51 protein-coding genes, 1 tRNA gene and 1 pseudogene (2 of these 53 cut by a window edge) are annotated in these 57,671 nt (G+C 56.3%); 39 read left to right on the top strand and 14 right to left on the bottom strand.

Features of this window, described 5'->3' with window-relative positions; translation table 11 throughout:
* The 3 genes in view from NOR51B_RS13805 to NOR51B_RS15745 are tightly spaced (at most 11 nt apart) and all read left to right on the top strand, a layout consistent with a single transcriptional unit that may run on beyond the window.
* Nucleotides 1–61 carry the 3' portion of an aspartate aminotransferase family protein gene (locus tag NOR51B_RS13805; protein WP_009019152.1) on the top strand. It extends 1,235 nt beyond the left edge of the window, so only the last 61 of its 1,296 coding nucleotides appear in the window; the start codon falls outside the window, past its left edge; it ends in the stop codon at nt 59–61.
* A complete protein-coding gene (locus NOR51B_RS13800) occupies nt 54–1,091 on the top strand; it encodes a phosphotransferase enzyme family protein (protein ID WP_009020660.1) in 1,038 nt (345 codons plus the stop codon). Before NOR51B_RS13805 ends, NOR51B_RS13800 begins: the two co-directional genes overlap by 8 nt.
* Nucleotides 1,092–1,102: 11 nt before the next feature.
* Entirely contained in the window at nt 1,103–2,800 is a 1,698-nt protein-coding gene (locus tag NOR51B_RS15745; RefSeq protein ID WP_230198477.1) for an arylsulfatase, read from the top strand.
* Between the two features lie 96 nt (nt 2,801–2,896).
* Here the strand turns inward: NOR51B_RS15745 and NOR51B_RS15315 are convergent.
* Nucleotides 2,897–3,718, bottom strand: a pseudogene (locus NOR51B_RS15315) (PaaX family transcriptional regulator); the annotation flags it as partial.
* Between the two features lie 124 nt (nt 3,719–3,842).
* On the opposite strand from NOR51B_RS15315, the gene paaK reads away from it, so the two are divergent.
* From paaK to NOR51B_RS13780, 3 genes are all read left to right on the top strand, one after another.
* Nucleotides 3,843–5,138, top strand: coding sequence for a phenylacetate--CoA ligase PaaK (gene paaK / locus NOR51B_RS13790; protein ID WP_009019166.1), 1,296 nt, complete (start codon nt 3,843–3,845; stop codon nt 5,136–5,138).
* Nucleotides 5,139–5,198: 60 nt separating this feature from the next.
* Nucleotides 5,199–7,445: a TonB-dependent receptor gene (locus NOR51B_RS13785; RefSeq protein ID WP_009020906.1), complete on the top strand. Its 2,247-nt coding sequence runs from the start codon at nt 5,199–5,201 to the stop codon at nt 7,443–7,445.
* A 65-nt stretch (nt 7,446–7,510) separates the two neighbouring features.
* Entirely contained in the window at nt 7,511–10,024 is a 2,514-nt protein-coding gene (locus NOR51B_RS13780; protein ID WP_009020590.1) for a penicillin acylase family protein, read from the top strand.
* Nucleotides 10,025–10,190: 166 nt separating this feature from the next.
* Here NOR51B_RS13780 and NOR51B_RS13775 read toward each other — a convergent pair whose 3' ends face one another.
* On the bottom strand, nt 10,191–11,612 hold the full coding sequence (locus NOR51B_RS13775; protein ID WP_154647683.1) for an amidase family protein: 1,422 nt from the start codon (nt 11,610–11,612) through the stop codon (nt 10,191–10,193).
* 165 nt (nt 11,613–11,777) lie between these two features.
* Here NOR51B_RS13775 and paaZ point away from each other — a divergent pair, with 165 nt between their 5' ends.
* The 19 genes from paaZ to NOR51B_RS13680 all read left to right on the top strand — a co-directional run bounded on the left by paaZ (nt 11,778) and on the right by NOR51B_RS13680 (nt 28,399).
* On the top strand, nt 11,778–13,823 hold the full coding sequence (paaZ, locus tag NOR51B_RS13770; RefSeq protein WP_009021429.1) for a phenylacetic acid degradation bifunctional protein PaaZ: 2,046 nt from the start codon (nt 11,778–11,780) through the stop codon (nt 13,821–13,823).
* A gap of 4 nt (nt 13,824–13,827) precedes the next feature.
* Entirely contained in the window at nt 13,828–14,619 is a 792-nt protein-coding gene (gene paaG / locus NOR51B_RS13765; RefSeq protein WP_009020684.1) for a 2-(1,2-epoxy-1,2-dihydrophenyl)acetyl-CoA isomerase PaaG, read from the top strand.
* 2 nt (nt 14,620–14,621) lie between these two features.
* Complete coding sequence (gene paaI / locus NOR51B_RS13760; protein ID WP_009020982.1) at nt 14,622–15,074, top strand: hydroxyphenylacetyl-CoA thioesterase PaaI; 453 nt, start codon at nt 14,622–14,624, stop codon at nt 15,072–15,074.
* Nucleotides 15,067–16,272: a 3-oxoadipyl-CoA thiolase gene (gene pcaF / locus NOR51B_RS13755; protein WP_009019742.1), complete on the top strand. Its 1,206-nt coding sequence runs from the start codon at nt 15,067–15,069 to the stop codon at nt 16,270–16,272. The genes paaI and pcaF overlap by 8 nt, the downstream gene beginning before the upstream one ends.
* Nucleotides 16,273–16,297: 25 nt before the next feature.
* The gene (gene paaA / locus NOR51B_RS13750; RefSeq protein WP_040482156.1) at nt 16,298–17,251 is read left to right on the top strand and encodes a 1,2-phenylacetyl-CoA epoxidase subunit PaaA; all 954 of its coding nucleotides are present in this window, start codon (nt 16,298–16,300) and stop codon (nt 17,249–17,251) included.
* Between the two features lie 17 nt (nt 17,252–17,268).
* Complete coding sequence (paaB, locus tag NOR51B_RS13745) at nt 17,269–17,553, top strand: 1,2-phenylacetyl-CoA epoxidase subunit PaaB (protein WP_009019957.1); 285 nt, start codon at nt 17,269–17,271, stop codon at nt 17,551–17,553.
* Complete coding sequence (gene paaC / locus NOR51B_RS13740) at nt 17,550–18,308, top strand: 1,2-phenylacetyl-CoA epoxidase subunit PaaC (RefSeq protein WP_009019503.1); 759 nt, start codon at nt 17,550–17,552, stop codon at nt 18,306–18,308. Before paaB ends, paaC begins: the two co-directional genes overlap by 4 nt.
* A 3-nt stretch (nt 18,309–18,311) precedes the next feature.
* Nucleotides 18,312–18,833 (top strand): 1,2-phenylacetyl-CoA epoxidase subunit PaaD, encoded by a 522-nt coding sequence (paaD, locus tag NOR51B_RS13735; protein WP_009020665.1) that lies wholly within the window; start codon nt 18,312–18,314, stop codon nt 18,831–18,833.
* A gap of 1 nt (nt 18,834) precedes the next feature.
* The gene (locus NOR51B_RS13730) at nt 18,835–19,932 is read left to right on the top strand and encodes a 2Fe-2S iron-sulfur cluster-binding protein (RefSeq protein ID WP_009021034.1); all 1,098 of its coding nucleotides are present in this window, start codon (nt 18,835–18,837) and stop codon (nt 19,930–19,932) included.
* Between the two features lie 43 nt (nt 19,933–19,975).
* Nucleotides 19,976–20,221 carry a DUF485 domain-containing protein gene (locus tag NOR51B_RS13725; RefSeq protein ID WP_195891507.1) on the top strand — a complete coding sequence of 82 codons (246 nt, stop codon included), beginning with the start codon at nt 19,976–19,978 and terminating at the stop codon, nt 20,219–20,221.
* Entirely contained in the window at nt 20,221–21,858 is a 1,638-nt protein-coding gene (locus NOR51B_RS13720; RefSeq protein WP_009019113.1) for a sodium:solute symporter family transporter, read from the top strand. Before NOR51B_RS13725 ends, NOR51B_RS13720 begins: the two co-directional genes overlap by 1 nt.
* Before the next feature lie 174 nt (nt 21,859–22,032).
* Complete coding sequence (locus NOR51B_RS13715; protein WP_009021075.1) at nt 22,033–23,454, top strand: aldehyde dehydrogenase family protein; 1,422 nt, start codon at nt 22,033–22,035, stop codon at nt 23,452–23,454.
* A 30-nt stretch (nt 23,455–23,484) separates the two neighbouring features.
* The gene (locus NOR51B_RS13710; RefSeq protein ID WP_230198511.1) at nt 23,485–24,654 is read left to right on the top strand and encodes an amine dehydrogenase large subunit; all 1,170 of its coding nucleotides are present in this window, start codon (nt 23,485–23,487) and stop codon (nt 24,652–24,654) included.
* Nucleotides 24,654–25,175, top strand: a complete 522-nt coding sequence (locus NOR51B_RS13705) for a MauE/DoxX family redox-associated membrane protein (RefSeq protein WP_081443982.1) — start codon at nt 24,654–24,656, stop codon at nt 25,173–25,175. Before NOR51B_RS13710 ends, NOR51B_RS13705 begins: the two co-directional genes overlap by 1 nt.
* Nucleotides 25,175–25,783: a redoxin family protein gene (locus NOR51B_RS13700; RefSeq protein ID WP_009019137.1), complete on the top strand. Its 609-nt coding sequence runs from the start codon at nt 25,175–25,177 to the stop codon at nt 25,781–25,783. The genes NOR51B_RS13705 and NOR51B_RS13700 overlap by 1 nt, the downstream gene beginning before the upstream one ends.
* 1 nt (nt 25,784) lies before the next feature.
* Nucleotides 25,785–26,303 carry a methylamine dehydrogenase light chain gene (locus NOR51B_RS13695; protein WP_009021514.1) on the top strand — a complete coding sequence of 173 codons (519 nt, stop codon included), beginning with the start codon at nt 25,785–25,787 and terminating at the stop codon, nt 26,301–26,303.
* A 9-nt stretch (nt 26,304–26,312) separates the two neighbouring features.
* On the top strand, nt 26,313–26,747 hold the full coding sequence (locus tag NOR51B_RS13690; RefSeq protein ID WP_050759495.1) for a c-type cytochrome: 435 nt from the start codon (nt 26,313–26,315) through the stop codon (nt 26,745–26,747).
* A gap of 5 nt (nt 26,748–26,752) precedes the next feature.
* Nucleotides 26,753–27,322 (top strand): c-type cytochrome, encoded by a 570-nt coding sequence (locus tag NOR51B_RS13685; RefSeq protein ID WP_040482154.1) that lies wholly within the window; start codon nt 26,753–26,755, stop codon nt 27,320–27,322.
* A 12-nt stretch (nt 27,323–27,334) separates the two neighbouring features.
* Nucleotides 27,335–28,399, top strand: coding sequence for an AraC family transcriptional regulator (locus NOR51B_RS13680; protein WP_009019355.1), 1,065 nt, complete (start codon nt 27,335–27,337; stop codon nt 28,397–28,399).
* Here the strand turns inward: NOR51B_RS13680 and NOR51B_RS13675 are convergent.
* Nucleotides 28,365–29,687 (bottom strand): TIGR00366 family protein, encoded by a 1,323-nt coding sequence (locus tag NOR51B_RS13675; protein ID WP_009021483.1) that lies wholly within the window; start codon nt 29,685–29,687, stop codon nt 28,365–28,367. The two genes, NOR51B_RS13680 and NOR51B_RS13675, sit on opposite strands and share 35 nt — an antisense overlap.
* 2 nt (nt 29,688–29,689) lie before the next feature.
* Complete coding sequence (locus tag NOR51B_RS13670) at nt 29,690–31,144, bottom strand: amidase (protein WP_230198476.1); 1,455 nt, start codon at nt 31,142–31,144, stop codon at nt 29,690–29,692.
* 236 nt (nt 31,145–31,380) lie between these two features.
* Here NOR51B_RS13670 and NOR51B_RS13665 point away from each other — a divergent pair, with 236 nt between their 5' ends.
* The 6 genes from NOR51B_RS13665 to NOR51B_RS13640 all read left to right on the top strand — a co-directional run bounded on the left by NOR51B_RS13665 (nt 31,381) and on the right by NOR51B_RS13640 (nt 38,991).
* Entirely contained in the window at nt 31,381–33,831 is a 2,451-nt protein-coding gene (locus NOR51B_RS13665; protein ID WP_009018914.1) for a TonB-dependent receptor, read from the top strand.
* A gap of 55 nt (nt 33,832–33,886) precedes the next feature.
* Nucleotides 33,887–35,632 (top strand): amidohydrolase, encoded by a 1,746-nt coding sequence (locus NOR51B_RS13660; protein ID WP_195891506.1) that lies wholly within the window; start codon nt 33,887–33,889, stop codon nt 35,630–35,632.
* A 146-nt stretch (nt 35,633–35,778) separates the two neighbouring features.
* Nucleotides 35,779–36,894 (top strand): class II histone deacetylase, encoded by a 1,116-nt coding sequence (locus NOR51B_RS13655; protein WP_009020091.1) that lies wholly within the window; start codon nt 35,779–35,781, stop codon nt 36,892–36,894.
* Nucleotides 36,895–37,279: 385 nt separating this feature from the next.
* Nucleotides 37,280–37,696, top strand: a complete 417-nt coding sequence (locus NOR51B_RS15075) for a TetR/AcrR family transcriptional regulator (protein WP_009020446.1) — start codon at nt 37,280–37,282, stop codon at nt 37,694–37,696.
* 62 nt (nt 37,697–37,758) lie between these two features.
* Nucleotides 37,759–38,640, top strand: coding sequence for an HpcH/HpaI aldolase/citrate lyase family protein (locus NOR51B_RS13645; RefSeq protein ID WP_040482153.1), 882 nt, complete (start codon nt 37,759–37,761; stop codon nt 38,638–38,640).
* A gap of 274 nt (nt 38,641–38,914) precedes the next feature.
* A tRNA-Arg gene (locus NOR51B_RS13640) sits at nt 38,915–38,991 on the top strand.
* 331 nt (nt 38,992–39,322) lie between these two features.
* On the opposite strand, the gene NOR51B_RS13635 is transcribed toward NOR51B_RS13640, so the two are convergent.
* The gene (locus NOR51B_RS13635) at nt 39,323–40,621 is read right to left on the bottom strand and encodes a VOC family protein (protein WP_009019337.1); all 1,299 of its coding nucleotides are present in this window, start codon (nt 40,619–40,621) and stop codon (nt 39,323–39,325) included.
* A gap of 486 nt (nt 40,622–41,107) precedes the next feature.
* On the opposite strand from NOR51B_RS13635, the gene NOR51B_RS13630 reads away from it, so the two are divergent.
* Nucleotides 41,108–41,509, top strand: a complete 402-nt coding sequence (locus NOR51B_RS13630) for a secondary thiamine-phosphate synthase enzyme YjbQ (protein ID WP_040482152.1) — start codon at nt 41,108–41,110, stop codon at nt 41,507–41,509.
* 183 nt (nt 41,510–41,692) lie between these two features.
* Here the strand turns inward: NOR51B_RS13630 and NOR51B_RS13625 are convergent, their stop codons facing one another.
* Nucleotides 41,693–43,594, bottom strand: a complete 1,902-nt coding sequence (locus tag NOR51B_RS13625; protein ID WP_009020723.1) for a flavin monoamine oxidase family protein — start codon at nt 43,592–43,594, stop codon at nt 41,693–41,695.
* Between the two features lie 594 nt (nt 43,595–44,188).
* Here NOR51B_RS13625 and NOR51B_RS13620 point away from each other — a divergent pair.
* Entirely contained in the window at nt 44,189–44,647 is a 459-nt protein-coding gene (locus NOR51B_RS13620) for a GNAT family N-acetyltransferase (RefSeq protein WP_009021468.1), read from the top strand.
* A gap of 36 nt (nt 44,648–44,683) precedes the next feature.
* Here NOR51B_RS13620 and NOR51B_RS13615 read toward each other — a convergent pair whose 3' ends face one another.
* Nucleotides 44,684–45,691, bottom strand: a complete 1,008-nt coding sequence (locus NOR51B_RS13615; protein ID WP_009019837.1) for a DUF4382 domain-containing protein — start codon at nt 45,689–45,691, stop codon at nt 44,684–44,686.
* A 270-nt stretch (nt 45,692–45,961) separates the two neighbouring features.
* On the opposite strand from NOR51B_RS13615, the gene NOR51B_RS13610 reads away from it, so the two are divergent.
* The 3 genes from NOR51B_RS13610 (at nt 45,962) to NOR51B_RS15805 (ending at nt 48,629) form a co-directional block, all read left to right on the top strand.
* Nucleotides 45,962–47,296 carry an aromatic ring-hydroxylating oxygenase subunit alpha gene (locus tag NOR51B_RS13610; protein ID WP_040482151.1) on the top strand — a complete coding sequence of 445 codons (1,335 nt, stop codon included), beginning with the start codon at nt 45,962–45,964 and terminating at the stop codon, nt 47,294–47,296.
* Nucleotides 47,297–47,460: 164 nt separating this feature from the next.
* On the top strand, nt 47,461–47,835 hold the full coding sequence (locus NOR51B_RS15810) for an alpha-hydroxy-acid oxidizing protein (protein ID WP_009020958.1): 375 nt from the start codon (nt 47,461–47,463) through the stop codon (nt 47,833–47,835).
* Nucleotides 47,778–48,629, top strand: coding sequence for an alpha-hydroxy acid oxidase (locus NOR51B_RS15805; protein WP_326544580.1), 852 nt, complete (start codon nt 47,778–47,780; stop codon nt 48,627–48,629). The genes NOR51B_RS15810 and NOR51B_RS15805 overlap by 58 nt, the downstream gene beginning before the upstream one ends.
* A 40-nt stretch (nt 48,630–48,669) precedes the next feature.
* On the opposite strand, the gene NOR51B_RS13600 is transcribed toward NOR51B_RS15805, so the two are convergent.
* A complete protein-coding gene (locus NOR51B_RS13600) occupies nt 48,670–49,164 on the bottom strand; it encodes an Lrp/AsnC ligand binding domain-containing protein (RefSeq protein WP_040482150.1) in 495 nt (164 codons plus the stop codon).
* 194 nt (nt 49,165–49,358) lie between these two features.
* Between NOR51B_RS13600 and ald the strand changes: the two genes are divergently transcribed.
* Entirely contained in the window at nt 49,359–50,474 is a 1,116-nt protein-coding gene (gene ald, locus NOR51B_RS13595) for an alanine dehydrogenase (RefSeq protein WP_040482149.1), read from the top strand.
* 77 nt (nt 50,475–50,551) lie between these two features.
* Nucleotides 50,552–51,046: a hypothetical protein gene (locus NOR51B_RS13590; protein WP_009020804.1), complete on the top strand. Its 495-nt coding sequence runs from the start codon at nt 50,552–50,554 to the stop codon at nt 51,044–51,046.
* Here NOR51B_RS13590 and NOR51B_RS13585 read toward each other — a convergent pair.
* Nucleotides 51,039–51,488: a BLUF domain-containing protein gene (locus tag NOR51B_RS13585; RefSeq protein ID WP_009021276.1), complete on the bottom strand. Its 450-nt coding sequence runs from the start codon at nt 51,486–51,488 to the stop codon at nt 51,039–51,041. The genes NOR51B_RS13590 and NOR51B_RS13585 overlap by 8 nt on opposite strands.
* 164 nt (nt 51,489–51,652) lie before the next feature.
* Here NOR51B_RS13585 and acsF point away from each other — a divergent pair, with 164 nt between their 5' ends.
* Entirely contained in the window at nt 51,653–52,720 is a 1,068-nt protein-coding gene (acsF, locus tag NOR51B_RS13580) for a magnesium-protoporphyrin IX monomethyl ester (oxidative) cyclase (RefSeq protein ID WP_009019082.1), read from the top strand.
* A 9-nt stretch (nt 52,721–52,729) separates the two neighbouring features.
* Here acsF and NOR51B_RS13575 read toward each other — a convergent pair whose 3' ends face one another.
* The 5 genes in view from NOR51B_RS13575 to ppsR are tightly spaced (at most 59 nt apart) and all read right to left on the bottom strand, a layout consistent with a single transcriptional unit that may run on beyond the window.
* Nucleotides 52,730–53,002: a hypothetical protein gene (locus NOR51B_RS13575; protein ID WP_009020819.1), complete on the bottom strand. Its 273-nt coding sequence runs from the start codon at nt 53,000–53,002 to the stop codon at nt 52,730–52,732.
* A gap of 10 nt (nt 53,003–53,012) precedes the next feature.
* Nucleotides 53,013–54,212: a geranylgeranyl diphosphate reductase gene (locus NOR51B_RS13570; protein ID WP_009019909.1), complete on the bottom strand. Its 1,200-nt coding sequence runs from the start codon at nt 54,210–54,212 to the stop codon at nt 53,013–53,015.
* A gap of 11 nt (nt 54,213–54,223) precedes the next feature.
* Nucleotides 54,224–55,555 carry a BCD family MFS transporter gene (locus NOR51B_RS13565; protein WP_009021131.1) on the bottom strand — a complete coding sequence of 444 codons (1,332 nt, stop codon included), beginning with the start codon at nt 55,553–55,555 and terminating at the stop codon, nt 54,224–54,226.
* Nucleotides 55,556–56,512, bottom strand: coding sequence for a chlorophyll synthase ChlG (chlG, locus tag NOR51B_RS13560; RefSeq protein ID WP_230198475.1), 957 nt, complete (start codon nt 56,510–56,512; stop codon nt 55,556–55,558).
* A gap of 59 nt (nt 56,513–56,571) precedes the next feature.
* On the bottom strand, nt 56,572–57,671 hold the 3' portion of the coding sequence (ppsR, locus tag NOR51B_RS13555) for a transcriptional regulator PpsR (protein WP_009019179.1). Its footprint extends 325 nt past the window's final position; only the last 1,100 of its 1,425 coding nucleotides appear in the window; its start codon lies beyond the right edge, outside the window; its stop codon occupies nt 56,572–56,574.

Below are 57,671 nucleotides of genomic sequence, written 5' to 3'. Positions count from 1 at the left end.
GCACGCCGACCAGCTCCTGACCACGCTTGAATCTGTCATGGAGGACGTTACCGGTGGATGAATTTTACCAACTGTCACCCGAACAGCAGGGTGAGCGACTGGTCGGCCTGGCGAGTAAGGCCTGCAAGTTATGGAATCTTTCGACTGACGATATTGCGCTTATCAAAATCCGCGAAAATGCCGTCTTCAAGGTGTGGGGCCTGGATGGCACGCCGAGGGCACTGCGTATTCATCGTGCCGGTTATCACAGCAACGATGGCCTTATAGAAGAGGCTGATTGGGTCCAGTATCTGGAGGCCAGCGGCTTGCCGGTGAACGCGCCCCGGCCCACGGCGTCAGGGGATAATTTTGTTGAAATCGACCACCCGGCGATCCCCGAGTCACGTCAGGTAGACGTCTTTGACTGGCTTGAGGGCGAAACCCTTGCGCAATGCGAAGAGGCGGGCGCGTCTCCCGAGGAAATGGCGGTGCACTACCGTCGATTGGGTACGCTGTCCGCGCAACTGCACAACGCGTCGCGGACGTGGAAGCGCGATATTCCCAGTGTTCGCGCGGCCTGGGACCTCGACGGTCTTTTCGGTGAGCAGCCTCGCTGGGGCCGTTTCTGGGAATGCCCGCGACTGACACCGGAGCAGCGGAAGCTGATGGAACGCGGCCGCAGCGAACTGACAAAGGCGTTGCGGGAATACAGCGCGCTGCCCGCCAGTAAAGCGGATTTTTGCATCATCCATGCAGACCTGATTCTCGATAACGTGATGGTTGTTGATGGCAATTTGGTGCTCATCGACTTTGATGATGCAGGCAACAGCTGGCCCTTGTTTGATATTGCGACCTCCCTGTATTTCGAGCAGGGCGAACCCCACTTTGATCATTGCTATCAGGCGATGCTTGAAGCGTATCTTGCAGTCCGCCCTGAGTTCGATGCGCAATTGGCTTACCTGCCCCTGTTTATGGCGGCGCGGGCAACGACCTATGTCGGCTGGGTGCACACCCGTTCGGAGACCGAGACCGCCAGAGAGCAGGGCGATGAGATGATCGATCGCTGCTGCACCGAACTTGAGCGATGGCTGAGTACATCGGCGGGCGCTTGAGAGGTTTGGATATGACAACAACATTTTTCAGTGTAAGAAGGCAGCCGACGAACCTCGGAGCGCTGTTGGCTTTCTGTCTGGCTCTGTCCTCGGTGCCGGTCAACGGGCAAGAGGAGTCATTGGGCCACACCGACGCTGCCCGACCCAATATTCTTTTGATCGTGGTCGACGATATGGGCTTTTCCGATCTCGGCGCATTCGGCGGCGAGATCGATACCCCCAATCTTGACCGTCTTGCCCGACACGGCCTTCGCTTCACGGACTTTCAGGTGATGCCCGCCTGCTCTCCGACCCGCGCGGCTTTGCTCTCCGGTATGGACCCGCATAGGGTGGGGTTTGGCTCGCTGGCGGAAGAGCTCGCCGACAATCAAAAAGGCCAGCCCGGATACACCTCGTATTTGCCGGAGGATTTGTCAACGCTGCCGCGACAGTTGCAGGATGCCGGTTACGCGACTCTGATGTCCGGTAAATGGCACCTGGGGTTCGAAGGCGGACGCGGGCCAAGACACTTTGGTTTCGATCGATCTTTTACGTTGTTTTCAGGCGGCGCCAGCCATTTTGCCGACGGCCTGCCAGCGTACTCTCCGGACCCGGAGGCGATGGCTTCTTATGTCGAGGATGATAAGCGTCTGGATTCGATGCCCGCTGATTTCACCTATTCCACTACCTACTACGTTGATTATCTGATGCGGCAATTGCAGCAGGTGGGCGATCAGCCGTTCTTTGCCTATCTTGCTTACACGGCACCCCACTGGCCGCTTCAGGCGCCAGACGCCACCATTGAGAAATATCTGGATCGTTATGGTGACGGCTACGAGGTGTTGCGTCGCGAGCGGCTTGACGCGCTCAAGGCCGAAGGCCTGGTTGGTGATAACGCTGCGGTATCGCCGCTACCGCCCAGGGTAAAACCCTGGGATTTGCTGTCTGCCGAGGAGCGAGCACGTGAAACTCGAGCAATGGCGGTCTATGCCGCTATGATTGATGAGGTCGATAAGGAGACGGGTAGGCTGCTCACGTTTTTGGAGCGGCGGGGTCAGCTCGACAATACGCTGATCCTGTTTTTTTCGGATAATGGTGCGGAAGGCCACGATCTCGATGAAACCTGGCCTGCTGATGTTTTTCCAAAGATTCGAGGGCAGATCGACCAGCGTTTTGATCACTCGACCGCGAACATGGGTAGGCCGGGTTCCTACACACTCTACGGGGCCGGTTGGGCCCACGCAGGATCGCCACATTTGCGGCTTTACAAAGCCTTTCCCAGCGAAGGCGGTACTCGGGTAGCGGCCTTTGCTTCGGGCTACGGTGTGGCGGCACGGGGGGTCTCGGACAGCACGATCACAGTGATGGATGTAATGCCGACCTTGCTTCAGGTTGCCGGTGTCAGCGCGAGCGGTGATTCCGACGTTACCGGCGATGGAATGTCCTTTGCTCCAGTACTCGCGGGCGTGGACGTTCCCACCGAGCAGCGGGAGTGGGGTGTCGAGTTCCTGGGCAAGCTCGCCCTGCGCCGGGGTCACTGGAAGCTATTGAAGCTGCCCCCGCCCTATGGTCCCGGGACCTTCACGCTGCATGATTTACGCCGTGATCTGGCAGAGTCCGTCGATGTTTCGGGTCAATACCCTGAGGTTTTCGCCAGCCTGAAACTCGCCTATGACGCTTATAAAGATAAGAATCAGGTGGTCATTCCCGATTGGGTCAGCGGTTATTAACCTTCGGAATGTGTGCTGAAGCGCTCGTGGAATGAGCCAATCGGTGCGCCAAGAAACCCATTTTGTGACAGCAGGGTTTCTGTGATGTAGCTGAGAGGGCGTGGCAAGATCGTGGTAGAGTCCCGCGACCAGTTCCCGGCACTGGTTACCCGCCCAGCCGCTCGACAGCAAGTCATCGGGTAGCGGCGTATCCCGTAACAAGGTACGACGGTAGTCGTGAATCATAAGCAGGCGGGCGATGAAGGCTTCCTGTGGTGCAGGTTTCATGCCCTTATCCAGCGACCGGCGTAACGGCCTGAATAGCTTTATGAGCTGACTGTAGCTATCACCCACGGTATCGAGATCCCACTGTTCGCTGACGTGTTGCCGTAGATGCTTCTTTTGGGTCAGAGGCGATGTCTTTGCCTCCATGACAATGACAGAGTCCTCCAGATCGAATTCGTCGAGGAGATCTTTTAATGCGCTGTCATCAATACTGGGGCGCGCAAAGGTGCCATTGGTGAGTGCACGAAAACCCAACCATTGCAGACTGCGGCGAAAGTCATCCCGTTTGCGCTCGGGTAGCTGAGTCGGTAATACCAGTTGCCAGCCACCCCGCCAGTTACCGTTATCCGACGAGTAGATGCGCCGCGCAGCACGCTGGTATTCCAGCGCGCCGTAATCGGTGAATCGATAAAAGCTTTTGCGACCCAGCTTATCGACACCGAGCCAATCCTCCTTGACCAGGCGAAACACCGAGGTCCTGACCAGTCGATCGTTGATGCCGAGATCTTCCAGCGCTGCTGCGATACTTCCCAGCCAGATCACTTTGCCATGCTGAGAGACTACATCACCGAATAGCGTAATGATCAGGGACTTCGCTCTGATGGGCGTGCGCGACTGGAAGTCGTCGACGATGCGCTGAATTTCTTTTTTCATTGGTATCTGACTTTCAAGTTCCTACGTCGACTTTATAATTGATACAAAAATATTGATTTTTTTGTATATTCTGTTTTACTTTACGCGCCTGTCGACTCAACGACAACAATAAAGAGGCTATGCAGTGAGTGATCTTTACGGGCCCAATTTGGCCACCGTTCGTGCCATGTCGCGTGACGAGGTGGAGAGTGTACAGCTGTCGCGGTTAAAGGAAACCGTTCAGCATGTCTACCAGAACTCCCCCGTTTATCGGGACCTGTTCTCGCAGGCGGGTGTTCATCCGGATGATCTGGTGTCGCTGTCTGATATTGCCAAATTCCCTTTCACGACCAAGCAGACCCTTCGCGAGCACTATCCTTTCGGCATGTTTGCTGTCCCGCGTGATCAAATATCCCGAATCCATGCCTCCAGCGGCACCACAGGCAAGCCAACGGTGGTGGGCTATACCGCCGAAGATATCAGTCACTGGGCGAACTGCACCGCGCGATCGATCGAGGCGGCTGGTGGACGAGCCGGTGACCGCGTGCACGTGGCCTATGGCTACGGCTTGTTCACCGGCGGTCTGGGTGCACACTACGGTGCCGAACGTCTCGGGTGCACGGTTATTCCCATGTCGGGTGGTCAAACTGAAAAGCAGGTGCAATTGCTGCAGGATTTTGAGCCGGACATCATCATGGTCACACCGTCTTATATGCTCAATATCGCGGATGAGATGGAGCGTCAGGGTGTGGATCCCGCAGAACTCAAGTTGCGTATCGGCATCTTCGGTGCCGAACCCTGGACCGATGCGATGCGAAAAGCCATCGAGGCTCGTTGTCACATCGATGCCACCGATATTTATGGTCTTTCCGAGGTTATGGGGCCGGGCGTTGCCCAGGAATTCGTAGACACCAAGGACGGACCAACGATTTGGGAAGACCACTTTCTCCCTGAAATCATTGATCCTGATACCGGAGAGGTGCTTCCCGACGGTGAAGAAGGTGAGCTGGTATTCACCAGTCTGACCAAGCGCGCCTTCCCGGTTATTCGCTACCGAACCCGGGACTTAACCAAACTGCTACCCGGAACCGGATGCAAGATGCGTCGTATGGCCAAAATTACCGGTCGTAGCGACGACATGTTGATTATCCGCGGGGTTAACGTCTTTCCTTCCCAGATTGAAGAGCAGCTGCTTTCGCTCAAGCACCTCGCGCCACACTATCAGATTGAGGTCAGTCGCTCGGGCAATCTCGATAACGTGGTTGTCCATGTCGAACCCGGAGAGGGTGTGCACGCTGACGAAGGCGCGCAGACGGGGCAGCAATTACAGCATTTGATCAAGACCCATATTGGCATTAGTGCGAAAGTAAAGGTCCACGGAAATGGCGGTGTTCCGCGCTCCGATGGCAAAGCCAAGCGGGTAGTTGATCACCGCAAGTAAGACGTAACCCCTAGCAAAACCAACAACCGGTTTATTGATAACAACACGTAATGGAGTCTGATGATGATCTTTGAGCAGAAAAAATTAAATCGCGCGTGCCGCCTCGGGCTATCGGTTCTGCTGGGAAGCAGCACCGCGGCCATGTTAGACGTGAGGTCTGCCCATGCTCAGGCGGGCCAGCTTGAGGAGGTGATTGTCACCTCGAACTACCGCGAGCAGAATCTGCAGGACGTCGCCCTCGCGGTCACCGCCATATCCGGTGACGAGCTCAACGAGGCACAGATCTTTGGTCCAACCGAGATCGCCTACAAGGCGCCGGGAATGGCCTATGCCGAATTTGCGCCGGGCCAGGCCATTGTTTCCATGCGCGGTATCAGTTCGGCTGACGACGGCGCAGGCATGGATAACTCCGTCGTGATGTTCCTCGATGGTGTCTACGTCGGCAGTATTGCGAGCATCAACCAGGAGCTATTCGATGTGGAGCGCATCGAAGTGCTGCGCGGTCCTCAGGGAACCCTGTTTGGACGTAATGCGATTGGTGGTGTGCTCAATGTGACCACCCTGAAGCCTTCTGAGGAAACCAATGTTCGCGCAGAGGTCTCCGCCGGTAATGAGGGGAATCTGCGCTATCAGGGGCTGGTCTCGGGGCCGCTTACCGATTCACTGTCAGGAAAGTTGGTGTACAACCACCGAGAGCACGATGGCTACGTCGAAAATATCGTATTGGGTATCGATCAGCAGGATGCGGATATAACGTCCTACCGGGGCCAGCTGCGCTGGGAGACCGAAAACATGGACTGGCTGTTCTCCGCCGATTACATGGAGGACGAGCGTGAGGATATGGGCCGCGTCCCGGTGGTCTCTGGCACAGCACCTACGGTGGAGCTGTGGCGTGAGCAGGGCGGCTCCTTCCGAAAAGTGACGGCACCGGTGGGTACCCGTGCCGAGGGCGGTGGTTCAGACCGCGAGACGAGTGGTTTTAGCTTACAGGGTGATATCGAATTCGAGGCCGGTACCTTGACCACGATTACTGCCTTTCGCAACGCCGAAACCGACTGGGGAATGGCCTCAATCGGTGTGGGTATTCCGGTAGAGATCATCGATGACATTGTCCAGGATATCGATACCTTCACACAGGAGCTCCGCTGGACTTCCAGTCTTGATGGTAATTTTAATTATGTCGCCGGACTCTATTACCTCGATGAAGAGACCGATCGCACCGAGCAGTTCCGGCTGTTGCTGCCGGGGCCCGGTGATATTGGCAATGAAGTCTCCCGCCAGGTGAATGAAACAACCAGTTATGCCGCGTATTTTCAGGGTGAGTATGATTTCTCGGATGCGCTGACCTTGACGGTGGGCCTGCGTTATACCGAGGATGAAAAAGACACGCGTTCTATCTCTGTCAACTGTGGCCAACCGGCTGCAGTGGATTACCCCGAGTATTGCGAGGGGGTTGGTGGCAGCCTTGCGATCATCGCCCAAACCTTTGATGTCGATGCGAATGAGAGCTGGAGCGATGTGTCTCCCAAGGTGAGCTTAACCTACCGGCCGAACGATACGACCATGGTTTATGGAACCGTGGCGTACGGCTTCAAGAGCGGTGGCTTTGGCGGTGCTCCGGGGACTCCTGAGCAGGCGCAAACGCCGGTTGATCCGGAAGATGCCATCAATTACGAATTGGGATTCAAGGGCGACTTCTTCGATCAGTCACTGCGTCTGAATGCCGCAGCCTTTTACATCGATTATCAGGACTTACAGATTGTTCGCTTTGGTCCAACCGAGGCCAATCCCGAATTCGGTTCTTTTATCACCGACAACATTGGCGAGGCAGATATCTATGGTCTGGAGACCGAGTTCACCTGGATGCCCACGGATAACTTCCGTTTAAGTGGTAACTACTCCTACCTCGATACGGAAATCAACGATCTGATCATCGCGGGCTCGGGTGGTGAAGTGGATCTTTCGGGCAGTGAATTGCGGCAGGCCCCTGAGAATAAGTACTCGTTGACGGCCCGCTACGATTTTCCATTGAGTGGCGGTTCGCTGATAACGGTTCGTGGCGACTACTCGCATACGGATGAGCAAATCAACGACTATCTCAACCAGGACACGACTATCGATGAGTTTGATTTGATCGACGCACGGCTTTCATGGCAGTCCGCCGATCAAAATTGGACAGTGGCGGCCTGGGGTAAAAACCTGACCGATGAGGAATATATTTCGCACACCTATGTTATCGGCCCAGGTGTAATTGGTGTTTGGGGTCACCCGCGCACCTATGGATTGTCGGTTAGCTATGAAATGTAATCAGCAGTAAACGAAAGGCCGCTAACGCGGCCTTTTTTTTTCACCGACGTTTTTGGGTGTCAACCATGTCAAAAATAAAAGCGTGTTTTTTTCTTACGTTGGCCATTTTTCTGGCCAGCTGCTCTTCGTTGCCTGCCAGGGTCGAGACAGCGCCTGATCGGTCGGTAGACTCGGGTGAGGCCGTCACCGTCTATCGGGATGCCTTTGGCACGCCACACATTTTCGCCGACAGTAACTACGGTGTCTTTTTCGGCTACGGCTACTCGGTCGCCGAGGATCGCTTGTTTCAAATGGAAATGCTCAGGCGAACCGCCTGGGGAACTGTTTCTGCTGTGCTTGGCGAGCGGTATGCGCCGCTCGATACGATGTTGCGAACGCACTATCACCTTGATTCGATCCGGTCACAGGTCGCTCAACTCGACGAACGGGACCGGGCTATTCTGCAGGGTTATGCAGACGGATTTAACGCTAAGGTGCGTGAACTGACCGCGGATCCCGAGCAGATGCTGCCCAAGCCTTTTATCGACTACGATTTCACGCCTTCCGAGTGGTCCGCGAATGATGTGGCGGCGATCTTCGTCGCAGCGATTGCCTTTCGCTACGCTGACTTTAATTCAGAGCGCGACAATCTCGGTTTTTTACAGGCGATGGAGCGAAAACACGGCAAAGACCTGGCCTGGGATTTATTCAACACTTGCAAATGGTTATTTGATGCCAGCTCGCCCACAACGGTGGCTGACCAGCCGGTTCCCTCTGTCGATCTGCTCCGCCCTTCCTATCTCGATGACCTCGCGGATAGCAGTGGTTCTGAGCGTTTGGTGTTGGATGAAAGCGGAGGTTTTTCGGGGACCAGCAAGCGCCCGGAGATGGCCGGTCGGTTGAGGGCTCAGCTGATGGCTCAGGGTTTTTTGAGCCATCCCGAGTTTTCTCCTGCCAGTAATTACTGGGCGATATCGGACCTTGATGACGCTCCCGGTGCGCTATTAAACGGTCCTCAATTCGGATTCTCCATGCCGGGTTATGTTTATGGCTTTGGTTTGCATGGGGGTGACTTCGATGTCGTGGGCAACACCCTGTTGGCGTTGCCGGCAATGTTGTTCGCCCATAACAATTCAATTGCCTGGGGGAGCACGGCGGGACTCAGTGACCAGACCGACGAGTACATGCTTACGTTAAACCCTGCCAATCCCGAGCAGTACTGGTATGGCGATGAGTGGGTTGAGTTTGACCGGTGGAGCGAGCGTATCGAGGTTCGCAATAGCGATACCCTGATAGTAGAGGCGCGCCGCAGCGTCCAGGGTATGGTGCTCGACCACTCTCCCGATCAAGGGGTCGCGTGGGTCAGGGCCAGGGCCTGGGAGGGTAACGAACTCGACTCCTTGATGGCGTGGGTATGGATTGCAACCGATCGATCCATTGAGCCCGCAGTCGAGCGGATCGGCGATAAAGTAACCAACATCAATATGTATCTGATGGACGTTGACGGACGACAGGCCTACGTACACAGCGGCCGCTATCCCCAACGCAGGCCGACCCATGATTCTCGACTGCCCGCCATTGGTGATGGCTCGCAGGATTGGCTTGGACTTCGTTCTTATGCCGACAATCCCAAGGTCATAGACCCAGACAAGGGCTATCTCGTTAACTGGAACAACCGGCCCTCGGCGGACTGGCGCAGTTCAGATCTTTGGAGTGCGACCTGGGGTAAGGCGGATCGAGTCAGCATTTTGATCGATGCCATAGAGGGTCTCGAGGATAAAACGGTGGCGAATATGGTGGCCATCAATGAGCAAAGCACATTCGCTGATACCAACTTGCCGTTCCTGCTCACGGCGTTGAATCGCGCTTTGACCTCTGCGGATATTGAAGCGCCAGTTCAAGACGCGCTACAACGCCTGAATAACTGGGATGGGCAATGGCGGGCTGATGCCGACGGCCTTTATGCGCCCGCAGCGACCATTGCGGAAGCCTGGCTCAGCGAATTACTCCAGCAGACGTTCTATGACGATATCGGTGCCAGTTATTGGCATCTCTTTTCGGCGACCCATTATCCCACCACCCACGCCGGACCCTCGATTGGCCCTGCACCCGGTACAAAAATAATTGTGCGACATCTGGATGTGGTGGGCCGCGGGCAAATACCGTCGTACGATTTTTTTAATGGCGAATCGATCGACGATGTGATGGCCCGCAGCTTTGTTGCTGCGATCGATCGCCTGCGTGCTTCATGGGGCGATGATAGTTCCAGGTGGCTGATCAAAGCGCCCCTTATGCGCTGGCTTCCTGCTAATTTTCGCGGTGTGCCCCAGGCGAGTGAGTCAAACTCGGTAGCGGCACCTCAGTATCAGAATCGAGGTAGCGAAAATAATGTGTTTATTGCCACGGGCGATGGATTTCGGGGCTTCGATGTCATTCCTCCCGGTCAGGGGGGGCATCTTCTGCCCTCAGGACAGCCGGCGCCTCATTACGATGACCAGCTCGAACTCTACAACGGGTTTGAACACAAGCCGGTGTATTTCACTCGCACCGAGGTCGAGGAAAATGCGATGTCGAAGCGGGTTCTGATACCGGCTCGGTAATCCGGATCCAGGTGATTGTTGCCCCGGCGGGCAGCTTCACCGTGACGGCTTCACGCGCGGCGGGTTTTGCGAGCGCCAATGCCCACGGTGAGGCTGTAGAGTGATTTTATGGCGGCAAACCACGGGTAAGCGGTTTGCGGCCTTGGCCCCGCACTGGGCTGGGGTCTCAATCCGCTTTAAGTATGCCCTCAATGACGGCGGCTATGGCGAGCAGCCTGCGATCAGTACCGGCGGGTCCATCAAGTTCTATACCCACAGGTGCGCCGGACGGCGTTTCGCCGGCGGGGAGGCTAATGCCGGGTATGCCGGCGTTGGACGCAGGATCAGTGTTCCTGATGTAGGTCTGGAACGTGGGTTGGCGTCCGCTCGTCGTAGGCACCGTCTCAAGATTTCCTGCGGCGGGCAAGGCGGGTAGGGAGGTGGTTGGGAAGATGACCGCCGATACTCCATGTGCTTCGAAATACGCTCGATAGACTGCCTGTAGCTTGGGTCGCTGTGTGTTTAACGCCAGTTGGTAGTTCTCCTCGCTAATCGCGCCTTCGACCGCCTGGCTAACCACGCCGCGGACATCGTCATCGGCAATCTGGTTAATGAGGTCGGACACCGTCAGATCGATACCATGCGTGCTGAGATAACCCGGTAGCAGCTGACTCGTTTCGTAGAGAACCACGGGAAAGCCCACCGCATTATTGAGCTCCAACAGGTTATTGATGTCAGCTCGAACCAGTGTGACCCCCGCATTTTCAAGTCTGCTGAGTGCGTCTTCAGTGATTTGCCGAACCTCGGGGTGCAGGTCTTTATAAAAATAGGACTCGGGTACGCCAAGGCGGAGGTCTTTGGGTGCGATCGATTCAAGCGCCGATAAGGGCTCACCCGCCATCACACTGTCGAGAAGAGCCGCTGTTTTAACATCATGAGTAATCGGGCCTGCCGTATCTCGCGTTTGCGATATGAGTGTCATACCGTTGTTGGGATAGCGGCCGGTTGTGGGTCTGAAGCCAACTAGCCCATTGAGTGCCGCGGGAATCCGCACCGATCCGCCCGTATCCGTGCCGATTCCGGCATCGGCGAGCCCTAAGGCAACGGCGACTGCGGTACCGCCGCTGGAGCCTCCGGGTAAAAGTGTGTCATCACGGGCGTTGGCGACATGCCCATAAGCAACGTTTGCACTGGTAATCCCGTAGGCCAGCTCATGCATATTATTCTTGCCAACAATCGTTGCGCCGGCGTTTAACAGTCTTTCAATGATCGTTGCATGCTCCAGCGGAACGAAGTTGGCCAGTGCCGGGGTACCTGCTGTATTGGGTAGTCCTGCTACATGGACATTGTCTTTGATGCATAACCTCAGGCCCTCAAGCGAACCAGACGCCAGAGGGGCGACCTCAGATAGCGTGATGAAGCTGGCATTGGCAGTCGGGTTGACCGTGAAGGGTGACACTGAATAGGTGCCATCCGGTGGAGCTGGAAGATCTACAGGGGGCTGACTGTTATCCCGGTTTTCGCTGTGGGCGAGTCGAATCGGTGCAGCAACGGTGAGGCACGTGCTTAGTGCAATGCCAATTCCGAGTAGATAACGTTTTGGGGCCATACCGCCGAACTCCTTTTGGTTCCCATAATAAATCATTGAATTTTTCTGTGCCGCCTTTACATTCCCATAAAAGTATTACAAAATCCTCTAAAATAATATTAATTTTGTATCGGTTTAGACGGTCGTTGTGTTGGTTCTTAAGATCGCATAATCAGGGGAAAGGATTTGAAGCTGACAAGCTATGTCGCAGGTGCCTGGGTCGAAGGCCAGGACGAAGGGAAGCTGGTGGTTGACGCCGTTCGGGGCGAACCCGTCTGTCGGGTCAGCAGTGCGGGCATCGATTTCGCCAAGGTAGTGCAATACGCGCGTGATGTTGCTGGCCCCAAGCTGCGCGCAATGACGTTTATCGAGCGCGCGGCGATGCTCAAAGCCCTCGCCAAACACTTAATGACCAAGAAAGAGGATTTCTACACGCTCTCCTTCAAGACGGGCACCACCCGCGCCGATGCCTGGCCCGATGTGGAAGGTGGTATTGGCACCGTTTTCAGTTTCGCGAGTCTGGTTAACCGCGAGTTCCCCAATGACGTTGTCATGGTCGAGGGAGAAATGGAGCGTTTGTCACAGCAGGGAACCTTCGTAGGTCGGCACATACTGACTTCCAAGCCCGGCGTCGCTGTGCACATCAACGCCTATAATTTTCCGATCTGGGGCATGCTGGAAAAGATAGCGCCCAGTCTCGCTGCGGGGGTGCCGGTAATCGTCAAGCCGGCAACGCAAACCGCGTATCTGACGCAGGCCTGCGTCAGGGAAATGGTAGATTCCGGTTTGCTTCCCGAGGGTGCGGTACAGCTGATTTGCGGTAGTACCGGTGACCTGCTCGATCACCTCAACGAGCAGGACGTGGTCACGTTTACCGGGTCGGCCTCGACGGGAAAAATGCTGCGTAACCACCCCAATTTGCTGGCGAATTCAGTGCCGTTCAATATGGAGGCCGATTCGCTGAACTGTGCCATTCTTGGACAGTCGGTCAAGCAGGGTGACCCTGAATTTGACCTGTTTGTTAAAGAGGTCGTCCGCGAGATGACGACCAAGGCGGGGCAGAAGTGCACCGCGATTCGACGGGTCATTGTTCCTGAGGAATCGATCGACGCTGTAATTGATGCGATTTCTGCACGGCTCAAAAAGGCCGTTATGGGAGACCCGGAACTGGACGGCGTCCGCCTCGGTGCTTTGGTCAGTACCGACCAGGTCGACGATGTCCGCGACAGGGTCGAGCAGTTGAGCGCCGAGGCAGCGATTGTCTTCGGTGGCGATGAAGCGGTTGCATTGGAAGGTTTGGAGGCCGGAAGTGGCGCTTTCTACCCCGCGACACTACTGCGCTGTGATAATCCGCTGCAGGCCGATCGTATCCATAGTGTTGAGGCATTTGGTCCCGTGGCGACCGTCATGCCCTATCAGTCCCTCGAAGACGCCGTGACACTCGCGCGAATGGGTAAAGGGTCGCTGGTCGGTTCTTTGTTTACCCATGACCCTGAAGAAGCACGGACCGTCATATTGGGTGCAGCACCCTGGCACGGACGGATGCTGGTGCTCGACCGCGATTGTGCCAAGGAATCTACCGGGCATGGTTCACCGTTGGCCAATCTGGTTCATGGCGGCCCGGGTCGCGCCGGTGGCGGTGAGGAACTCGGTGGTGCCCGGGCGGTAAAGCACTATCTGCAGCGAACGGCCTTGCAGGGATCTCCGACATCATTGATGGGTGTCACTCGTGAGTACCATGCCGGAGCAAAAACCTTTTCCGATGGCATTCACCCGTTCAAGAAACACTTCGAGGCCCTGCAGATCGGCGAAACGCTGGTCACCCATCGCCGCACGGTGACCGAAGCCGATATTGTTAACTTTGGCTGTATCAGCGGCGATCACTTTTACGCCCACTTCGACGCCATAGCCGCCAAGGATTCCTTTTTCGGTGAGCGTGTTGCCCATGGTTATTTTGTCATATCCGCAGCGGCGGGAATGTTTGTCGACCCCAATCCTGGTCCCGTGATTGCCAATTATGGGCTTGAAAATCTCAGGTTCGTGGAGCCTGTTCCACCGGGTACGACCATCCAGGCGAAGCTGAGTGTGAAGCGGAAGATCAAGAAGCCGCGCCGAGAGGGTGAAAAGCCCAATGGTGTAGTGGTCTGGGCGGTTGAGGTGACCAACCAGGAAGGAGAGCCTGTCGCCTTGTACGATATTCTCACCCTTGTCGTACGTCAGGATGAGGACTGAGCGCGTGGCGTTTGAGACTATTATTTTCGAGGTCGCGGAGTCGGTTGCAACGCTGACGCTCAACCGACCTGATGCGCTCAACAGTTTTACGGCCGTCATGCATTCAGAAGTGGCAGACGCATTGGATCAGTGCGCCTCGGACGTCGACATTCGGGCGGTTGTTATTACCGGAGCCGGCAGAGGGTTCTGTGCCGGTCAGGATCTGAATGATCGCAATGTGTCTCCCGGGGGGGCGCGAGTGGATTTGGGGGAGTCGGTAGGGAAATTTTACAACCCGCTTATCCGACGAATCACGTCGATGCCCAAGCCGGTCCTGTGCGCGGTTAATGGTGTTGCAGCGGGTGCAGGAGCGAACATCGCTTTGGCGTGCGATCTGGTATTTGCTGCGCGGTCGGCCAAATTTGTCGAAAGCTTCGCCATGCTTGGATTGATTCCTGACTCCGGCGGTACCTGGCATCTCCCTCGCCTTGTCGGTATGGCTCGCGCAAAGGGTATGTCCATGCTAATGCCGAAAGTTACCGCCGATGAGGCAGAGCAGTGGGGCTTGATCTGGAAAGCGGTGGACGATGACGCGCTGCTGGATACCGTCGGTGACCTCGCGCGACATCTGGCCACTCAGCCTACACGGGGTTTCGCGCTAACAAAGCAGGCGTTTTCAGCGTCGATGACCAACACGCTCGACGAGCAGTTGTCGCTGGAGCAGGAGCTCATGCGCACCGCCGGCTTCACCGATGACTACGCCGAAGGGGTTGCCGCCTTCCTTGAAAAGCGCACACCGCGCTACACGGGGAAGTGACGATGGATACCGATAGCCTGGCTCGCGCTGCTGCCGCCGCCATGTGGGCGGATGATCGTGCGACGGCTGCAATGGGCATGACGCTGGATCACGTGACCCACGGTGCCGCGACGATGTCGATGTCGGTCCGGGATGACATGGTGAATGGCCATAATATCTGCCACGGCGGTTTTATTTTTGCGTTGGCCGATAGCGCCTTTGCATTCGCCTGCAACAGTCACAACCGGATCAGTGTGGCGTCGGGCGCCCGAATTGAGTTTATTCGGCCCGCACAGCTCGGGGATCATTTAAGCGCAGTGGCGACGCAAATCCATCAGGGCAGGCGCACGGGTGTGTATGACGTGTCCGTGACCAATTCGGATGGCGGTGTCGTCGCTGTGTTTCGTGGTAACTCCGCTACTATCGGCGGAGAGCTCGTAACATTGGATGAACAGGGAGAACAGCAGGATGCCTGACGTTTTTATCTGCGACGCTGTCCGGACGCCTATTGGGCGCTATGGTGGTGCACTGTCAAGCGTCAGGGCCGACGATCTTGGTGCGGTTCCCATGGCTGCGTTGCAAAAGCGTAACCCCGAGGTCGATTGGTCGGCCGTCGACGATATCTGGTATGGCTGTGCCAACCAGGCGGGCGAAGATAATCGGAATGTGGCACGCATGAGCGCGCTGATTGCCGGGCTTCCGGAATCGGTTCCCGCCGTCACCCTGAACCGTTTGTGCGGATCGGGTATGGACGCCATCGGCAGTGCCGCTCGCGCCATCAAGGCGGGTGAAGTCAAGCTGGCTATTGCCGGCGGCGTCGAGTCGATGAGTCGAGCGCCTTTTGTTATGGGCAAAGCCAGCAGTGCTTTTGATCGCAGTGTGAAGAGTTACGACACCACGATTGGCTGGCGGTTTGTGAATCCGGTGATCCACCGACAGTTCGGTACCGATTCCATGCCTGAAACCGCCGAAAATGTGGCAGAGCAGTTCGGGATCAGTCGTGAAGACCAGGATGCATTCGCACTTCGGTCGCAGCAGCGCGCCGTGGCAGCCGAGGATGCGGGTCACTTTGATGCGGAGTTGGTTTCCGTGACGATTCCCCGGCGTAAAGGTGACGATCTGGTCGTTGATCGCGATGAACAGCCCCGACGCGAAACGTCGATCGAAGCCCTCGGGCGCCTGCCTACACCGTTTCGCGAAGGCGGATCGGTGACGGCGGGGAATGCATCCAGCGTCAACGATGGCGCCTGTGCACTGCTGTTGGCCAATAAGGCCACCAGTAACTTGTATGGGCTGACTCCGATGGCGCGGGTTCTGGGTATGGCGACGACCGGGCTTGCACCCCGAATTATGGGGTATGGCCCCTATGAGGCTGCGAACAAGGTACTGGCCCAGGTCAACCTTTCCATCGACGCTATGGATGTCATCGAGCTCAATGAAGCCTTCGCTGCACAGGGTCTCGCGGTACTGCGTGGATGGGGTCTCCCCGATAACGCAGCGCAGGTAAATCCCAACGGTGGGGCGATTGCGCTCGGGCATCCACTGGGTATGAGCGGCGCGCGTCTGGTGACAACCGCCGCCTACGAGTTGCAGCGTACACAGGGCCGGTACGCACTGTGCACCATGTGCATTGGTGTCGGTCAGGGTATTGCTTTGATCATTGAACGCATTTAATTGAATTGAAACCAGGAGAACGATGATGAATGACAACGTAGTTGCGCTCCCCGATGAGCATAAATTTCAGGCCCGGATTGATGCCGAAGAAAAAATCGAACCCAAGGATTGGATGCCGGAAGGTTATCGAAAAAATCTGATCCGTCAGATGTCACAGCACGCGCACTCCGAAGTGGTGGGTGAGCAGCCTGAGGGCAACTGGATAACCCGTGCCCCCAGCCTTGAAAGAAAGGCTATTTTGCTGGCCAAAGTTCAGGATGAAGCGGGCCATGGCCTCTATCTATATAGCGCGGCTGAAACGCTGGGTGCCACCCGCGATGAAATGATCGAAGCGCTGCACGAGGGCAAGGCAAAGTACGCCTCAATCTTTAACTATCCTTCGCTGACCTGGGCGGATATCGGCGCCATTGGCTGGCTCGTGGACAGCGCTGCCATTGTTAACCAGGTTTCGCTTCAGAACACCAGCTACGGACCTTATGCCCGGGCAATGATTCGAATTTGTAAGGAAGAAAGTTTCCACCAGCGTCAGGGCTACCACATCATGATGACCTTGATGGATGGCTCCGACGAACAAAAGGCGATGGCGCAGGATGCGATCAATCGCTGGTGGTGGCCCGCCATGATGATGTTTGGTCCCCACGATGGTGAGTCTGCGCACTCGGCGCAATCCATGAAGTGGAAGATCAAGCGGCGCTCGAATGATGACCTGCGTCAGCAGTGGGTCGATCAGGCGGTGCAACAGGCCCACGCAATAGGTCTGGAAGTCCCTGATGATGATCTCACCTGGAATGAAGAACGTGGTCACTACGACTTTGGACCGATCGACTGGGATGAGTTCAACCGTGTCATTGCCGGCGATGGTCCCTGCAACCGACAGCGGCTGGCGCACCATAAAAAAGCCCATGACGACGGCGCCTGGGTGCGCGAAGCCATGTCCGCTTACGATGCCAAGCGTCGCGCCAAAAGTAGCGCGGCTTAAATAAAAGGGGATTTGCAATGACCGACGAATTACAACTCTACGAGGTCTTCATCCGCTCACGGCGTGGACTCGACCATAAGCATGTGGGGAGCCTGCACGCGGATGACCCACAACAGGCGCTGGAGTATGCGCGGGATGTGTATACACGGCGCAGCGAGGGCGTCAGTATTTGGGTCGTGGCGTCCAGGGATATTACTGCTTCCCAGGAATCAGACTGTGAATCCTTCTACGACCCTCTGGACGATAAGCCCTATCGCCATGCATCGATGTATCAGATGCCCGAGGGAGTGGATAGTCTATGACTGACAGTGCTCTGATCGCCAAGTTTGCGGTGCGCCAGGGCGATGACGCCTTGGTTTTGGGGCACCGTCTGTCTGAATGGACCAGCCGATCACCGTTTCTCGAGGAAGATCTGGCGCTGACTAATGTTGCCCTCGATTTTGTCGGCCGTGCGCGAATGTTTTACCAGTATGCGGCCACGCTAACCGGTGGCGACGCCAACGAGGATACCTTTGCTTACACTCGCGATGCTCGTGAATTCAGCAATCTTCTGATTTGTGAACTGCCTAGGGGTGATTTTGCATTCACGATCTGCAGACAGTATCTCTATGACGCCTTTGCCCTGCCTTTCATGCAGGCGCTAATGAAAAGTAGCGACCAACAGCTGGCGGCGATAGCAGCGAAAGCGGAGAAAGAGACCAAGTACCACGTGCGTCGCGATACGGACTGGATGCTGCGCCTCGGTGACGGAACCGAAGAAAGTCAGGGACGAATGCAAAAAGCCCTCGACGACTTGTGGGGGTACACCGGGGAATTGTTTGACGTCGATGACGTTGATCGCGCACTGATCGCCGAGGGCATTGTGCCTGACGTCAGCCTGTTGCGTGATCAGTGGCTGGAGACCGTTTCCGATACCATTGCCCGCGCCAACCTCGAATTGCCACAGGCAGACTGGAAAGCGGCCGGCGGTAGAGACGGCATACATACCGAGTCCCTCGGTTTTCTGCTCGCCGAGCTGCAATCCGTGCAACGCGCCTACCCTGGCCTTAAGTGGTAACCGGTGGTGGTTGACGAAGCCAATGTCATCCCCTTGCTACCCGTCGAAGAGCTCGAGCGTCGGCAACGCCGGATTAACTCGGAATGCCCCGACCTCTGGCGGATTCTCGATGACGTCATGGATCCGGAGATACCGGTTATCTCACTTTATGAACTGGGCGTACTGCAGGACGTATCCGAGCGCGACGGGCACGTGCACGTGTTGTTGACGCCTACCTACGTTGGCTGTCCGGCGATGAAGGTGATGGAGGAGGACGCGCGTATTGCACTTGAGGCGGCGGGCTATCCCGATGTAACCGTCGAGACCCGGCTTTCACCGGCATGGACAACCGCGTGGTTGAGTAACGAGGCGCGAAGCAAAATGGCCGCCTATGGCATTGCAGCACCCGATAGCGAAGCCGCCCAATGTCCCCAGTGTGGCAGTGAGGACGTCCAGCAAATCAGCGAATTTGGTTCCACAGCCTGCAAGGCGCTTTTCAAGTGCAATGCCTGCGCTGAACCTTTTGATCTTTTCAAGGCGATTTAATATGGCAACTTACAATACCTTGACCGTATCCCAGGTGACTCCAGAGACCGACAGTGCGGTTTGTGTGAGTTTCGATGTCCCCGAGTCCCTGCGCGATGTCTATAACTTTAAGCCGGGCCAGTACCTGACCTTGAAAGCCGAAATCGATGGCGAGTCGGTAAGCCGGTCCTATTCGATCTGTGTGCCTCCGGGTCACGACCAGCTGCAGGTGGCGATCAAACGCGTCGAGGGCGGAATTTTTTCCAACTTCGCCAATGACCATCTTGAGGCGGGGCATGAAATTGAAGTGATGGCGCCTGATGGTCATTTCTCGGTCGAAACGGATCCCGATACGGCGCGCAAGTACCTGTTCATCTCGGCGGGCTCAGGCATTACACCGGTTATGTCCAACGTTGAGGCGATTCTCGAAAACGAGCCCAACAGCACGGTAACGTTACTTTACGGTAATCAGCGAACCGGTAGCATCATGTTCCGGCAGAAGCTGGCGTTCCTGAAAAACAAATACCTCGACCGTCTCAACTGGGTCAACATTCTGAGTCGCGAAGAACAGGAGGCGCCAATCCTCAATGGGCGTCTCGATAATAAAAAGGGTGCTGAGCTGAACCAGCGTCTGATTAACCTGAAACACTTTGACCTGTTTCTTCTTTGCGGGCCCGAGTCGATGATTTCAGAAGTTTCCCGTGGCCTGCGTGGTCTGGGCATCGAGGAATCACGAATTCTCTACGAGCTATTCGGCAGTTCGGCAGAAGATGCTGCTGAGCGCGTGGCGCGCCACCATGCACGCTCTGAGGCCTTCGCGGGAAAGATGTGCAAGGTAACCATTGTCAACGATGGCAGGGCCAATCAGGTCGATATCGCGGCCGATGGCGAGAACCTGCTCGATGCGGGTCTCAATCTGGGCATCGATCTGCCGTACGCCTGCAAGGGCGGCGTGTGTTCAACCTGCAAAGCCCTGCTTATCGAGGGTGAGGTCGAAATGGATATCCAACGTGGCTTGACGGACGAAGAAGTCGCCAACAATATGATTCTTACCTGTCAGTCACATCCTATCTCAGATAAGGTTGTAGTCGATTTTGATAAGCGATTTGCCGGAGATTAGAAAAAGGTCTACCGCGAATCAGGCTTAACGCTCGGAGATGAATGTGATCGAAGACCCTCGGCTAGTGCAGGTGCAACGAAAAACTCGATTGCGTTTGCTTTTTTCAGGCGTGACCCTGCTTTTCTACTTTTCGTTCTCACTGAACTGGATGAACCTGGGCTCTTTTCTCAGGGAGCCGATTGGCGATTCTGTGATCAATGGCTCCATTGTCATGTTTGTTTTGTTGATTCTCGGTTTTATCGCGGCTGAAATGATTTTCATGCTTATCAGTCGTCGGGAAAAATACTGATGGTCCGCGTGTTGCTCTTGCTGATTGCCGCGGGCGCCCACCTTCCGACCATGGCGGCGGGGGGGGATATATCCGGTGAGGTGGTCCGCCAGCCGGTCAATCCCATGGCCATTGGTATGTTTTTGGTCTTTGTGGCGCTAACCCTTGCCATTACCTGGCGCGCATCAAAATCGACAAAGACCAGTGCCTCGTTTTATAACGCGGGCGGCGAGATCACCGGGCTGCAGAATGGTGCCGCGATCGCTGGGGATTTCATGTCTGCGGCCTCATTCCTGGGTATCACAGGGCTTATTTTTCTCGGCGGTTTTGATGGCGTCATTCTCTCGATAGGTGCCTTTGCGGCATGGCCGTTCATGTTGTTCCTGTTTGCCAAGCGGGTGCGCAACCTCGGTAGCTACACGTTTGTCGACGTGGTATCCGAGCGACTGGACCGGGATAGAATTCGTATTGTCGCTGTTTTTGGCACCATTACTGTTGTTGTGATGTATCTGATTGCGCAGATGGTGGGCGCCGGAAAACTCATACAGCTGCTATTCGGCTTGCCCTATGAACTGGCGGTTGTCATTGTCAGTGCGCTCGTACTCGCTTACGTGGCTTTTGGCGGTATGTTGGCGACAACCTGGGTCCAGATCATCAAGGCCATCCTGCTCCTGACCGGTGTCACATTGATGGCAATCCTGATTCTGGTTCAATCCGATTTCAGTTTCGATACGCTATTGCGCATGGCGGGAGACAGCCATCCCCGCGGGGAAGCCATTCTTGCGCCGGGCGTGTTGTTCGACGACCCGGTTCAGATTGTCACCATTCAGGTGTCGATGCTGTTCGGCATTTTGGGCCTGCCACACATTTTGATGCGCCTGTTTACCGTGCCCGATATGCATCAGGCGAAATTATCAGCATTTTATGCCTCGCTGCTTATTGGGTATTTCTACATTTTGCTGCTGGTTATCGGTTTTGGAGCCGCCGCTCTGCTGTACAACAACCCTGAGTTTTTTGGGATCGGTGGCGAAATTATCGGCGGCAGTAATATGGCCTCTATCCATCTCGCGACCGCCTTGGGTGGCGATATACTTACTGGCTTCATGTCAGCAGTGACCTTTGCGACTATCCTGGCGGTTGTCGCGGGCCTCACGGTTTCCGGGGCAGCGGCCATTTCCCACGACCTCTACGCCGAGGTGCTTAAGCAAGGGAAGCCCGACCCGGTGACCGAGCTGCGCATTACGCGAATCACGGTCTTTGTGATTGGTATTGTCGCGGTTTTGCTGGGTATTGCCTTTGAGGACGAGAACGTAGCCTTTGTTGCGACGATGCCAATGGTCGTCGCCGCCTCAGTCAACTTCCCCATCCTGTTTCTGTCGCTGTTCTGGCGTGGCCTAACCACCCAGGGTGCTATTGCCGGCGCGCTGGTGGGGCTGGTCTCTTCCATAGTCCTTATTGTGTTGGGGCCGCAGGTCTGGGTATCGGTACTGGATCACGAAGCGGCGCTATTCCCCTACAACTACCCGGCCTTGTTTACCCTGCCACTGGCTTTGCTGGTGACGTGGGTTGTCTCTAAAGCAGACAACTCGGAGAGGGGGGTAATTGACAAGCAGAATTACGATGATCTGCTGATACGCTCTGAGCTGGGTGAAACATGATGGGGGTTTCGCCCCTCAACGGTTCCCACTTATTGCGACGGTGTTTATTGATTATCGCGGGTAGAAACCGCTGACATCGGCGCTGGTAACCCACAGCCGGACTCTTTATAGTTAACGCGTTACCTATTTTTAGAGACAACCATTTATAGCACCTAAAGTGAGGCTCACGACCCTATGTCTGATTATAAAATGCTCATAAACGGCAAGGCCGTCGCTGCGGACGAAACGTTTCCCGTCCTGAATCCTGCTACGGAAGATGTCATTGCGTATGCGCCCAAGGCGACCCAGGCCCATCTCGACAGCGCTGTTGCCGCCGCGCGGGCAGCCTTTCCGGCGTGGTCGGCGACGTCTTCGGATGAAAGAAAGGCGATCATCCATAAGATCGCTGATCGGATCGAGGAGAACATGGGTGAACTCGCTGATCTTCTGACGCAGGAGCAGGGCAAGCCCATGGAGGGTTTTGCCGGACTGGGAGCCGGATTTGAAATGGGGGGGTGTCTCGCGTGGATTCGGGCCACCGCGGAGCTGGAAACGGCGGTTGATGTGATTCAGGATAATGATGAGGCGCGCATCGAGGTGCACCGAAAGCCCCTGGGAGTGGTCGGTTCGATCACGCCCTGGAATTATCCTTTGCTGATTCTTTTCTGGCATATTATTCCCGGGTTAAGAACGGGTAATACCGTGGTCGCCAAGCCCTCGGAATACACGCCGTTGACGGTGCTTCGAGCGATGCATTTGATTAGTGATTTGCTGCCACCGGGCGTACTTAATGTAGTCACCGGATTCGGCGAGATCGGGGCGGCGATGTCTGCACACCCCGACATCAACAAGATCGTATTCACGGGTTCAACCCCGACCGGTAAGCGCATCATGGAGAGTGCGGCCGGAAACTTGAAGCGGCTGACCCTGGAGTTGGGCGGTAACGACGCCGCGATCGTGCTTCCCGATACCGATGTCGCCGCGGCGGCCGGAAAGATATTCGCCACCGCGATGATCAATAATGGTCAGACCTGCGCCGCGCTCAAGCGTCTTTATGTGCACGAAGATATTTACGATGAGATGTGTGAGGCGCTAGCCGGTATCGCCAACAGTGTTACTACGGGCCCCGCCAGTGAAAATCCTGATTTCGGTCCGGTACAGAATAAAATGCAGTTCGACAAAGTCTGTGCATTAAGCGAGGACGCACGGGCCCACGGCGCGACGTTTTTAACGGGTGGTGCGCCGACCGCTGATAAGGGTTACTTCTTCCCGGTCACGATTGTACGGGATATAGAGGAGGAGACACGCCTGGTTCAGGAAGAGCCCTTTGGTCCGATCCTCCCGGTGCTGAAATTCTCTGACGTGGAAGAGGCGCTGGCTCGTGCGAATGCCTCTAGCGCGGGTCTTGGAGGTTCGGTATGGTCTGGTGATATCGAAAAGGCGCAGGAGTTGGCGTCGCGTCTCGAGTGCGGCACCGCGTGGGTTAACAACCATGCAATGATACAACCCGATGCACCCTTCGGTGGCGTGAAGCAATCGGGCATCGGCGTAGAATTCGGTAGCTACGGTCTGGAAGAGTACACCTCGATACAGACCATGCAGATAGCAAAGGGCTGAGGCCTGGGTTAGGGGGAATACATTGTGAGTATGCTCAAAAAACTGATGGTTGGCGGTGCGTTGGCGGTTTCCGTAGGCGCCCTGGCTGACGAAGTACCACCGCCATTACCGGTAGAGCCCGTAGGGATTATTGAATCATTACCTGCGCGCTATCCGGCCGACTGGTTTTTGATTCAGGACGGTGCCTTTTTTCACATGTCCGACGGCAAGGTCATTGTCATTGACCCGACCCAGGAAGGCGTGGGTGATCAGGTCAAGGGAATGTTCAATGTCAGTCTCATGGGCAATATTATGCAGGCACCCGGTCGCGGTGAAATCTACGCCACCGAGACCTTTCACTCCCGCGGAACCCGGGGCCCGCGTATCGATGTGTTGAGCATTTGGGATATGGAAAACCTCTCGGCGGTTGGCGAGGTGATACTGCCCCAGGGCAAGCGTTTTATGGGGATGCCGGCGCGTGAGGTCATGCATCTTCTCAATAACGATAAATGGCTGGCGATTTTCAATCTCAGTCCTGCGACTTCCGTCACGTTGGTTGACCTCGATACTCGCGAGATTGTCTCTGAAGTCCCAACCCCCGGTTGCAGTCATATTTACCCCGCGGGAGACATGGCGTTTACCTCGGTGTGTGCTGACGGTCGTTTCACCACCACGCATTTGACCGCTGATGGTGAAGTCAAAGAACGCACCCGCAGCGATGTATTTTTTGATTCTGATGAAACACCGATCTTCGAGCGTCCGGCGATTATCGATGGCATGGCTTATTTCCCTTCCTTTAAGGGCATGTTGTACCCCGTTGATCTGAGTGGCGACGTTGCAGTGCCCCAGGAACCCTGGTCCATTGCCGGCGATATCGAAGGCGAGTGGGCCGCGTCAGGAATTCGTATTTCTGATGAGGACAGCAGTGGTGCGATGTATCTGCTGATGAACCCTGAGGCGGCGAACACCGATGGCAAGCACAACGAGGGCGGACCCGAAGTCTGGGTGTTTGATCCCGGTACGCAGACGTTGTTGCGTCGTATCGCGCTGCAGGAGTGGGGGCTCAGTATTGCCGTGAGTCGCGGACCGGACCCGAAGATGCTGGTTACCAACCCAGTCGACATGTCGGTCGAACTCTACGATGCAACAACCGGTGACTTTATTCGCAAGTTGTCAGACATCGGTCAGGAAACGCCCTTGTATCTGTATCCCGCGCTGTAATGATGACCGATCTCATTGCCATCGCGGTCACATTGTTTGGCGCACTGCTGCTCGGGCATGCCGGCTGGGGTAAGTTTTCCGCACCTGACAGTTACACCTCCGCGGTAACAGCCTATCTGGGTCGGCCAGTCGGTGTCGGCTTCGTGTACGCGATTGCGACGCTGGAAGGTCTTATTGCACTGTTACTGCTGATTCCGATAACGCGGGAATTCGGTGCTGCTATGGCCGCCCTGTTGATGCTCGGCTACGCGATCGCAATCGGTCGTCAGGTAGCCGCTGGTCGCCGTGATCTGCGCTGTGGCTGCGGAGGACCGGCATCGGAGACCCGTATGGGTCCCGAGCTCGTTATGCGAAACCTTATGGTCGCCTTGCTGTTTTCAGGGGTAGTGGTGGCGCCCACCCGGCCAGCAGATCTGGGGACCATAATTGCCGGCGCCGCCTTTGCCGCGCTGCTGACGATTCTCTACCACGCGGCCGATCTTCTGATTGCCAACCGACAACGAATGCAGGGGCTGTACTAATGGACCTATTGGTGGCGTCAAACATCGCGCTGTGGATTGGATTTATAGCGATGGCAGTGATTAATTACGCACTGGTACGGCAGATCGGTGTGCTCTACGAGCGTGTCGCACCTGCCGGGGCACTGATGGTCAATCGCACCGTGGAGGTGGGTCAATCGGCACCTCAATTGCAGGCCCTGACGGTTGAAAATGAACAAATCGCCATTGGCGGTGAAACCGGGCGTTCGCAACTGCTGTTTTTCATGTCACCGGATTGCCCGGTCTGTAACGAGTTGACGCCTTCGGTGTTGTCGGCGGCGCGTGCGGAGCAGGATTGGATTGATGTTCTCTTTGTCAGCGATGGTGATGAGCAGGATCATGCCGGCTATCGTGCGAGGAAGTCCATTACTCAGCCTTATGTAGTGAGTGAGTTAATCGGGAAGCAATACGGTGTATCAAAATTACCCTATGCGGTGCTTATCGACGAGCATGGGAAAATTGCATCCCTGGGCATCGTGAATTCCCGAGAACATGTTGAGAGTTTGTTTGAGGCCAAAGAGCGCAATGTGGCCTCAATTCAGGATTACTTGAGTCAGCGCGATGGCGAGCGCTTTGTGGAGGTGAAATAGCATGTCCCTACTGGATCGGATTTTTGAAAAGCAGGCTCGCCAGGTGGCGCAGCAATCCTCACGACGCGGGATGCTCAAGAAATTGGGTGGCGCGCTGGTGGGAGCGGCCGCGGTGCCTCTGCTACCGGTGGCGCGGGCGGATAACCACGCGGCGCCGGCAAAGCCGGTGGAAGAGGGTGACGATACCAGCTGTGATTACTGGCGGTACTGCGCGATTGATGGCTTTTTGTGCAGTTGCTGTGGTGGCAGCGCCAATACCTGTCCGCCGGGGACGGAAATGTCGCCGGTGACCTGGATTGGTACCTGCCACAATCCCGCGGATGGAAGAAACTACGTCATCTCCTACAACGACTGCTGTGGCAAATCGGGCTGTGGCGCGTGCCTGTGCATGCGCGATGAAGGCGACCGACCCCCTTATCGACCTGACAAGACCAACGACATTAACTGGTGCCTGGGAACCAGTAGTGCGTCCTATCACTGCTCGACGGCCGTGGTCGTTGGCGTGGCGTTTGAGGAGTAGCCTTAAGCGATGCGATGCTGTTTATTCGCACTGGCGCTAATGGCGTCGCTCCCGACTACGATCTCTGCCGAGGAGATCAATGAAGCGCGCGCCAAATTTAATTATCAGATGTTCTGTCAGGGTTGTCATACGCCAGACGGTGCGGGTGCAAACCACGTACCCCCACTAAAAAATTTAGTGGGCCGCTTTCTGGTAACCGAGCCCGGCAGGGAGTACCTGGTTCGTGTGCCCGGGTCCTCGACGTCAAAGCTCAATGACGAGCAGCTCGCCGAGGTGCTGAATTGGATTATTGAGAACTTCGCCGGTGTCAGTCTTCCTGATTCGGGATACGAGCGTTTTACTGCCAGCGAAATTCGGCCACTGCGTCAGCAACCGCTGGAAGAAATTGAACAGTATCGGCTGGAGCTTCTGAGCCTCGCCGGACAAACCAATCGGAAGGAGTAAATGTGATGAAGCGGCTAGTTCAGGCGATAGTGTGTGTTGCGGCTTTTTCGGGTATGAATCCCGCCTTGGCTGAGGCTCCGGCGGCAGTGGCTACCTGTGTTGGGTGTCACGGTCAGGATGGTATCAGCGTCAATCCCGAGTGGCCCAATCTCGGGGGACAGTACGCAGACTATCTGGCGTTGCAGCTTAAGGCCTATCGTGACGGTACCCGCAAGAACGTCTTGATGCAGGGTATTGCCGGTGGGCTCACCGATGACGATATTGCAGCGCTCGCTGAGTATTACGCGGCACAGCCCGTGCATATCGCAGCCAATGGAGAGGCATCGTTAGTGAGCGAGGGCCAAAACCGTGCGGGTTACTGCAAGGCGTGCCATGGCATGAAGGGGTATCCTGTGGCGAGCGAATGGCCCGTGCTTGCTGGCCAAAATGCCGCTTACTTTGCGGCGCAATTGGCGGCCTTCAAGTCCATGGAGCGAATACACCCGGCCATGCAGGCGGTGGCGAAGGACCTCAAGCCCAGTCATATGGACGCGCTTGCCGCCTATTACAGCCAACTGACGCCCGATCAGGATTAACCCGCTCCGGCAATGACGCAGCCTGCCGGCTTTTCACCCACCTTATCGTCCCGGTTCGCGGTTTATGTTCGGGATTACCTGATGGATCGGGGTGTTAACCCCGACTCCGTCTTTGAGCCCTGCGGGGTAGACCTTCCCCGGGGTGAAGATCAGGATATGCCGATTCCGGTGGCCAAAGTGGCCCGGTTATTTCGGCGGGCATCTGCTGAAACCAACAATCCCGTAATGGGATTGTCGATGGGAAAGGCATTCCACTACGAGTCCAGCAGTCTGCTGATCATTGCCATGCTCTCGGCAGAAAATGTTCGCGAAGGACTCCGGTTTCTCGCCAAATATGATCGCTACTTTGATTCTGGTATTACCGCGGAGTTTAGCCCGGAAAAGGTTCCCGCTGAATTTTCCCCGAATCTGTTACAAGATTCCTCCGAGGACGTCGCACAGATCAACGAATACCTCGTCGCCTTCCTCGTGCAGACCCTGTTTACGGCCACGCGTACGCCGATGCCATTGCTGGAGGTGGCGTTCAGCCACCCACCACCCGAAGACGCAAGCCCGCACGCCGAGTTTTTCAAAACCCAGGTTCGTTTTGGGGCGAAAGCCAACGGCATAAAATTCCACCCGGGATATCTTGACGAACCCTTTTTGTCCCGCAACAAATTGCTCTTTACCATACTGAGCCGGGCCATCGATTCCTATTTTTCTCTCGGTAGTGACGGCAACGGATTTGTTGATACGGTATGTCGGGAGATTATGGTGGATACCGGCAATTTCAATAGTGATGCTGCGGTCATCGCAGACCGACTCAGAATGTCGCCACGCACGCTGCGCCGTCGTCTCGCCGATGAGGGGCATACCTTCCGCGATGCCAAGCGACAGGCACGGGAGCAGCGCGCCAAATATTTATTGGTGAACTCGAATTTCTCACTGAGTGAGATTGCCTTTGAACTTGGTTACTCGGAACTCAGCGCTTTCAGTCGTGCTTTTCGAGCCTGGACTGGCGAAGCGCCACAAGCCTATCGCGAGAGCGCACGACATTTAACGACTAGCCAAGTGCCGAGCCCATCATTAGACCGGTGATCAGGGGAAACGCACTGAGTATGCAGATCAGAATCGAAAACCCATAAATATGCCTGAGCTGCAGTCCGCTCACGGCGAGAAGCGGAACGGCACAAAACGGCTGTATAAGATTGGTCCATTGATCGCCGTAGGCGACCGACATGGTGATTAACCCCCGGTCGACGTCGAGTATGTTTGCCGCCTGAATAAATGTCGGTCCCTGTATTGCCCATTGCGCACCACCCGAAGGGATGAAAAGATTGATGAGGCCCGCTGAAAAAAAGGCGAGCACCGGGAGTGACTCCGCACTGGCAACGCTGATTACCGTGGCAGTTAGCGATTCTGCGAGTCCGCTTTGCACGGCGATACCCATGATACCGGCATAAAAAGGATATTGAAGCAGCACGGGCGCCGCGACTCGCGCTCCCTCTGAAAACAACGACGAATAATCCTGCAGCGAGCGTACCAGCAATAAGCCCAGTGCAAGAAAGGTCCAGTTGACCACATTCAAATCCAGGTTTGCGCCTTTCTCCCAGAACCAGAAAAAGACATAGCTCGCAAGTAAAATGCCTAACAACACTGATTGCCATCGCTTGCCTTCCACCGGCGCGGCCTTAGCTGCGTTCTCCGGTGTGAATGTCAATCCTTCCGGTACAACAGGCTTGTGCACGCCGAGTAGTCGATGCAGCACGAGTACCGTCAAGGTAACCACCAGTAAGGTGCTGAGAATCGTCAGCAGATTCCAGTCAGTGAGCAAGGTTTCGCCAATCGGGATTAGCCGGCCGATATCAGCTTCCAATGGATTGCCGGGTGTGGCCACCGATAGGCCGATCGACGATGAATAACCCATTTCCCAGACGACAAAACCTCCGAAAGCCGCGGCGACCAGCAGTGGATAATGGATGGCTAGTTTTATATCCACGGCGTTTCTGGCCACTTCCCGTGCCAATAATCCCCCGGCAATCAGACCCAGCGGCCAGGCGAGCAGCGAGAAGAACGCGCTGGTGAGGATGACAAGCACATAGGCGCGGGTCGAGGTTATGGCGAGGCCTGCCACCTTTAGCAACCCGCGTCGGACGAGAGCGGTATGCGCCAGCACATAGGCGGTGACGATAATCAACGCCATTTGCATACTGAATGCCAGCAGTGTGTGCAGCGAATCTCCCCAGCCGTTGAGTAAATCGAGGGGATGGACCGAGGTCGTCGTGACGGCGACAACCCCTATAAATACCGTGAGAGAGATAGCAAATACCAAAGGATCAGGTGTGTGGCGCTCAATCCATTCCTGTAGGTGTCTGACACGGTCCATTGTTATTTAAGCTCAGGGGGTTGTTGTTGCCAATATCGGGTTCGCTGCTGAAAGGCGTAGGCAAGGCGTAAAACGCCCATATCATCGCCGGGGCGACCCACGATTTGCACACCCATCGGCAGCCCGTCCGCGTCAAATCCAGCGGGTACCGAAGCCGCGGGGAGGCCGAAGGGGCTTATCATGCAGCACACGGCCATCCAGTCGATATAATCCTGCATGGCTTCGCCTTCGATAGCCGTGGGGTACTCCTGCTCCACCGGAAAGGGCGCCACCTGCGCTACCGGTAACACCAAAAAGTCGAGTGTTTCAAACAACTGACTCAGTGCTGCAAATTGTACCGAGCGATTGGTTTCAGCGTCGAAAATATCGTCCGCACTGAGCGCTAACCCCTGCTTAATGTTATCGGCCAGCGTGGGTTTCATCTGCTCCCCGAATTGTTTGAACAAATCGCCAGCCAGGGTGGCGTACGCGGCGGCTCTCAAGGTGCGGAAAACGGTCATCGCGCCGTCGAGTTGATCCAGTTTGATCTCCTCCATGTCGCAGCCGAGTTGTGCGAAGTCGGCCACGGCATCCTCAAAAATCCGCAGCACGGGGCGTTCGACCGGAATCCCCGCGGGGTTACGGGAGAAGCCGATTTTCACTCCCGACGGATCACTGGCTAACCCGTCCGGCGAAAAGTGTTGCTGTGGCAGTGACAGCGGATCCCGTGGATCCGGACCGGCAATGTGCTGCAATAGCAGTGTGCAGTCCTCAACGGTACGTGCCATGGGCCCCTCGATACCCATGCGTGCGAAAAAGCTCGTGGCCTGCGGCCACGTGGGCACTCGACCCATGCTGGGGCGAAGTCCTACCACATTGCAAAACCCGGCCGGGTTTCGCAGGGATCCACCCATATCGCTGCCATCGGCGAGGGCAAGCATCCCGCAGCGAAGTGCGGCGGCGGCACCCCCACTGCTTCCACCGGCGCTGCGATCAAGATTGTAGGGGTTACGCGTGATACCGAACACTGTATTGAAGGTGTGCGATCCCGCACCCATTTCGGGAGTGTTGGTTTTGCCGATGACCAATGCCCCCGCCGCTTTCAATCGGCTCACGATCAAGCTGTCGCTGTCGGGGATGTTATCCCTGAAAAGGGGCGATCCCAGGGTGGTTCTCAGGCCCTTGGTCTGCGCCAGATCTTTGATGGCAATGGGCAGGCCCGCCAGCGGTGGCAGGGGCATACCAAGCGCACGCTGTTGATCGACTTCCCGAGCCATGGCCATCGCGGCATCCTGGTCGATCAATGTACAGATAGCGTTGATGGATGGGTTACACCGGTTGATGGTGGCATAACTTTGCGCCATCAGTGTCTCTGCTGACAGTCTCTGTTCATTCAGTGCCTCGACGATATCAACGGCTCTGTGTACAGGGTTGGCCGGATCAGCCAGTAGCGAGGAATTAGGGGAATCTGTCTTCAATGCCTTGGTTCCTGCGGTCGCTATTTCCATGGATGGGGATATCAGGGTAATCAGGCCGCATTGCCACAAAACCGGCAGCGGGAAATTAGCCAGAGTCTGTCAACACGGTGTCCGGTTTTGTCAACGACTCTGGACGCCAGATGCGTATTATCTTTACGACAACAAAAGCATACCAATTAGCCACACCGATTGGACAGCAGAAACTCTAGAGACCTCAAAAAATCAGGATCATTGCTATGAAATCCAATCCCGAAAGCTGGCACCGTTTTTCTTTACACCCGCTCGCCGCCGCGGTTGTGGCAGCCACGTTGGTGGCACCCGCTTACGCGATGCAGCTTGAAGAGGTGGTGGTTACCGCCCAGAAGCGCGAGCAGAGTGCCAATGACATTGGTATTGCTATCAACACGTTCACGGGTGATCAAATTCGCGAGCTGGGTATTCAATCGGCTGATGAGATTGCGATGTATACGCCGGGCCTGACCGTTAACGAAACTGCTGCAACTGGTGTCCCGCTATATACCATCCGTGGTGTCGGCTTTCAGGATTACTCCACGGCGGCATCATCTACCGTCGGCATTTATTTCGACGAAGTGGCAATGCCTTATACCGTGATGACCCGGGGCCTGCTGTTTGATACCGATCGAGTGGAAATACTCAAAGGTCCCCAGGGCGATCTCTACGGCCGAAATACGACCGCTGGCCAGATCAACTTCATCAGTAATGGAGCGAGTGATACCTTCGGAGCGGGGTTGAACGCCACCTACGGTAAGTTTGATACCGCCGATATCGAAGGTTATGTGACCGGTCCGTTGGGCGACGATGCCCGAGGCCGTCTGGCATTTAGAACTATTCAGCGCGGTGAAGGTTGGCAGAAGAGCGTCGTCGACAATGATGAACTCGGCGAGCAGGACGTCACCGCCTTGCGAGGCACCCTTGAGTTCGATCTGAGCGACACGGCGACGCTCAAACTTATCGGCGCCTATGTCGATGACCAATCAGAAAATCGAGCCAACACCCCTTACGACGGTACCGATGAAGAATTGCCCAGCTTTAACAACCCCTACCGTCAGTTGGGGGATTACATTCTTCCTGACGGCTCAGATTTTGGCGCAACACCGCCCTGGTACTCCACGGGCGATGCCACAGCAGCGGGGTGGACGAATAGCTATACCAGTCCGGTAACCGGTCGCACCTTCGATCTTCGCCCTGAGCGAGATAACCAAACCGTGAACCTGTCGGCGCGTCTTGATTGGGACCTCGAGGGCATGACACTGACCTCGATTACGGGCTACTCCAACTTTGAGCGTGAGGAAGCCAACGATTGGGATGGTGGCTTCTACAACGATTCCAGCAATATCAACACTACCGATCTTGACGTGTTCAGTCAGGAGATTCGCCTGACGGGCTCCACTGACTCCCTGTATTGGGTCGCAGGCGTGTATTACTCCAAAGACGAGATGGATGAGACCTATAATTACTTTATGTCCGATTCAGTATTTGGTCTGGGTGGCGTCGAATTTGGTGCCGCACCGTTCTCCATCTGGCCGATTCTGCAGCTGGATACCATTTACGAGCAGGAAACCACGTCGATGGCTGCATTCGGGCACGTCGAGTACCGGCTGACCGATACCCTGACGCTGGTCGGTGGCCTTCGCTACACCAAGGAAGAGCGTGACTGGACGGGTTGCACCTATGTTTCTGATGACGGTTCTCTCGCCGCGTTCCTGAACGGTGCTTTTGGTGCCTCGCTGCAGGCGGGTGATTGCGGAACCATCGATGATATTCCGACATCGCCGACAAACTTCTTTGCAGTCGTCGGCACCCCGGACATCAACCTGGCTTTCCAGCCTTATACCGATACTGTCGATACGGGACGTGCCACAGGAAAGATCGGCCTTGATTGGACGCCGACCCCTGAAACACTGTTCTATGCATCTATTTCCAATGGCTTTAAGTCCGGTGGTTTCAACGGCGCCAACTCCAATACGACCACCCAGCTGATTCCCTATGACGAAGAAGTGTTGACCGCGTACGAAGTGGGCACCAAATCGACCCTGCTCGACGGCACGATGCAACTGAATGCGGCCCTCTTCTACTACGACTACAAGGATAAGCAGGAGCAGGACGCCGCGGTCACCTTTGTCGGTAACATCGGCGGTTTGACCAATGTGGATGAGTCCGAGATTACCGGTGCTGAGCTGGACATTACCTGGCAGCCGGTTTCCGGCCTGACTCTGGCGGCCAACATGGCCTATCTCGACTCGGAAGTGAAAAAGTGGCAGGCAGTCGATCGAGAGACCAGTTCCTGGCCTGACAACATCAATTTCGTCGATGCGTCGGGCCAGGAGCTGGCCATGACGCCGGAGTTTTCCTATACCGCATTCGCCCGCTATGAATTCGCGATTGGCAGTGACTTGATGATGGATGTTGGTGCCGACGTGAGTTTCACCGATGAGACCACTGGAGGTCCCCGGCCCGAGGATGCCACCGATGATTACGCCTTGTTCAATGCGCGTGTCGGTATTGGCGCTGCTGACGGTGACTGGCGGGTCATGGCATGGGTCAAGAATCTGACCGATGAAGATTATTTCCCCTCCGCATACACGGGCGGTAATGGTCCGTTTGTTCGCAGCTACGGTATGCCTCGCACCTACGGCCTCACGGTCAATTACGTGATGGGTGAGTAATCGGTAGTAGCGTAAAGATGTTGGTTGCCCCTGTTTTTTGCTCTGGAGAATGCACTTGAAGAAACGGTTAACGCTAGCGAAAGCGGGGGTAATGTTAGTGCCCCTGCTGTCGATTTCGGCTTGCGAGGGCGATAGTGTTGTGGCCAGCGGCCCCGATACTATTGTGATCAACGCCACCGTGTACCCCGATGCCAGCAGCGGCTCTGTGGCTGAAGGGTTTGCGATCACCGAATCGAAGATTTCGGCCATTGGCGATGTCGCCACTATCTCGGCTTTGGCGACTGAGGATACCGCGGTCGTCGATTTGGGCGGGGCGACAGTGTTCCCCGGTCTCCTGGATGCCCATTCGCATCCGGTCTGGGGCGGGCGCAAGCTGCTCTACGAGTGCAATTTTCCGTTCAGCGCCACCCCTGAAGAGCTGGCAAAAACCATAGGTGAATGCAGTGCCGATGATTCGGCACCTGAGTGGATTGTCGGCGGTCAGTGGGACAGCAATTTCTTTGTCGACAACGACATCTCATCGCCCCGCGAATTTCTCGATGCGGTTTCCCACGGCCACCCGGTAGTGCTGTCTGATGATTCCGGACACCACTCCTGGGCGAACACCAAAGCGCTGCAGCTGTCGGGCATTGCGGGCGCCGATGCCGAGGACCCAGAGGGCGGAGAAATTGTTCGGGACGCCGCGGGTGTGCCCAATGGAATTCTCCTCGAATACGCGTCGAAGCTCGTTGAGAGCAATATTCCGCCGTACTCCCATGAGCAGACGGTCGCCGCGATCGCCGCTGTCTCCGAAATCGCCAATCGTTTTGGTCTTACCGCGTTCGCTGAAGCGCGCACGGACGTACCCGAACTGGACGCCTATGCCGATGCGGATCAGAAGGGCTTATTAACGGTTCGCGCTTTGCTCTATCAACAGAGTTTTAGTCTTGAAGTTCCTGCAGGTTCTGAGTTGCCTGTATCCGACTACATCGCCCGTGCGGAGGAGTATCAATCTCCCAACATCGATGCTCGGGCGATCAAGTTTTTCCTCGACGGCGTGCCCACGGCATCGCGAACGGCCATGATGATTGAGGCCTACACGACGGACGCGAATCATTCTAACGGCGGTCACGGCACCCAAATGATCCCGACAGACTCACTGTTCGATTCTGTGAGTGCCTTCGACGCCGCTGATTTTCGTATCAAGATTCACACCGCTGGTGATGGGTCCGTGCGCCTTGCCCTCGATGCTATAGAGGGCGCCCGCAAAGCGAATGGTCCTGGCCACGCGGTAACGCTGGCCCATGCGGGCTATGTGAGTGACGCCGATATTCCGCGATTCAAATCGCTGGGTGCTGCCGCAGACTTTTCTCCCTACCTCTGGTATCCGCGACCCATTATAAATTCGGTGATTCAGGCGGTGGGAGAGCCTAGAGGCTCCAAATATTGGCCAACAAAAGATCTGCTGGCTGCTGGGGCAACCCTTGTTGCAGGGTCCGATTGGCCCTCGGCTGCTATCGATATCAATCCCTGGCCTGCGATCGAATCATTGGTAACGAGAAAGCACTACAACAACGCCAGTGACGAAACGTTTTGGGCGGAGCAGGCGATTAGCCTCGACGACGCGCTGACCTTATGGACCAGCGAGGCCGCGGAAGTAATGGGGCTCTCAGCGGTCGCCGGATCACTAGCGGTCGGAAAATCAGCTGACTTCATCGTATTGCCCATTGATCCGCATCGTAGCGATATCGAGGCGGTTTCGGATATTGTTCCCGAGCAGACCTGGTTCCGCGGTGAACGGGTAACCTCAGCTCAAGACTGATGCACCGCGCGGGAATGCTTTAGACAGCAATGCACGCCATGGCAAATCCGCCCGCGGATGGCTTTGCGGGCGTTTTTTTCATGCAGACTGAAATGATTACGGCGTTAGTTACCGCTATGGGCGCCGCTCGACAATGGAGGTAGCCCATGGCGGCAACACGAAAAACTGGCTTTGTCTGTCACGAACTGTACATGTGGCACAACACGGGTAACTACGCCGGACCACTGCCTTATGGCAATCCGATCCAGCCTGACACTCACGCAGAGAATCCCGAGACCAAGCGCCGATTCAGAAACTTGATGGAAGTTTCGGGTATGGACCAGCACATGACGGCGCTGCGGCCGCGCATGGCGCGGGATGAGGAGATTCTGCGGTTTCACACGCCAGAGCATCTTGAGCGCGTCAAAACGGTCAGCGCCAGTGGTGGTGGCGACGCCGGCATACTCACTCCGATGGGGGCGGGCAGCTTTGAAATCGCAATGCTATCGGCGGGCGGTTGTCTGGTCGCTCTCGAGGCGGTGCTTAGCGGTGATGTGGATAACGCCTACGCTCTGGTTAGGCCGCCCGGTCACCATGCAGTAGCCGATGCTGGAATGGGATTTTGCCTGTTTGGTAATGCCGCTATTGCCGGATTCTCAGCCCTTGAAGATCATGGTTTGCAGCGTATTGCCTTCGTCGACTGGGATGTCCATCACGGCAACGGTACACAAAGTGCGTTCTACGATGACCCTCGCGCCCTGACTATTTCTATCCATCAGGACAACTGCTTTCCTCCTGATTCGGGGCATGTCCACGAGCGGGGAGAGTCTGCCGGGGAGGGCTACAATGTCAACATTCCCTTGCCGCCCGGGTCCGGTGTGGGTGCGTACGAAGCTGCCTTCGAACAGGTGGTGATCCCCGCCCTCGATGCCTACCAACCCGAAGTGATTATTGTCCCCTCAGGCTTTGACGCCGGCGCCTACGATCCTCTTGGACGCATGCAGATGACCAGCGACAGCTATCGAAATCTGACCAGTCTGTTACTGGCGGCGGCGGACCGGCATTGTGGTGGACGTCTGTTAATGACCCACGAGGGTGGCTATAACAGCTGGACGGTGCCGTTTTTTGGGCTTGCGGTGATGGAGACTCTCTCGGGTATCAGGACAAGCACAGAAGATCCGTTTTTGCCGTTGCACGCGGGCCTCGGGGGTCAGTCTCTGCAACCCCATCAGCAGGTGGCGATCGATGCGGCGAAAACCAGTTTGGATGTGCTGATTCCCTAACAGGCGTTCCGCCGAGGGGCGCGCATCCTGGCCCTCGTACCTCGGTCCTTGCACCCAGAGACCCCATTGTTGCGTGAAGCATCGGAGTCCGGCAAACCTCCTGGACTGTTTTTTTATCTACGATGGTCCGACGTTGTTTGGGCCCCGTACGTATACCAGTAAGCCCCCGAATCATTGGGGTTTATTGGTGGGCAATCTTCGTCTTCTCCATGCCCTGTGAAAACAAACAAACAAGGTAGATTGTATTTTTGGAATTTAGGTGGTAGCTTATTGGCATCCCGACGAGGGGAAAGTTTTACCACTGCTTATCTGCCGGAGGAAAACAATGCACGAGAAGATCTCTAATAGCGTACAGCCACTATCGGTTACACAGCGTCCACCTCGAATGAAAAAGAAACCCACCCAGTCGCGATCGCGCATGACCGTGATGTCGGTACAGCAAGCCTGTCAAATGGTTTTCGAACGCTGCAAATCCGGTAGGGTTGCGGTGAAAACGATCTCCGAAGAGGCCGGCGTGGCCATGGGTTCGATCTATCAGTATTTCACCTGTCTCGAGAGCATTATCGGCTCTATCTATGAGGAGCGAATTGAACAAGCCCTCCAGGGTGGAACGCTCTCCGTTACCGACACCCCCAAAATGGCGGCGTTGCATGAGGATCTCGCGCGGCTAGACGAGACCTTCGGACGCAACTATTTCCGCGATTTCTACTCCCGTCAGCTGTCCCCTATGGGTATTCGCGATCTCCGCGCGCTCACCCAGCGCAGCGGTCAGTCGACCTGGGTTCAGCAACTCGCGAGCTAACGCTGTTGGTTTAATCGTGCCACCACACAGTGCAAACCTGCGCTTGCGGTGGCGCTGACACCATGACGACTTCATCTGCTTTTAAGCCCCGACGATCCTGTCTTTATATGCCGGGGTCGAATGTGCGTGCGCTCGATAAGGCGGCATCACTACCCGCGGATGTACTGATTTTTGACCTCGAGGACGCGGTTGCACCTGATGAAAAGGCGGACGCGAGGGCCAGAGTCTCCAGCGCCATCGCCACTACGGATTACGGTACCCGTGAAATCGTTGTTCGTATCAATGCCCTCTCCAGTGAGTGGGGTGCTGACGACCTCCAGGCTATTATGGCTGATTCCCCCTCGGCGGTTCTTGTTCCGAAAGTATCCACCCCCGAAGAGGTTCACGCGGTTCAATCGGCGCTCAATAGCGCGGGCTCGAGTGATACGACGATATGGATAATGATCGAAACCCCGTTGGCGGTGCTAAACCTGCAATCTATTGCTCGGGCGGCTGGTGACACCCAGCTTGACGCGCTTGTAGTCGGTACCAACGACCTCGCCAAAGATCTGCGTGCACAACCCGACGCTGAGCGCGCGGTTTTTCTACCGGCGCTGTCGCAGGTGGTTATGGCGGCGCGAGCTTATGGATTGTCGGCTATTGATGGTGTGTTCAATGACATCAAGCAGCCAGAGGGTTTGGCCGTAGAATGCCATCAGGGCCGTGCATTGGGTTTCGATGGCAAGACACTGATTCATCCCAGCCAGCTCGACGTTGCCAATCGAGTGTTTTCTCCAAGCGCTGTGGACATCGACGACGCGCAGGCCATCGTCGATGCTTTTAATGCCCCGACGAATCAGGGCAAGGGTGTGATTACGGTAAACGGCCGCATGACCGAGCGCCTGCATCTCGAGCAGGCGCGCTATACCCTCGCCATTGCAGAGGCCATTGCCGACCGTTCCTAGTCTTGCTCTCGCTATTCATCAATCGGACGGGTGATCTTGCCGCGTTACGATCGATCGGCGGCATTTAATCGCGTGTCGATCCACGTGTTGCGCCCAGGCAGTTGGAACTAGTCGCTAAACTCGAGAAGGCTAGGCCCTGCACAGCCATGACACTCGAGTGCCCCAGGTCTTTGATTCAAACCCCATTTCACCGGCGACATCCGGTACATCGACGTGAGGGATGAGTCGGACGGACTTGAATAGCGTGCCTTACCTCCCTATAATCCCGCACCTCGCGCCCGTAGCTCAGCTGGATAGAGTACCTGACTACGAATCAGGGGGTCGCACGTTCGAATCGTGCCGGGCGCGCCATCCAAATAAAAAAACCCACCAGGCGGTGGGTTTTTTTATTTGGGGGTTTGTTCAGCCGAGTCAGCGTGCCCGTTCGACAAACTGCGACGACTAGGAGCAGTTTGGACGGCGGAGCGCAGCGACGCCGCCCGAAGGGCGAAAACAGTCCTTAGGCTATTTGAGTCCATCGTGTCGGTCCCTGAAAGCTGCGATGAACCATAAAAAAGCCCCACACTAAGGCGGGGCTTCGTTCTTTGTGCAGTGTGATGTCGGTCAATGAGTCGTCAGCACATGATAAGGCTGATACTACTCACTGCCCCATTATTACATCGCGTTCTCGGTGACGCCCGGCTTATTCTTCCTCGTCTTTGAGAAGTCCCTTCTGTGGCCCGGCGATCTGAACCTTAATGCCATCCGGGTCATAGAAGAAAACGATGGCGATTTCGGGCATACCGCCGATGGGGCCCAATTGCTCAAAGCCAAGATCCTGCATGATCTTGATGGCCCGGGTGAGGTCTTCAACATAAAAATTGATGCGATCAATACCCAGGTGATTGACCGGAGCCGGGTAGGGTGGGCTGCCATCGTAGGGCGTTGTCCACTGGCGCAATTGCAGGGTGGCACGGTTGGTGTCCCCCGGGAGGCTGAGGTCTACCCCCTCAAAGGCAATCGGCTCATCAAACCCGTGGGCAGCGGCGAATTCACCGCCTCCCGCTTGAGATGCGGGCGCCGATTCCGTGAAGCCTAGCAGTTTATAGAACGCTACTGATCGCTCGAGGTCCGACACGTTCATGTTGGTGTTGACCAGCTCCACCAGGTTGGGCCCAGGAGTCGGTTCCGGCCCTTCGTCAGTGTGAATGAATTTGATGAAGATACCATCCTCGTCCCTAAAGAACACAAACCGTTCTCCGTTGGGCGCTTCGGTGGGTGCTGATAAAAAATCCAGCCCCTGGGACTTCAGGTATTCGTAATCGCCATCAAGGTCGGTGGTCGAATAGGTGGCGTAGGCCATACCGAGGTGGTTTAGCTTTTCATAGGGAGGTTCCTCACGAAACGAATCGCCACGAAACTGCACCGTGTCGACAAAGGGCACCTCTGGAGGGTTCTTCAGGCTGTGCAGCGACACGTGGATCAGGTAGTCATCGAGGAAGCCCAGCGAACGGGCGAATGTCGTACTCGTCTCCGGCCCGGCGGGATAAATCTCACCGATAAACCCAAGGGTTTTATAGAGCTCCCGCTGACGTTCGATATCGGTGGTGTTGAGTCCAAAGTAGCCCTGCTGCACGATGCCAATATCGTCGGCCACCGTGTGCTGGGTAATGCGCACGCCCAGCGAACCTTCAGGTTTTCCAGGCACTTTAATCTCGATGGAGTTGTCTTTCGCCAGCGTTAGCGGCACAACCCTTTCGCCCTCGCCGGTGAAACTCTCGGGACCGGCAACCTCGATACCGTTGACACTGATCTTTGCGTAGTCGATGCCATTGTCCTGAAGAATCAGTTTGGCAGGGCCATCGATGGCTTTGAAATGGGCGACCCGTGTCTGGGGTTCTCCGCGGACCAACTCGTAGGTCTCGGGTCCGAAACGGGTTAGGTTGGCTTCATTGGCCACGGCGGTGCCTGCCAGTGACACAACCCCTGAAAATAACGCCATGACAGCTATCCCTAGTTTTTTAATGTGTGGGTATGTACGTTTATTTCTCTTATTCATTGTCGATATCCCGGGCGCTTTTGGCCAGTTGGTGAAAGACAAGGGCGACGGTTATACCTCAAGCTGCTGCGCGTCATCTATGCTTAAGAAGTAGCGCGTTACCCTGCGTGTTGCAGAAAATCGGGGTATAACATAACACGCCTCGGCTATTGTGGCCCTCATCGCGAGTGGTCCCATATGGCGTTGCGAGCAGGAAATGCCGACAACGCGGCGTGCCATGATTCCAAGGCCAGCCCCGTACTTTAGACGGAAAGCGCTTACGCGTCGCGCCGAGCATGGTGCGTTCGGAATAGGGCTTTCAATAGTGGATGCCGTGATTCGACCCGTCGACTGGATCGTGCCGGTCACGCCCTCGGATGGGCATTGGCCGCGTGCTTTTTATTCCGATACATTCCCTACTCATCATCTGAAATGAAGGTCCGCTAGCTAGTGATAGAGCTCTTACGTATTGATGTGGACAGACAGGGACTTCACCCGTTTACCCCCGCTGTCCACTCCGTCGTGAAACGCTGCGAACAGCAGGAAGGGCTGTGTACCCTGTTTATCCGCCATACCTCAGCCAGTTTGTTGATTCAGGAAAACTACGATGACAGTGCCCGGGTTGATCTGGAGAACTGGATGAATCGTCTGGTACCAGAGAACGACCCGCTATACACCCATACCCTTGAAGGTGCCGATGATATGCCCGCCCATATCAAGTCGGCGCTTACCGCCACACAACTGAGTATTCCCTTTCGGGACGGAGCGCTTATGCTGGGTACCTGGCAGGGAATTTACCTCTGGGAGCACCGGCATTATTGCGGGCAGCGTGAGGTGGTGGTGCATTTATGAACGGTGGCGATGTGGTGGCAAGAGGTGGCGATGCCCGCGTTTTACTGCTGGCCGCTCATTAAATATCGGAATAGCCGGAACTGGCGCACGTCCCGGTTCATTGGCTGAAGAGACGGTGCCGAAATCACACTGGTGGAAGCGCTACTAGCCCCTGTATGGCCGCTTTCATCAGGCCTGCTTGCCTTAACTCAGTGCTTCTACCGCGCGATGAGCCTGGCCGATTGCCGCATCGAGGTAGGCAGAGCCTCGCGCATCGGAATTGGCAATGGCAATGCTGCCGAAAGTCTGGCGTCCGCGCACATGAGGATAGCGTGGATCGTTCCAGTCGTCGTAGTAAGGCTCCTCAAGAAAGTCGTAGTCATAGCTATAACCATGGGCCCAGCGGTTAACGGTGATCGCGCTAATGTCCTTCTCGGGGTCGAAGCCACCATCCCCCAGCATTCCCGAGAGTTGCTGTACTACGTTGCGCTCTATCGTTTCATAGGGTGTGGACAGCAACTGGTGACGGCCCCAGCGAAGTTTTCCGCGTTTGTCCAAGTCGCGGTTGATAGGATGGGGGAAGCGCTCCATATGCACCATTATGGGTTGGTCCGGGTTGTCACTAAACTGGTAGCTGCCCAAACTCACTGGAAAATCCAGTATCGCGGTGTTGTGATAGCTGCCCGGGCACCTGGCCCCACCAATGCCCAATTCTGCCCAGGCTCGCCAATTGGTCAACGCAACACTGGTATATAAAATCGGCGACTTCACTTGCAGGGAAAGCGCCTCGCGTTGCTTCTCGGGTAACTCGGGGCACAACGCCGGAATAATGGTGTTGTAACACGCCAATATTGTGGCGCGGGCTTTGACATTGAAGGCCTGCCCATATTTTACGTAGGTCACGCTGACGCCGTTACCTTTTTCTGACTTGCCCCTATGCGCGACATTAACCACGGTACTACTGAGCCGCAGCTGCACTTTGGCATCGGCTTTGTCCAGAGCGCTATAGTCGAACGGCTGGGTCAATAATGCTTCCAGCGTGGGCGCAGACGATACCTCGGGTATAAGCCGTTGCACCAAAGCACGGGCTATACTGGCATTGCCATCGGGAAAGTGGTGGATGTAAGGGTCGCCATCATACTCAGGTAGCCCGCAGGCGTTGGCGCCGGGTAAGCCCGAGTACATTATTGCATCGCCGGCACTGGTGGACTCAATGCCCACCCCGGACTCTGTGATGAGACCCTGCAGGGCAGCGATGACCTCAGGTTCCGTCACGCCGAGGTGTTTGGCAACGAAATCGAGATAAGTCATCGAGTACAGGTAGTCTATTTTTTTGTCTGCGGGTATATCGGCTAACTGATCGGTATCGGTAGTCAGCAGGTGGCGCATTTGTGCTTTGGCGGCGTCGGACATCGGCATGCGCCCGACCGCGGCTTCAATGCTGATCGGTGAATCTGCCAGCGGTAAGTAGTAGGACAAGTTAGCCACATCGACGGGTATCAGGCGATTTTCTCCCCAGGCTTCCTGATTGAAAAATGTGCCACCGGTCAATCCGTGTCGTTTGTAAAAGTTTTGGTCGTAGGCCGTGTCGAAGGCATTGAGGTTGACGCCAAGCTCCTCGAGCAGGGCTTGGGTGACCCTGGGGTAGCTGGAAGGGTTTTCCATTGTCTGGCTACCGCCGTAACCAATAATTTTTTGCTTCCCCACGTCGAATTCATTGCGTTTGGCATGACCGCCAAAATCGTCGTGATTATCCAATAACAGTACGCGGGCATTTGGATTTTTTTGCTGGAAGAAATAGGCGGCCGCCAGGCCGCTAATGCCTGCGCCGACTACAACGAGGTCGTATTCAATGGTATCGAGCGACTGGACCGGGCTCCAGTCCGTTTGTCCATGGCGAGCCAGTGAGTGCGCAACTTCGAACGAGCCGACATGGTTGCCGCGCAAACCCGTCCGCAACGGGGGATAGCCTGATGCACCGCTGGTTTCCATGGCAAGCACCGCATCTGCCAGCGCCTTGCCCGGCACCAGTGCGGTTGCTCCAAGTGCGCCCAGACCATGGAGAATGTCTCTGCGCGTTATTCCGGACAATGATTTCTTACCCATTGGCGTCGCAACCTCGTTGCGGTGCTGCTTTTATGAAGGAATGCATCACTTAACAGGTATTAACCGTGGTTTTCAATCGATCCCTATAGGGATGCACTCTGGGTTGGGGTCAGATTCCAGTGAGATCCCAGGATGCTGCTTTGTACCGCGATAACTTTGGCATTTTCGGGCGATGGCGATCGCTGTCCGCGGCCACTAGAAAAGCCAATTTTCGTGTTACCTAAACTCCGTCAAATTGCTGCAGAATCTCAGTATTGCTCAGGGCATCTCGATTGCCATGAGGTGTGCCAGCGATCATTTTGCGCAGCGCCATTTCGGCTATTTTTCCCGAACGGGTGTGCGGTATGTCAGTCAGTGACGCCCGCCGTGGTGGTAAAGATTGTGAGTCACATGAGGCATTCTTGCGCTGGTCGACTGTTTTAAACAATAAAAGACGCGTAGCCATCTGCGCTGTTGGGATATTCGCCTCTCAATCTTTATCCGACGGGCTCGCAGCAAGCACCAGGACTTCCGTGGGAGTAAACTGTGCTGCTGGAACGGAGTGAGAAGGCCGGGCCATAAATGCAAAATGTATCTATGAGAATTTGTTAAGCGATGACAATAACCGTTCGCAAGGGTGAGGCCCGGGATATCCCGGATGTGTTTCGATGGGTCAATGACCTGGCGCTGTATGAAAAAGCCCCAGAGGAGGTGGTCAATACTGAGGCCCAGCTATTGAGTCATTGGCAGGAGGGCTGGTTCGAATTTTTGGTTGCTGAGTCGGATTCGCAGGGCGTGGGACTGGCGTTGTTTTACACGCGGTACTCCACGTGGAAGGGCTGTTGCTACTACCTGGAAGATCTCTACGTCGAGCCCGAGTTTAGGGGGAAAGGAATCGGGCTTGCGCTCTTGACGCAAACCGCTTTGGAGGCCCGGCAAGCCGGTGCCATACGGTTGGACTGGCAGGTGCTTGACTGGAACCGGCCAGCCATCGATTTCTATGACGGTCTCGGTGCCGCGATCGAGCAGGACTGGTGGAACTGCAAACTGGACCTTGACGCCTTTGGTCGATGAGCTACCGGAGCACTCTTAAAGATAGTTGGCGCGGACCTATAGAAAATTGGCGACCGCTTCCTCGCCGTCGACCACGGAAACGGGATTGTCCACACTGGGCACGATGAGAATTCCATCAGTGGCATTGTCTACATCGTCCTCAGATGCCTGACAGGTAAACCCGACCCGGTAGTCTCCCGGTGGAAGAAAACCCAGCGTATAAGACCAGTCACCCTCATTATTCAGTGCGATTGAGGCACTTGTCAGTGGCGCATTGTCAGAGCCCTCTTCTCCGAGGGGCGTATCGTCTGTTGAAGTATAGGCGTAAACCGCGTAACCACCGCCTGTGTTGATGTCGCCGGTGCATTCCGGTGCGCTTAGCCGCTCTGGCGCGACCACACCCGCGATACCCCCACTTTCAGAGAGATCCACCAATCGCAGCGAGGGCCGGAGTCGGTAGTCTGGAAATCCCTGCGGATCATTCACGGACTTGCGTAAGTCAAAGTCGATAACAAAGCGACTCGATCCCCCGGCTAAAATATCGAAGGATGAATTGAGCTTGAGCCCGGATTCGCCCCCGCTGGGAATAAACAGCGATTCAATACCGCCATCGTTCAGTTCAATCGCTGAATCGACTACGCCGCGCTCACCGTCCACTTTCAGTCTCAGGCCACTGTAGGTACCCGCATCAAGCTCGACATCCTGAAGTAGGGTGCTGCTCTCTGTGCCCTGAAGTGCCAGAAGGTCGATGCAGCGAACCGTGTCTTCTCCCTCCGGAGTAGCCGAGGGCGGGGTACCGTCGAGTAGTTGCTGGCAAGTTTGGGTATCACCGGTGATCGCAAGCTCAATCGGATCGCCTTCGCTCGGTTGTAGCGAAACCCCCGTAAACTGAACCAGCACGCGGGATGCGCTATCGACAGGTGCATCGGTGACATCCAGGCTAAGGCTGCCAGTGGTGGGCGGGGCGGGCGCTGGAGCGGTTCCTCCACCACCCCCGCCGCACCCGGTCATGAGCGCTCCAATGGCGGCTGTCAGGGGAATAAGTGTGGTGCGATGACGTCGCATAAGAACTCCGTGGTGGCCACATAGACACAGGGGGCGTGGCGTTAATTTGCAGTAACCGGGTAGATTATCATCGAGGGGTGTTCGCGATACCCCAGAATTTCAATGATCTACCGCTGTCGGGTGCCAAAGAGGGCGCAATGACTAGTCTATACGATAGATCCCTCGAAGGCTCCCGGCCTTGGGCAAAAAAGTCAGCCTGGGTTGTTTTTTTATTGAAGGCTCTTTACATTAAACTTATAGAGATACGACACAACATAAAAAGAGGCAGGTATGACTTCGCATAACCCAATTATCCTCGAGCAGGCCTTAAGCCGACCGCCTAAAGCAAACGAAGCCACCCTGCGTGGCGACTCAGTGAGCGCCGACCGCTACACCAGCGCGGACTATCTTGCGCGCGAGTTCAAAAATGTCTGGCATCGGGTATGGAATATTGGTGGAGTCGCCTATCAGATGCCGGAGCCTGGTGATTACCTGACGGCTGAGATTGGTATCGACTCGGTCATTATGGTGCGCCAGGAGACTGGAGAGGTGAGGGCGTTTTTTAATTCCTGTCCGCACCGGGGCACTCGAATCACCGAGGCCCTCGATGGGCACGCCCAGCGTTTTACCTGCCCGTATCATGGCTGGGAGTTTGATCGCGCCGGTGTGGTCACAGCAGTACCGGACGAGGAAGACTTTGCGGAGAGCCCCTGTGGCAAGGCGCGACTAAAGGAAATGCGTTGCGAGGAACGGTTTGGGCTTATCTGGTTTAACTTCGATGACACCGCAGTGAGCCTCGAAGAGTTCCTTGGTGAGCAGATTACCTGCGAGCTCGATTCCCATCGAATGCAGGACATGACCCGGGTGCTCGATATCACCGCCGAAGCCACCTGCAACTGGAAGATCATTACCGATAATTTCAATGAGGCCTACCACGTCAAGGTGCTTCATCCCGAGCTTATTCCTTACATAGCCGCTGACTACCAGGATTGCCAGTTTGATCTTTTCCCCAATGGCCACAACCGCGGATGGTTCCCGTCCTTCATGCCGTCGAAGCAGTACGGCAGTGACACTATCGGCGAGCCCCTGAAGAGTATGGCAGCGGCTTGGGGGATTAACAGTGATGACTATGTGGGTCGGGATTCCTGGAAGCAGCTGCGCGTCGATATCCAGAGCGCAAAGCGTGCCAAGGGAGATGAGCGAGGCTACAAGCACTACAGCTATCTCGCAGATTACCAGCTCACGGATTATGTGATTTACAACCTGTTCCCCAATAATGTGATTACGGTCGGCCCGGATGGTGTCCAACTGCTGCGACCGCGGCCACATCCCTCTGATCCGACCCAGTGTCTTTTCGACCACTGGTGGCTGGTGAATCCGATCGAGGGGCAATCGATGACACCGTCACCCGCAGGCGGTCCTGATCTTCCGGTAGAGGATGCCATGCATGAGCACATCCGCTACGGAGAAAAGAGTCTCGGTACCACCGCTGACCAGGATCTCAGCATTGCGGCTATGCAGCAACAAGGCCTGGCGTCTGCGGGCTATCAGGGGTACTGGATGCCGAATCAGGAGCGCAGGGTGCAGGCGTTCCATGAGCGCCTGAACGACCTCATGACGGGTTAGCCCTCCGGTTGTGTGCTTGGTCGGGTAAGGCGCGGTTTAATTGTCCCGCATCGATGTAAACGAGGCGACGAGGGGGTACCATCGGCGGTGAATTGAATAAGCGGGGGGGCGGCGGTGCCTGTTGATTCCCTCGTTTATTGGTCTGCGCTGAACAGGGGATCCCCATGAAGTCACTCAAGCAATGCCACAGTATTGCGGATCTGCGCTTGCGCGCGAAAGGGCGCCTGCCGAAGCCCATATTCGATTACCTGGATGGAGGGTCGGATGATGAAATCTCGTTACGCCGCAACAGCAGCGCGTTCGACGACTACGAGTTACTGCCACGTTATCTGAATGACGTGCAGCAGATTGATCTGGGCACCCGAGTGCTTGGGCTCGATATACAACTCCCTTTTTTCCTGTCTCCTACCGGCACCAGTCGACTGTTTCATCATCACAAGGAACTGGGGGTTGCCCGCGCGGCCGCAGAGGCGGGGACGCTATACAATTTTGTCGAGTATGTCCTCGACGAGTATCGAGGAAGTGGGCGCATGCACTGACGCGCGAAGATGTTCCAGGTCTATATTTTAAAGACCGAGGACTGACCACGGAGTTTGTTCAGCGCTGTAAGGCAGCAGGCTACAAAGCGTTATGCCTCACCGTCGATACCATGGTCGCCGGCCACCGTGAACGTGATCTTCACAATGGGATGACTATCCCTCCTCGTATCACGCTACAGAGCTCTCTCAGCTTTGCCACGAAGCTACCCTGGTCATTCCGCTTCTTGATGCAGCCCGATTTCAAACTCGCGAATGTCGAGCACAAGTCACTCGATGTAGTAGATCTTGGTGCGATGGGTGTTATCCAATACATCAATTCACAGTTTGATCGGACGGTGACCTGGGATGACGCAGCGTGGTTGGCCGATCAATGGGATGGACCTTTTGTCATTAAGGGTATGTCGACACCGGAGGATGCGCGACGCGCAGTCGAGATCGGTGCCAGTGCGGTGATGCTTTCCAATCACGGCGGGCGTCAGCTCGAGACGGCGCCAGCGCCGGTAGACTGTTTGGCGCCGATCAGGGATGCGGTGGGTGATCAGCTGGAGTTGATTGTGGACGGCGGGATTCGTCGTGGCACGCATGTGATCAAAGCGCTCGCGCTGGGTGCCAATGCCTGCTCGATTGGCCGCCCTTATCTTTACGGACTCGGGGCGGGCGGAGAGGCGGGTGTGGCCCATGCCCTGTCATTACTGCGCGAAGAAGTCGAACGTGGGATGGCGTTACTCGGCTGCCGTTCGGTGGCAGAGCTCGGTCCCGAGCATGTGCAGCGACGGGCCGACAGACGTGACTGATCCTGAGACGGTTGTATTAGCGCGACGGTAGCGGACCACCTTATCGCCGCGGACGGTCGGCGCCCAACACGGCATCAAGCGCCTGCGTGTCGACGAGGGTCTCCATGACGGGGTAACTCTTCGATTCGAGCACATTGGGCAATTGCAGCAGTGCCCCGCCCAGAAGCTCGCGGTACTCGCTCATGTCGCCAACACGGGCCTTGATCAGGTAGTCGAATTCGCCAGATACCAGATGGCATTCCTCAATTTGCGGAATGGTCGCGATGGTGTCGGTAAATCGCCGAAAGGCATCACCGGCAGTGCGCTGCAAGGTGACCTGCACGAAAACAATCAAGCCGGCACCGAGCTGTTGTGGGTCGAGATCCGCATGGTAGCCCCGGATGACGCCTCCCTCCTCCATACGGCGTATGCGTTCTTTGCACGGTGTTGTTGTGAGCCCGACGCGACGGCCGATTTCAGCGAAGCTCATACGACCGTGGCGTTTAAGAAGTCTGAGTATGTGGCGATCTATACGATCACCCTGTTGATAGGGCATGGCTACTCCTCGATACGAGTTGTCGACGACAATAGTCGAAACGGCCTCTATGCGAATTGAAATAGTCGATTCATCTGAATTTCCAGCGTAATTCGATAAAAAGCGCTACAGGAAAGGGGCTAAATTAGTTGTATCAATTGTACGGTAAACAACGGTTAATAGCAGCGGCTCGAGAAGCGGCGTCGGAGGACATTATGATTGTCGGAATCCCCAAGGAAATAAAAAACCACGAGTACCGCGTCGGCTTGACTCCGGCGGGTGTCCGCGAACTCAGCCACTTCGGACATCGAGTGCTGGTCGAGACCATGGCCGGTGCCGGCATCGGGTTTAGCGATGAGGACTACGCGGCGGCCGGTGCCGAGATTTCAGCGACTGCCGCAGCGATTTTTGCCGAAGCCGAAATGATCATCAAGGTCAAAGAGCCGCAGCCCGAGGAGTGTAAGCAACTGCGTCCGGGGCAATTGCTGTTCACCTATCTGCATTTGGCGCCAGATCCGCTCCAGACTGAACTGCTGGTGGCGTCGGGGGCTACCTGTATAGCCTACGAGACAGTGACCCAGAATGGCGGTGGATTGCCGCTGCTCGCACCGATGTCCGAGGTGGCCGGGCGCATGTCGGCGCAGGCGGGAGCCTATCATCTGGAGAAAGCCCAGGGTGGAAACGGTACGCTGCTCGGCGGTGTTCCCGGCGTTGCGTCGGGCGAAGTATTGGTCATCGGCGGTGGCGTTGTCGGTGCCAATGCCGCACGCATGGCGGTGGGTATGGGTGCACGTGTAACGATACTCGATCGCAGCGTGCCCCGCCTGAAGCAGCTCGATGATATTTTCGATGGGCGGGTGGCGACGATCTACTCGACCCAGGACGCGATCGAGAGCTACGCGCTGAGCGCTGATCTGGTGATCGGCGCGGTGTTAATCCCTGGCGCGTCAGCACCGAAGCTGATTTCTCGGGATTTGGTATCGCGGATGAAGCCCGGTGCTGTGATGGTCGACGTGGCGATTGACCAGGGGGGCTGTTTTGAAACCTCGAAGGCAACGACCCACCAGGAGCCCACCTACGTGGTCGATGACGTAGTGCACTACTGCGTGGCCAATATGCCCGGGGGTGTGGCGCGGACCTCTACCATGGCGCTTAACAACGCGACCTTGCCCTATGCCATTCGCCTGGCGGGTAAAGGCCTTGATGCGTTGAAAGACGACGTCCACCTGCGCAACGGCCTGAATGTGCATGAGGGCAAGGTGACCTACGAAGCGGTGGCTGAGGCCCTCGGTTACGCCTACGTCCCGGCGCTCGAGGCGCTGGGCGGTTAAACCCCGCTGCTCGGGGATGATCTCCCCGGCTTTGCACTGCGTACATTCGGCGACTATCGAAGCGTCGACGGGGTCCCATGCAGCGCAAGGTCATGAAGTTTCTGCACACAATGGGGGCAATTGGCATGTTGGGTGCCATGGCCTCTTTGATTGTTGTTAATGCCTTATTGCCCGACCCCGAGCAGGGCCTCGAGACTTACCGTGCGCTCCGGGATGTCATGGACGGCATCGCGCGGTGGGTGTTGTTTCCCTCGCTCGGGGTAACCCTGGTCAGCGGATTGCTCTCGATGGCCATCACGACCGCCTTCCACAACGCCGGCTGGGCGTGGCTGAAGCTCGTCTCCGGTGTGGTGATGTTTGAAGGGACGCTTCTCGCGGTTCAGGGCCCCATCGAGCGGGAAGCCGAACTGGCTGCGCAGGCGGTGAGCGGCGAATTAGCGGTCAGTGCGCTTGCAACCACCGTTGCAGCGGAGCAGGCCTCTTTGTGGGTGCTGGGGTTTGTGGCGTCTGCCAACGTGGTGCTGGGTGTATTCAGGCCGATCTGGCGGAAACGAAAAGTGGCGGTCAGCTGAGTTCGCGAAAGAGCAGGGCGAGCCGTTTGCTCTGACTCAGGTTCTCCAGGAACGATTGGGGTTGTTCAGGGTTGTGCAGAAAGCTCGAAAACCCCTCTACTTTACTCATGTCGACGCCATCGAGCTGCAGAAAGCCCATTTGCCAATCGCCGAATTCCCGCTCAGATATGGTTTCCTTAAACAGGATCCTCACGTTGTGATGCCGTGTGTCGGCTTCTATCTCATGCATCGTCGTTTCCACGGCATCGGGCGGCCCCTCCAATACCTGAAAAAACGAGTCGTCCCGGTGTAGCAATAGCCCGGTCAGGCCCCGTGCATTGTTGCGCTCCCTGATACGGGTAAGCAGCCTTAGAAGGCCCAGCGAGTCGATAGGGGCGCTCTCGGTACTCACATAACCGACCTGTAACAGCGTGTCGCATGGGCTGTTGGCTTGCTCCGACACGCTACCTCCTGCAGTGGTTGGCGACGGCTAGAACCGCGGCCAAGGTGAGAGGCCCGAAAGAACGGGACATCTGTCACACTAAGCTTGAAAATGCGCAAAATGTCAACTAAACTACACACGAAAATAGTCAATTCGACTGAACACATGGATCTCTGGGGGAGAGCATGACACAAACCGACGCGGAAATTATTGAGCACAACGAATCCACGCAGCAGGCATTGGAAAGCCGTATGCTGGCGCCGCGATTCTATAAAACCGACTATAAAGCGCTGGACAAGCTCGATATCGAGCCCGTCCGGGCGCAATGGGACGCCATGATGGCGGACTTTGCTGAGGACAAGAATCGCGCCCACTTCAAGAAAACCTACGACTTCGATCCGGCCTCGCTCGATTCCGACCCAGAGCTCAAAGAAGAGTTTCTCGATTTGTTGGTGAGCTCGATCACGGCAGAATATTCGGGCTGTGTGTTGTATCAGGAGATACAGAAGCACACCGAGAATCCCGATATGGAGCGCCTGATGCGCTACATGGCCCGTGATGAGTCACGCCATGCCGGGTTTATCAACAAGGCTCTCAATCAAATGAGCGTCGCCGTTGACCTGAGTGAGCTCAAGAAAAAGAAGGAATACACCTTCTTTAAGCCCAAGTATATTTTATACGCGACCTATCTTTCCGAGAAAATTGGTTACGCGCGCTACATCACTATTTTCCGACATCTTGAGCGCAACCCTGAAAATCGATTCCACCCCATATTTAGCTGGTTTTACGAGTGGTGCAATGATGAATTTGCGCACGGAGAAGCGTTTGCGCTACTGATGCGTGCGAATCCGTATCTGCTTCGCGGCCACAACAAATTGTGGATCCGGTTCTTCCTGCTGGCGGTCTATTCAACCATGTACGTTCGGGATCACACGCGGCCAAAACTGTACGAAGCGTTCGGTATGGATGTCACTGAGTTTGATTACCGGGTTTTTGATATCTGCACCGCGATTACCCGCCAGGTCTTTCCATTGACCCTCAATACCGATGATCCCCGTTTCCGCCGCGGGCTCGATCGCATGCTCGATCTCAGTCTTCGTACTGAAGCGCTGCGTCAGCAGAAGGGTGTGTTGCCGAGGCTCAAGCAATGGGGGCTGATGGCGGCCACAGGAGTTACTTTCGCCAAGCTTTACTTTCTGCCTGTTGAGTCCAACGAGTTGCCTGCCGAAGCGCGCATGGCCCCAGCCTGGTAGGTTAGCGGACTATTCTTCGCGGTAGCGTTTTACCAGATCGATCAGGTGAAACGCTAGCGAGGCGGCGAGTGTCGCTGCAATCCATTCCCAGCGACTGTCGGTAACCGCCAGTCGCACCGCAAGCATCAGCGCAGCACCGGATAGCAGATTCGGGAGTAGAACACCGAGGCGTGGTGTGCCCGGATATTGCCGGGCAATCCAGCCGAGCAGCACTATCTCCAGCCCGATTCCGATCAGTATGAGATCAAAAAGGCGCCCGGAAAGCAGTAGATCCTGGATCACTGAGCGCGGTTTAGGCTCGCGCGATTCCCAGCAATTGCGCCATATCCTTCATAAAGACCCGAAAATGCGCCATCGGTTCTGAGCGCACCAGTTTTTTCTGGGTGTAGCTCTGCCAGGTCAGGCGCTGCACGTCGGGATCGTCACACATGTGAACAAACTTTTCCCGTCGTTTGTCGCTGCCGTACCAGAAGGCCTGCAGTAAGCCGAGAACCCAGAACACTCGCCCGTGTTCTTTCATAAAGCGTTTGCGGGCCTGGCGCAGTGCAGCGGGATCGCCGTGAGCGAGAAACTGCAACACGGCATCTGCGGCAAGACGGCCGCCGAGCATGGCATAGAAGATGCCCTCGCCCGAGGCGGGCGCAACCACACCGGCGGCATCCCCCGCGAGGAGAACGGCCCTGCCATCATCCCATTTTTTCAAGGGTTTGAGCGGAATCGGTGCGCCTTCCCGCCGCACAGTCTCGGCGTTCGTCAGACCCACGTCAGCACGCAGTTGGCGAACCGACTGGGTGGCGGAGAAGGATTTCACGGCGCTGCCCATTCCGATACTGGCATGATCGCCGTGGGGAAACACCCACGCGTAGAAATCGGGGGACAAACGTCCCTGGTACCAGACGTCGCATCGCGTAGGTTTGTAGTCAGCGGATGAATCTGCCGCAGGAGCCTTTACGATTTCATGGTAGGCGAACACGCTTTTTATCTTGTCAGCGCCGGGCACGCATTGTTTGCCCACCTTGGATTTGGCCCCGTCGGCACCGATGACGGCGCGGGTGAGAACAGAGACCTCTTTTTGTTCGGGAGACTTGTCCCGATAGGTTAGCAGTACCTCACCTGAATCAAGGTACTTAAGTTGGGAGAAGTTGCCGGTCCTGACCTCTGCGCCGTTCGATGCGGCGCGGGCTCTCAACCAGGGATCGAAATCCTTGCGATCAACCATGCCCACATAGCTGTCGGCAATCGGCATATCGACCCGTTTGTTCTTGGGTGAAATCATTCGCGCGGACTTGATACGCGCGACCAATTGGCTCTGTGGAATATCGAAAGCGTCGATCGCCGCAGGGGGTATGGCGCCACCGCAGGGCTTGATGCGAAAGCCCCGTTCCACGATCAGCACACGTTTACCCTGGCAGGCGAGGTCATTGGCGGCAGTGGCTCCGGCGGGGCCGCCACCGATGACAACAACATCAAACTGTTCGGTACTGTTATTCATAATCAACTGTCCTACATGACTTCTGTCATGGCTACTTTGCCAAATGAAACAGACGGTTCCCTGGCTGAATTCGGGGTGGTCGTGATACTCATGCCCAGTTTTGCGGCGGCGAGGAACAACACGCCCTCGGCGGTGAAGACCAGTCCGTAAGCCAGCGCGGGTTCGGTGATGAACTGGCGACTGACGTCGACCGCGACTGTGCCGAGAAAGCCGCCCAGCGCAAAGGCAATCGCCTGGGAGGCGCCCCAGAGACCCATGCGCAAGCCTTCTTTACGACCTTCGCCGTGCCCTGCGAGAATCATCATTGACGCAATAGCGGCGACCGCGAATGCACCGTTGGCAACGCCTAGCGCAAAAACATTCAGCGAGAGGGGCCAGGTCTCGGGCTGACTGCCGCCGACGGCAAGACTGGTGAGCGCTATCGCTGAGGCGATACAGCCACCAACGGTCCAAAACTGAATGGCCTTACCCCGGGAGCGTTTGAGCACAGTGCCACTGAGGGCAACGGCCAGCATTCCGAGCATAACGCCCCCGTGCTGTATACCCGATAACTGGGTGGATTCGCCGGGGGTCATGCCGAAAACGGTGCCGGCGAAAGGCTCCAGAATCAAATCCTGTGCGCTGTAGGCAAACATCGACAGGAAGACAAAGACGGTAAAGCTTCGGGCGGTGGGCTCCTGCCAGACCTGGCGCAATGCCTGAAGAAAGCGGGCCTTGGTTTTGCTCTCTGCTACATTGATGCTCTCTATTTCCCGAGGCTTTTCCAGTCGGAATACTGCGGCCAGGGTTACCAGCACCGCAATAACAGCGACAGTGGCCGAAACTATTACCAGACGTTCAGGCGAGAAGGGATCGAGGTAGTGACCGGCGACTCCCGCCGTCACCGCGAAGCCCGCGATCATCATGAACCAGACAATAGTCGCCGCTGCTGGCTTACGCTCGATCGGTACGTCTTTGGCCAGGAGCACCAGTAAAGAGGTACCACTGGCGCTCGCACCCAGACCGATAAGAATGAACGACAGGGCGGCGAACACCGTACCTAATGTCACGTCCGTCGCCATCAGGGTGGTTGACCACGCGGCGCCAACGCCGCCGGTGGCGAGGGTCACCATGCCGGCAATAATCCAGGGTGTACTGCGCCCGCCGATATCCGCGCCATGGCCAAATCCGGGTCGGGACAGCTGGACGGCGTGATGAATCGCCACAAGAAAGCCGGGGAGCATGGCGGGCAGTGCGAGCTCGACCACCATGACCCGATTGAGTGTCGAGGTGGTGAGCACGATAATCGCACCCAGTGCGGTTTGCACCAGCCCCAGTCGGACAATGCCTATCCATCCCAGCATTTAGATGGCCACTCCGCTGTCAAAGGGCGCCGCGAGGGCGCAAACCAGCATGCCCAGCACGTATAGGGTGACGCCGGTACCGTTGTACCAGGGCGCATACTGGCGCGGATCCTTGAGCATTCTGGCCATGGCGATGAACTGTCCCACGACCAGAGCCCCGACGATCGCGGCGTAAGTGGTGCGATCAAAATAAACCAACAGGGCGATGGCGCCGAGTTGGGGGAGGGTCATGACGACACAGCTCAGTCGCGCCGCGCGCTCGGGTCCGAGTTGTGCGGGCAGCGATTGAATGCCCAGCTTCAGATCACCTTCGAGGGCTTTAAAATCATTGAGCGTCATAATGCCGTGGGCGCCGATGCTGTAGAGGGCAGCCAACAGGAGAATCGGACCTGCGGGCAGTGTTCCGCCGAGCATGACCGCCGCACCGGTGACCCACGCCAGGCCCTCGTAGCTAATACCGACGGCGGCGTTGCCGAGCCAGCCGTTTTGCTTAAAACGCAGCGGCGGTGCGCTGTAGGCCCAGGCCATAAAGAGGCCCACCAGGGTTGCCAGGAACACCCAGGTGCCCAATAGGCCACTCCAGACGAGAGCCAGCAGGCACCAGATGATGGCGAAGTGGCGAGCGCTGTTTCCGGGCGCCCTCCCCGAGGGGATGGGACGATTGGGCTCATTGATGGCATCGACTTCCCGGTCAAACCAGTCATTGATGATTTGACTTGCACCGCAGACCAAAGGCCCTGCCAGTATCAACCCGGCGAGAACCAGCCACAGGTTTTCAGAGAGTGACACCGTGGAAGAGACCGCGCCGCACAGAAAGGCCCACATGGGTGGGAACCACGTAACGGGCTTGAGCAGCTGCAGTAGCGCCAGGGGCTCCAGGCGCGCAGTACTATCAGCATTTATGGGTGTGGCACGTTGCATCCCCGTAGTGTGGGGTGACACTGCATCAAGTGTCAATATATAAAAACAACAATAGCGTCTAAATAAATAGACAGATGCGGGGTATGGAGCCGGGCCTAGCTTTCTTCGCTGGTTTCCTTGGTGCCCACGCCATAGCGGTGCAGTTTCGCGTACAGACTCTGGCGACTGAGTCCCAGTATTTCGGCGGCGGAGGCGCGATTATCGCCGGTAAGCTTGAGTGCAGCGTCGATGCACAGGGCCTCGATAATGCCGGTTGACTCTTTGGTCAATTGTTTCAGTGGCACCTGGCCCACCCGGCGGGTGATCTGTTCGATCGACCGGGGCAGGGGGCTGCTGGAAGGGTGTTCTGCGCCAACGCGACGGCTGACGTCGCGAACCAGCAACAGGTAGTCGGGCTCTGGCCCCTTGACCATCGTGCTGGCACTGATCTCCACATCGGTCATGGCGCCAAAGGTGCCCCGTAATACCGAGCTGTACAAGCGCACTGAGTCCTGGCTGCGCAAGTTGTTAAGCAGCACATTGAGATCAACCGAGGTTCGCCCCAGCCATTGAGAGGCATGCCGGCCGGTGATTTCGGCGCTGGTGGTCGCCTCGACCAGACGCGTGAAGGCCTGGTTGGCGGCCTTGATGTTGCCTTCGTTGTCGAGCAGCAGTGCGCCATCGGGCGCCCGATCGAGCCAGGCGGGGAGTGCATTCAGATCGTCGTTAGCCGCCGCGCCTTCCTGGGGCGTGATTCTGACGTGAAAACGCAGGTCATTGCCTTCGCTCACCGCCTTTGCCTCAAGGCCTAGTCGTTCTCCGCCCGATGCCAGCATTATTTCCAGGGGCTCGTGGCGTCCGGTCTGCCGGACATCGTTGAACAGTCGCTCCAGCGCCACCTGGCTTTCGGGTGCCAGCCCGCGGGGGAATGGCCTACCGACCAGGGAGTTGGCGGCGCCTCCAGCGAGAAGTCTATTCGCGGCCGCATTCGCCTCGACCACTCGACCACTGCCGGCGTCAATAATAAGCAGTGCTTCCTCGGTCATTTCAAGCAGTTGCCGATAGCGGGTCTCAACCTGCCGAAGCGTCCAGTAATCCTGTTCCAGTGCCTGTTGGGAGTTCAGTAGCTGCTGCCGCAGGTTGGCCTGCGGCCTTAAATCATCGGCAAAACCGATGGTGCGCGACCCGTGCCCTAAGAGCACATATTTCGCCGGCA

This window comes from Luminiphilus syltensis NOR5-1B (assembly GCF_000158175.1).
Classification (GTDB): domain Bacteria; phylum Pseudomonadota; class Gammaproteobacteria; order Pseudomonadales; family Halieaceae; genus Luminiphilus; species Luminiphilus syltensis.
Note: the sequence above shows the minus strand (reverse complement) of the source record. Positions and strands in the feature narration are given on the sequence as shown.

What these genes read in the sequence shown, in the direction of transcription:
- NOR51B_RS15745 (WP_230198477.1), top strand. Translation starts at nt 1,103, where the DNA reads ATGACAACAACATTTTTCAGTGTAAGAAGGCAGCCGACGAACCTCGGA.
- NOR51B_RS13785 (WP_009020906.1), top strand. Translation starts at nt 5,199, where the DNA reads ATGATGATCTTTGAGCAGAAAAAATTAAATCGCGCGTGCCGCCTCGGG.
- NOR51B_RS13780 (WP_009020590.1), top strand. Translation starts at nt 7,511, where the DNA reads ATGTCAAAAATAAAAGCGTGTTTTTTTCTTACGTTGGCCATTTTTCTG.
- NOR51B_RS13775 (WP_154647683.1), bottom strand. Translation starts at nt 11,612, where the DNA reads ATGGCCCCAAAACGTTATCTACTCGGAATTGGCATTGCACTAAGCACG.
- paaI (WP_009020982.1), top strand. Translation starts at nt 14,622, where the DNA reads ATGGATACCGATAGCCTGGCTCGCGCTGCTGCCGCCGCCATGTGGGCG.
- pcaF (WP_009019742.1), top strand. Translation starts at nt 15,067, where the DNA reads ATGCCTGACGTTTTTATCTGCGACGCTGTCCGGACGCCTATTGGGCGC.
- paaA (WP_040482156.1), top strand. Translation starts at nt 16,298, where the DNA reads ATGAATGACAACGTAGTTGCGCTCCCCGATGAGCATAAATTTCAGGCC.
- paaB (WP_009019957.1), top strand. Translation starts at nt 17,269, where the DNA reads ATGACCGACGAATTACAACTCTACGAGGTCTTCATCCGCTCACGGCGT.
- paaC (WP_009019503.1), top strand. Translation starts at nt 17,550, where the DNA reads ATGACTGACAGTGCTCTGATCGCCAAGTTTGCGGTGCGCCAGGGCGAT.
- NOR51B_RS13730 (WP_009021034.1), top strand. Translation starts at nt 18,835, where the DNA reads ATGGCAACTTACAATACCTTGACCGTATCCCAGGTGACTCCAGAGACC.
- NOR51B_RS13720 (WP_009019113.1), top strand. Translation starts at nt 20,221, where the DNA reads ATGGTCCGCGTGTTGCTCTTGCTGATTGCCGCGGGCGCCCACCTTCCG.
- NOR51B_RS13715 (WP_009021075.1), top strand. Translation starts at nt 22,033, where the DNA reads ATGTCTGATTATAAAATGCTCATAAACGGCAAGGCCGTCGCTGCGGAC.
- NOR51B_RS13710 (WP_230198511.1), top strand. Translation starts at nt 23,485, where the DNA reads ATGCTCAAAAAACTGATGGTTGGCGGTGCGTTGGCGGTTTCCGTAGGC.
- NOR51B_RS13705 (WP_081443982.1), top strand. Translation starts at nt 24,654, where the DNA reads ATGATGACCGATCTCATTGCCATCGCGGTCACATTGTTTGGCGCACTG.
- NOR51B_RS13700 (WP_009019137.1), top strand. Translation starts at nt 25,175, where the DNA reads ATGGACCTATTGGTGGCGTCAAACATCGCGCTGTGGATTGGATTTATA.
- NOR51B_RS13695 (WP_009021514.1), top strand. Translation starts at nt 25,785, where the DNA reads ATGTCCCTACTGGATCGGATTTTTGAAAAGCAGGCTCGCCAGGTGGCG.
- NOR51B_RS13690 (WP_050759495.1), top strand. Translation starts at nt 26,313, where the DNA reads ATGCGATGCTGTTTATTCGCACTGGCGCTAATGGCGTCGCTCCCGACT.
- NOR51B_RS13685 (WP_040482154.1), top strand. Translation starts at nt 26,753, where the DNA reads ATGAAGCGGCTAGTTCAGGCGATAGTGTGTGTTGCGGCTTTTTCGGGT.
- NOR51B_RS13680 (WP_009019355.1), top strand. Translation starts at nt 27,335, where the DNA reads ATGACGCAGCCTGCCGGCTTTTCACCCACCTTATCGTCCCGGTTCGCG.
- NOR51B_RS13675 (WP_009021483.1), bottom strand. Translation starts at nt 29,687, where the DNA reads ATGGACCGTGTCAGACACCTACAGGAATGGATTGAGCGCCACACACCT.
- NOR51B_RS13665 (WP_009018914.1), top strand. Translation starts at nt 31,381, where the DNA reads ATGAAATCCAATCCCGAAAGCTGGCACCGTTTTTCTTTACACCCGCTC.
- NOR51B_RS13655 (WP_009020091.1), top strand. Translation starts at nt 35,779, where the DNA reads ATGGCGGCAACACGAAAAACTGGCTTTGTCTGTCACGAACTGTACATG.
- NOR51B_RS15075 (WP_009020446.1), top strand. Translation starts at nt 37,280, where the DNA reads ATGAAAAAGAAACCCACCCAGTCGCGATCGCGCATGACCGTGATGTCG.
- NOR51B_RS13645 (WP_040482153.1), top strand. Translation starts at nt 37,759, where the DNA reads ATGACGACTTCATCTGCTTTTAAGCCCCGACGATCCTGTCTTTATATG.
- NOR51B_RS13635 (WP_009019337.1), bottom strand. Translation starts at nt 40,621, where the DNA reads ATGGCGTTATTTTCAGGGGTTGTGTCACTGGCAGGCACCGCCGTGGCC.
- NOR51B_RS13625 (WP_009020723.1), bottom strand. Translation starts at nt 43,594, where the DNA reads ATGGGTAAGAAATCATTGTCCGGAATAACGCGCAGAGACATTCTCCAT.
- NOR51B_RS13620 (WP_009021468.1), top strand. Translation starts at nt 44,189, where the DNA reads ATGACAATAACCGTTCGCAAGGGTGAGGCCCGGGATATCCCGGATGTG.
- NOR51B_RS13615 (WP_009019837.1), bottom strand. Translation starts at nt 45,691, where the DNA reads ATGCGACGTCATCGCACCACACTTATTCCCCTGACAGCCGCCATTGGA.
- NOR51B_RS13610 (WP_040482151.1), top strand. Translation starts at nt 45,962, where the DNA reads ATGACTTCGCATAACCCAATTATCCTCGAGCAGGCCTTAAGCCGACCG.
- NOR51B_RS15810 (WP_009020958.1), top strand. Translation starts at nt 47,461, where the DNA reads ATGAAGTCACTCAAGCAATGCCACAGTATTGCGGATCTGCGCTTGCGC.
- NOR51B_RS13600 (WP_040482150.1), bottom strand. Translation starts at nt 49,164, where the DNA reads ATGCCCTATCAACAGGGTGATCGTATAGATCGCCACATACTCAGACTT.
- ald (WP_040482149.1), top strand. Translation starts at nt 49,359, where the DNA reads ATGATTGTCGGAATCCCCAAGGAAATAAAAAACCACGAGTACCGCGTC.
- NOR51B_RS13590 (WP_009020804.1), top strand. Translation starts at nt 50,552, where the DNA reads ATGCAGCGCAAGGTCATGAAGTTTCTGCACACAATGGGGGCAATTGGC.
- acsF (WP_009019082.1), top strand. Translation starts at nt 51,653, where the DNA reads ATGACACAAACCGACGCGGAAATTATTGAGCACAACGAATCCACGCAG.
- NOR51B_RS13570 (WP_009019909.1), bottom strand. Translation starts at nt 54,212, where the DNA reads ATGAATAACAGTACCGAACAGTTTGATGTTGTTGTCATCGGTGGCGGC.
- NOR51B_RS13565 (WP_009021131.1), bottom strand. Translation starts at nt 55,555, where the DNA reads ATGCTGGGATGGATAGGCATTGTCCGACTGGGGCTGGTGCAAACCGCA.